Here is a 57,671-nt window from a genome sequence, read left to right as displayed (position 1 = left end):
AACTATCGTTTTTCCTGTTGAATAGACTGATTATTTAACGTGTTTAGCAAAATCTTCTTGGGCTTTTTTATTAGATTCTTCTTTTTCTTTCAGCCATTTTTGTCTAGCTTCTTCATACTCAGCTGTTGTGACAATCTTATCTTGCAATTTCACGTATTTGTAGGATTCAACACCCTTATTACCAGCTTGAGAGAAGGCGCCAGAGAATGGAACTGTTTTTCTCAATGTAGGTGTTCCACCTTTAGAAACGTTTGGAATTGCTAGAGAGCTATCCACTAACCAAGCTTGTGCTTCAGCGTATTTATCATAACGTTTGTTCAAATCTTGTTCAGCATTGGCTTCTTCCAACATCTTAGTATAGGTATCCAAACCAACTGCAGTTGCTTTAGCATTGCTTTCTCCTGGTTCCAAACCGAGGTTTTGTAGTGAGCCACCACTTGTTAAACTTAGAGTATCAAGGTAGGTTGATGGATCTTGATAGTCAGGTCCCCAACCACCGTTATAGAGGTCATAGTCTTTTTGTGCAGCTGTATTCGCTAGATAACCAATACTATCCATTTCCTCAGTAGTCAGCATTTGAATATCGATAACGACATTATCTGCACCTAGAACAGATTCAATAGACTGTTTGAAAGAACTTGCCTCTAACACCCCCTTCTTAAAGGTTTGGTCAACCGGTAAATCCAGGTGAATTGGGAATTGAACACCTTTGGCTTCCAATTCTTTCTTGGCTTGAGCAAAGACTTCTTTGGCCTTATCGGCATTGTAGTAAGCATCTTGGGCATCAGCGAAGTTCATATTTTGCCATACTTGACCGTAATTGACCATCTTAGAAGCTACGACATCACCAAAATCTTTACCATCAAGTGTTACAAATGATGGTGGAACGAGCAAGTTTCTGATAATCTTAGTTGCTCCATCTTCCCCTTGAGATTGGGCACCATAAGCAGTACGGTCATAGGCAAAGTTGATAGCCTGACGGAATGATTTATTCAAAACTGCTTCTTGTTGGGCTGTCTTTTCAGCATCAGTTGTTTTTGAAGTATGGTTATAAGATTGTCTATCTAGGTTAAAGTTATAATAGTAGGATGTCGCATCTTGCATGCTGTAAATAATATTATCTTTATTCTTTTCCTTAATTCCTTCAAAGCTTGAACTATTTGGATAGAGACGTGCGTAGCTATAAACTCCTTCCATGAAGTTACGTGCCAAGGCATCTTGGTCGCTTCCATCGTAGTAAGTCAACTTCACTTCATCTACGAATACATTTTTTGCATCCCAGTAATTTGGATTTTTCTTGTATTCCATGACAGATTTAGATGTGAATGATTTGAGAATAAATGGACCATTATACAAGATATTTGCTGGATCCACTTTACCGAAATCATCCCCTTTTGAGTTCAAGAAGTCTGCATTTACTGGGAACAGAATAGTCGCAGTTGTTTTTGAGTTCCAGTAAGGTTCTGGTTGTTTCAAAGTATACTGCACTGTTTGGTCGTCAATAGCCTTTACACCAACTGTTGAAAAGTCTGTTGTTTTTCCGTTGATATAGTCATCCAAGCCAGCAACAGAATCTTGAACTAGATAGAGAGCTTCAGATTTTTTATCCGCAGCATATTTCAAACCAGTTACAAAATCTTGTGCTGTCACTGGTGCATACTCTTCACCATCTGCTGTATACCATTTGGCGTCCTTACGAAGTTTGTAAGTATAAGTCAAACCATCTTGGGATACAGTCCAATCTTCTGCCAATGAAGGAATATAATTTCCATACTGGTCATTTTCCATCAAACCATCCACTAAGTTTGTAGCAACGTCACCAGTAGTTGCACGGTTTTCTAAGAGATAGTTCAAACTTGATGGATCGCTACTATATACATAGTTGTATGATTTTGAAGAGCTAGCTGAGTTGCCACAAGCCGCCAATAGCAGACCTGCACTTAGGACAACGCCTGCCAGCGTCAGATATTTTGCCTTAGACTTTTTCATAAACAGAACCTCCAAATTTAAATATTTGTATCATTATACAGCTATTGTTTTTTTTAGTCAAGTGATTTTATCTAATTTTTACCAAATTATAGATTTTTTTCTACTAATTTTATATTTTATCCTATTTTTTAAATAAAAAAATGAACAATTTAAACTTTTTCGGATAGAAAAGTTCAAATTATTCATTTTATTTATAAATTTTTATGATAATTTTAATCGTGCTCGTAACTGATTTGCTTTTTCCTGTCCAATAACCTTATCCAAGAGACGAGTATAGAGACACATAACTCCGTAAAGCCCGCCACCGATTGTACCAATTAAGGCGACATATAGGAAACTCCAGAAACGTCCAGTTGGTTGGAAGACAAATCCAATAATCCATTGCAAGAGTCCTACTAGAATAAACATAACCAGAGTCAAAATAGTAACTAAGATTGTTCTCTTCAGAATAATCTTTCGACGCGCACCTGTAACCTGACAGATATCACGATACATCAAGACATTCGGGATGATAAGACCGATAGTCGTTGAAATGAGAGGACCATAACTATGGAAAATAGCTATCGATGGTAATTGTAGAACAATCTTAGCAATTGAGCCGTAAACAAAATACAAGACTGCCTTGCGGTTACGGAACATAGCCTGAAGCATTGGTGACAAGACCATGTACAAACCTAAGATTGTAGACTGTAAAACTGCAAAGACAAACAAGCCCATAGCCAAACTATCTGGCTTACCGTAAAAGACTGTATAGAGTGGTTCACCTACCATGACTACTCCAACCGTTGCAGGTAAGAGGAATAGGAAGAGCATGGTGATACTATCTTGCACTAAACGAGAAGCTGCTGGCAAATCCCCCTTGACATAGTTCTCTGTCAAGAGAGGCAGACCAACGCTACCAATCGAAACTCCAACCGAAATCAAAATCATAGTGATTTTATTCGGATTGGCAGAGAAATAAGAAAACATGACAACTAAGTCTTCATTACTATAGTTGGTAAACCACTTCATGCTATTGATAAAGGTCATTTGGTCCAAGATTTGGAAAAGCTGAATAGCAGAACCAGTCAAGATAAAAGGAATAGCTTCCTTAATCGTATCAACCAAAAGACTCTTACTATCAATCTTATCTCGGGTTTCAAAAACTTTTTGGAGCAATCCTTCCTTATAAAGGAAATAAAGCAAGACTGCAAAACTAGCTACCATTCCCACAAAAGCAGCAAAAGTAGATTGAGTAACTGCTGATAGATAATCTTTTGAACCGAGCTTCATGATGATAAAGGTTGCTAAGAGCATCCAAATCACACGGATAACCTGCTCAGCAATTTGACTCATGGCATAAGGTTTAAGATTATTCATCCCTTGGAAAAATCCACGGATAACACTCATAGATGGGAAAATCAAGACAGCCCAAGCTAGACTCTGCATAATGGGAATCAAATCCTTCCCGACACCCGAAAGATCAGCCAACCAAGGTGCAAAGAGATATAAGATCAAAGCAAAGGCAAGTCCCAATACCGTCATAAAGCCAAGGAAACTTCGAATCAGGGCAAAACTATGTTCTTCCTCATGCATGGTATTGTATTTAGCGACCTGCTTAGCGACCGCCACTGGGATACCTGCTGTCGAAATCAACAAGAACCAAGCATAGATATTGTAACCCATGGTAAAGAGACCATTAGCCTTAGCAGCATATGTTCCCATCCAAATATACCAAGGGATAATGTAAATAGCCCCGAGCAGGCGGCTGATAAAATTACTAGCCGTTAGCCAGGCAGTCCCGCGTAACATCTGGGCCTGCTGATGATTATTTTCGTTAGACATAACTTCCTCATTCATTTTTAATCACTAGGAAATGTTCCTTATCTTCCATTATAAACTTTTCCTTGTTACTTGTAAAATTCAGACTTTCAGTTTACAATAGAAAGTATGATAAAGATTGAAACCGTATTAGATATTTTAAAGAAAGACGATCTCTTCCGTGAGATTATCGACCAAGGACATTACCACTATTATTTTAATGATGTAACTTTTGTTAGCATCTGCTACGATAGCCGAAAAGCCAATGATAATAGCCTCTTTTTTGTAAAAGGAGCTGCTTTTAAGAAGGAATTTCTTCTTTCGGCAATCTCACAAGGACTCGGTTGGTATGTAGCGGAGCAGGATTATGAAGTAGGCATTCCTGTCATCGTTGTTAGCGATATTAAGAAGGCTATGAGTTTGATTGCCATGGAATTTTATGGGAATCCGCAGGAAAAACTGAAACTCCTTGCTTTCACTGGTACTAAAGGAAAAACAACAGCGGCTTACTTCGCCTACAACATCTTAAATCAGCAACATCGTCCAGCTATGTTATCAACCATGAATACGACCTTGGACGGTAAAACTTTCTTCAAGTCTGCTTTGACAACACCTGAAAGCATCGATCTCTTTGACATGATGGCCCAGGCTGTTAAGAATGGAAGAACCCACCTTATTATGGAGGTTTCCAGTCAAGCCTACTTGGTGAAGCGAGTCTACGGCCTCACTTTTGATGTAGGAGTGTTCCTCAATATCAGTCCTGACCATATTGGTCCTATTGAGCATCCAACCTTTGAAGACTACTTCTACCACAAGCGTCTCTTGATGAAAAATAGCAGAGCAGTTGTCATTAATAGTGATATGGACCATTTTTCAGTCTTGAAAGAACAAGTAGAACATCAAGAACACGACTTCTATGGTAGTCAATCTGATAACCAAATTGAGAACTCCAAAGCCTTTAGCTTCTCAGCTACTGGTAAATTAGCTGGAGATTATGATATCCAGTTGATTGGACATTTCAACCAAGAAAATGCTGTCGCAGCTGGACTTGCCTGCCTCCGTTTAGGTGCTAGTCTGGAAGACATCAAAAAAGGAATTGCAGCCACTCGTGTTCCTGGTCGTATGGAAGTCTTGACTCAGAATAATGGAGCCAAGGTCTTCATCGACTACGCCCATAATGGTGATAGTCTGAAAAAACTCATCAATGTGGTTGAAACTCATCAGACTGGAAAAATTGCTCTAGTTCTTGGTTCTACTGGAAATAAGGGAGAAAGCCGTCGCAAGGACTTCGGACTTCTCCTCAATCAACATCCTGAAATTCAAGTATTCCTAACGGCCGATGATCCAAACTACGAAGATCCAATGGCCATTGCAGACGAAATCAGTAGTTATATCCATCATCCTGTTGAAAAGATTGCTGACCGTGAACAAGCCATCAAGGCTGCTATGTCTGTTACAAGTCAAGAACTGGATGCTGTCATTATCGCTGGTAAAGGAGCTGATTGCTACCAAATCATTCAAGGTAAGAAAGAAGACTATCCAGGTGATGCAACTATTGCTGAACGTTATCTCTAATCAAATAAGGCTAGGAAAATTTCCTAGCCTTTTCTAGTGTTTCAAAAATATCAGTCTTTCCTTGTCCAAGTCCACTGCTAATTCATATTTCCCTTCATCATTTTTTCGGATATAGCCTAAGACCTCTAAACTATCGACAAAGATGTCTCTGCGCTTTTGCTGGACTTCATCTTTTTTGAGAAATTTCAGCAAAAAAGTAGTCATGTACTTGAGAGCATACTCAGGATTGACATCCCCTAAAATTTCATACAGTCTCTGCTGTTCTTCCGTCAGTGGATACTGATGCTTAACCTTATAAAAATAATTAGACAAGGTCATCTTTTCCCTTGCAAAATCGGTGTGCTCTTCTAGGATAGCTGCATTTGTTTGATTGCGCAATTCTGTCTGAAAATCTTTCTCCAGGATTTCTTGATAAACAGGACTATTATCTCTCACAAAGACTTCTTGGTCTAGTACAAGAGATTCTGTAGATTCTAGAAAGGGAAGATTGAGATGATAGCGTTTGTTTTCTCTCAAAATCAAACCCGCTTTAATGTATTCCTCCAAAAACTTATCAACTGGTATCTCTGGAAACTGAGCCTTGATTTCGCGTAAGATCACATCATCATGCTGGTCTAGAAAATCAATTAAATCTCTAAAGAATGGCTGGCGCGTCATGCGAGAGGGATTAAAAATCTGAATCATGAAGATTCCTTTCTTTACAAACTAAAAGTGGTGATGTCGCTAATTGACTAGGATTGGTACCTGCTTGATTGAGAGGCACAGTAAGCCCCAACTCTCGATAATATTCTCTCCAGAAATCACTGATTTCCTGTGTATCATCACCAAACTTCATGGGAATGGTCTCAAAAATAGGGAGAATTTCTGCTACAAACTGGGAACAATAGAAACCATCTCCATCTGGATAAAAGGACGCATTGTAGGGAGCCCCTAAAAGACTCTCTGCTCGCTTTTTGACCTCTGTACAATCAATCTGCTCATAATGATAAAGGTCATATACTTTCTCGTGTTCAAAGAATTCATCAGGAGACTGAGCAAGAACACCACCTTCTACCGTGGCATGATAGACCCGTCCGTCCAAAAAGATGGCCACATGGCTATAGTGACCAGTAGATTCCTGGATGGCCTGTCCTATATCCGAATCATCTTTCACAAAAATCAAATCGCCATTTTCTAACATACTTCTCTCCTAGCAAAAAAGGAGCCGAAACTCCTTTTTAACAATGGGCTTCCCCATCTATGATTATGCATTAAAGCTTTCAGTCAATTGTGGTACCACTTGTTTCTTACGTGAAACAGCACCTGGAAGGAAAGCGTGGTTGTTTTCAAGTTTGAAGTTAAAGGCTGCTTCTACCTTGTCCATATTAGCACCAAGAGCCAAAATTTCTGAGTTAGAGTTGACGATATCTGTAATCATCAAGACAAAGTCAGAGTAGCCGTTAGCTGCAATTGCGGCTTGGATGGCTGCTTCGATTTCAGCTTGTCGTTCCAATACTTCAGCAATATCAACTGTGTTCACTTGAGCCACACGGACATTGTTTCCATTGAGTTCAAATGTCTTGGCATCGATATCAATCAATTCTTCAGCAGATTTACTTGCCAAGTTGGTACCAGCCTTGAGCATGGCAAGACCGTATTCTTCCAAGTTCACACCAGCCAATTCAGCCAATTCAGGAGCAATGACTTTATCTGATGGGTGAGTGGTTGGAGATTTCAAAAGAAGAGTATCTGAAATCAAACCTGAAAGCATCAATCCTGCAATTTCTTTTGGAACAGCTACACCATGTTCTTTGAACATGCGGTATACGATAGAAGATGTGGATCCAACTGGTTCCAAACGCATGTAAAGTGGGCTGGCGGTTTCAAAGTTAGCCACACGGTGGTGATCCACCACACCGTAAACTTCTACTTCAGCGATATCTGAAACAGATTGTTGGAATTCATTGTGGTCTGTTAAGATGACTTGCTCTGCATCTTCTGCTTTAGCAGATGTGATCACGCGCGGTGCGTCTACACCAAAATAGTTCAAGACGAAAGTTGTTTCTTCATTTAGAGTTCCAAGAGCAACCGCTTCTGTATCCAAACCGTAAGCTTCTTTTGCAAGATAAGCAAAAGCTACAGATGAACCAATAGCATCTGAGTCTGGATTTTGGTGACCAAATACTAGAATCTTAGACATGATAATACCTCGTTTCTTTATTCTCTTTATTGTAGCATTTTTTTCTATTTTTGACAAAAATAAGAGGAGCCAAAGGACTCCTCATTACATATTAAAAGTATCGACTAAATTCTTCTTTTGACTCTCTTTGAAATAATGTTCTTTTTGCATGCGTGTCTTGCGCTTGAAAAGAGCTTCAGCAGACATGGCCTCTTCCTTGCTGTCAAAACCTTCTGCAAAGATGAGTTTTACCGGCAATCGAGCGCGTGTATATTTTGCACCTTTACCGCTATTGTGAACGGCAATCCGTTTCTTCACATCTGTTGTATAGCCTGTATAGTAGGAACCATCACGACACTCTACCACATACATATAAGCCTTATGATCCATAGTAAATCTCTTGAATTTCTGGTGTATAAGTACCATCACTATTATGAACAATGAGTGGTGGTAAAACCTTAAAACCACTAGTGGAGCCGTCTTTAATAGCCTCAATCAAAAGTATATTAGCTTCCTTCTCCCGTTTAGGATAAACAAATTGCAGACGTTTTGGAGCCAGATTATGCTGTTGGAGCGTATCTAAGATATCTAATAATCGATCAGGTCGATGAACCATTGCCAAACGCCCATTTGATTTGAGAATACTCTGGGCACTACGACAGATTTCCTTAAGATTGGTTGTAATTTCATGCCGAGCTAAAAGGTAATGCTCACTTTCGTTCAGATTAGAATTTGGATCCACTTTAAAATAAGGCGGATTGCATAAAATCAAATCAACCTTGCTCCCCTGAATGTGACTAGGCATATTCTTCAAATCATCACAGATGACCTGCATCTGTCCGTCCAGCCCATTTAAACGCACTGAGCGTTCAGCCATATCTGCCAAGCGTTCTTGGATTTCAACAGATAGAATTTTAGCCTTGGTCCGGCTACTGGCAAACAGTCCAACAGCTCCATTGCCCGCACAAAAATCCACAATTAACCCATTTTTAGGGAAACGAGGAAAGCGTGACAAAAGTACACTATCCACCGAATAGCTGAAAACCTCTCTATTTTGAATAATCTTGATATCTGTAGAGAAGAGTTGGTTAATGCGCTCTCCTGATTTTAATAATTGTTCTTCGTTCATACTTCTATTATAACAAAATATAATAACATCACAATAATTTGAGAGGATATCAATTACTGTTTTTCTTTAAATGTTCCAAGGCTTCTCGTGTCCAAACAGGCATCATGCGACCAAGCGGCGCGAATCCATGTTTGATGCGATCATTCGAAAAACGTCTCCGTCTAGGAAGTTGATGTTTTTCTTCTTCCAAGGTACGAATGGAAAGACTAGCCTTCCCTGTATATTCGTCAAAATCTACTACTTGTACCTGGACTTCATCACCGATTTTTAAAACCTCGTAAATATTTTCGATAAATCCTGTCCGAATCTCCGAAATATGAATCAGTCCTGTCACTCCTGTTTCTAACTCAACAAAAGCTCCATAGGGCTGAATCCCAGTAATACGGCCATCTAGCTTATCACCGATTTTCATTTTAGTCCTCAATTTCAATAGTTTCAATTACGACATCTTCAACTGGCTTGTCCATTGCACCTGTTTCGACACCTGCAATTGCATCCAGAACTTCATAAGAAGCTTCATCCGCAAGTTGACCGAATACAGTATGACGACGGTCTAGGTGAGGAGTTCCACCTTGTTCTGCATAAATCTCCGCAATTGGCTCTGGCCAACCACCACGAGCAATTTCTTTCTTAGAATATGGCAAGTGTTGATTCTGCACGATAAAGAACTGGCTACCATTTGTATTTGGTCCAGCATTGGCCATAGAAAGGGCTCCACGGACATTGTAAAGTTCTTCTGAAAACTCATCCTCAAATGACTCACCATAGATAGATTCACCACCCATACCGGTTCCAGTTGGGTCTCCACCTTGAATCATAAAATCTTTAATAATACGGTGGAAAATCACACCGTCATAGTATCCATCTTTTGACAGAGCAATAAAGTTGGCTACTGTTTTTGGTGCGTGATCAGGGAAAAGTTTGATACGCATATCCCCATGATTTGTCTTAATAGTCACAATTGGACCTTCTACTGTTTCAATGTTAACTTGTGGAAAATGTAATTCTTTTTCTACCATACCGAATCCTTCTAAGGCATTAAAAATGCCATCCTCTTCTAGTGTTTTTGTAATATAATCTGCTTTTTCTTTGATTTTGTCATGAGAAATGCCCATAGCAACACTAATGCCTGCATAATCAAAGAGCTCCAAATCGTTAAGTCCATCCCCAAAAACCATGACGTTCTCAGGTTTAAGACCTAATTGGTCTACCACTTTGGCAACCCCAGCTGCCTTAGAACCAGAAATAGGCACCACATCTGACGAATGTTCATGCCAGCGTACCATACGCAAAGTCGATGCTAAACTTTCAGGCAACACAAGGTCATCACCCTGCTCCTCAAAGGTCCACATCTGATAAATATCTTCTTTTTGGTAAAAATCAGGGTCCACCTCTAAATCAGGATAAATCGGGTCAATCGCCTGGCTAATCATCTCTGTTCGCCTTGATAGTTTAGCAGCATGACTTCCCACCAAACCATAATCAATCCCAACTTCTTTGGTCCAAGTAATATACTCTTCAACCTTATCTTTAGCAATTTTGTTACTATAAATGACATTGCCTTTTTTGTCCTCAATATAAGCACCATTCAAGGTTACAAAGAAATCAGGTTTGAGTGCTTTAATCTCTGGGACTACACCAAAAATGCCTCGACCAGTCGCAATTCCTGTCAAGATTCCTTTTTCGCGTAATTGTTTAAAAATCGTTGGAATAGTACTTGGAACAAAACCTGTCTTTGAATTGCGTAAAGTATCATCTATATCAAAAAAGATAATCTTAATCTTCTTAGCCTTGTATCTTAACTTGGCATCCATTATAATACCTCCTTCAACTCACTCTTTCCATTATACCATAAAGTAGAGAAATCCCACATCCCCAATAAAATCCTTGTCTCTTATCCGAATTCCTTTACTAGATACAAAACCAAATCATCATTATTTTGGCTAGTTGCATTCATTTCCAAGGGTTGATTTCGATACCAGACACCTGTCCCATCTGGAATGTAGCCCCGTCTGATATATAATCTCTGGGCAGGGCCATAGCCTAAGTGCAAACCTACACCAAGAGTGACCTTACTCGAAACAAACTTGATTCGTTTTTCTGCTTCTTCTAGCAGTTGATTCCCAATCCCTTGATTTCGAAAAGGCTCAAACACATTAAAATCTGATAATTCTGGATAGATTTCTGCAAAAGGACCATGTTTAGCAGAGGGCAAAATGGTAACGTAGCCCACTACAGCACCATCAATCTCTGCAACTAAGACTTCTCTCTCCCCACTTTCCTGTTCCAGAAAATATCTAGCTAAAATTTCCTCTCTACCAGGCCAACCCTGATTCATAAATCCATGAGATAAGGATTCAATATCAGACTTAATCATATTTCTAATCGTACAATTCATCTTTGACTTACCCACCTTTACTCTTTCTATTACCATTATAGCACGCCAAGGTCAGAAAAAACTATCTCGTAAAAAAGACCCGTAAGGGTCTTAACTCGCTATCCAATTTCCATGCTCGTGAAAAAAAAGACCCGTAAGGGTCTTTTCTTTAATCTTCGTTTACGAAAGGCATCAAAGCCATTACGCGAGCGCGTTTGATAGCTGTTGTTACTTTACGTTGGTTTTTAGCTGAAGTTCCAGTTACACGACGTGGAAGGATTTTCCCACGTTCTGAAACGAAACGGCTAAGAAGCTCAGTATCTTTGTAATCAACATATTCAATTTTGTTTGCTGCGATGTAATCAACTTTTTTACGGCGTTTGAATCCGCCACGACGTTGTTGAGCCATGTTTTTTCTCCTTTATAGTATTAATTGTCCATTAGAATGGTAAATCATCATCTGAAATATCCAAAGGATTGGTTGATCCAAATGGATTTTCATCACGTGAAAAGTCTGGTACTGAATTTGTAGTTGCTGCATGACTAGCAGTTGGTGCAGAATAAGCTCCACCACTTTGTCCTTCACGAGCACTACGGCTTTCCAACATTTGGAAATTCTCAGCTACGACTTCTGTCACGTAGACACGTTGTCCTTGCTGGTTATCGTAACTACGAGTCTGAATACGACCTGTAATCCCGACAAGAGAGCCTTTTTTAGCCCAGTTAGCAAGATTTTCAGCCTGTTGGCGCCACATAACGACATTGATAAAATCAGCCTCACGTTCGCCATTTTGACTCTTGAATGTACGGTTTACTGCAAGAGTAAAAGTCGCAACTGCTACATTTGATGAGGTATAACGCAACTCGGCGTCACGTACCATACGCCCTACAAGTACAACATTGTTAATCATAATCTACCTTCTTACGCGTCAAGTTTGACGATCATGTGACGAAGAATGTCAGCGTTGATTTTTGAAAGACGGTCAAACTCTTTAAGAGCTACGTCATCGTTTGCTTCAACGTTAACGATGTGGTAAAGTCCTTCACGGAAATCTTGGATTTCGTATGCAAGACGACGTTTTTCCCAATCTTTTGATTCAACAACAGTTGCACCGTTGTCAGTCAAGATAGAGTCAAAACGTGCTACCAAAGCGTTTTTCGCTTCTTCTTCAATGTTTGGACGAATGATATAAAGAATTTCGTATTTAGCCATTGATATGTTCCTCCTTTTGGTCTAATGACCCCAAGCCTTTGCAAGGGGTAAGTGAGGTTTGCTCACAATAAACTATTATACTAGAAAAAAATTTTTTTCGCAAGTAAAAAACAATGATAGTTTAATTTTTAGAGTTTTTTTGCTGCAGTTTTGGTAATTTCATCTACGAAAATATTCTCTTCTTCAAATTTCTTCTTCAAGGAACTAAGATCAATCGTTCCCTCAATTTGGACTTCGATAACAATCTTACCATCTTTACGTGGAATATTAACGGTATGAGAAATATTAAGATTTTCCTCAACGATTAAAGAAACAATCTTACCTAAAACTCCAACTTCATTTTCTGTGATAAAACGAACACGGATTCCCTCTTCACCATAACCAGCGATTTCAAGAAAGGCACTGAATACATCACGATCTGTAATGACTCCATACAATTGTCCATTGTCAACAACTGGCAAAATACCAATCTTATTTTTAAGCATGAGATAAGTTGCATCTTCTAAACTTGCATAGCCTGAGACAGTAACAACATCTCGAATCATGACGTCTTTTACTTTTGTCTTATTAAGCAGATAATTCATCTCGAAAATTGAAAGACTAGTTGCTTTTGAAGGACTAGCTTCAGCGATTGTCCCTTCTGTTACCAAGCCTACCAATTTATCATTCTCAATAACAGGAAGACGGTGTAAGCCTTGTTCGCGCATCAAATCAGCTGCGTGCGCAACAGTCGTATCAGGACTAATATAAACGACCTTACGAGTCATAAAATCTTTAACTGCCATAGGAAATCTCCTTTATGTTTATAGTTTTATTATACACTTTTTACGGAAAGCTATCAAACGCTTTCATTTCTTTTTCAAGATTCAGAAAAATCTGAAGGACTTTACGAAAAAGAGCTCAACTTAGAGCCCTTAATCTTATACTTATGTAGATTGTATGATTGCTTGGCAATCTTTATCCGCCGACTAAAACAATCTCTCGGACTAGATGTTAATTGCTGACGCAATTTTTATCCACCAACTAAAAAGGTCTCCCAGACTAGATGTGGATTGCTTGGCAATCTTTATCTGCCGACTAAAAAGGTCCCACAGACCTTTTTAGCCACCTAGATATGCTTTTCTGACTTCGTCTGATGCTGCGAGTTCTTTTCCTGTTCCTGATAGGACAATCTTTCCTGTTTCAAGAACATATCCTCGGTCAGCGATGGCTAGTGCTTTATTAGCATTTTGTTCAATCAAGAGAACGGTTGTCCCTTGTTTTTGAATATCTTGGATAATATCAAAAATTTCTTGGATAAAAATCGGAGCAAGTCCCATTGATGGTTCATCCAAAAGAAGGAGTTTTGGTGTTGACATGAGTGCACGACCCATGGCTAACATCTGCTGTTCTCCTCCTGATAGAGTTGCAGCATCTTGGTTCTTACGTTCTTCTAAACGTGGGAAACGCGAAAAGACTTTTTTCAAATTCGCTTGATTTTCTTCACGATTTTTCTTGAGAAAGGCACCCATCTCTAAGTTTTCCATAACTGTCAAGCCAGGGAAAACGTGACGACCTTCTGGTACTTGAGAAAGTCCTGATGCTACAATCTTTTGTGCAGGCATCTTTTGGATTTCTTGTCCCAAAAATTCAATTCGACCAGCACTTGGACGCACAAGACCTGATAGGGTACGAAGAATTGTAGTTTTACCAGCACCGTTAGCACCGATAAGAGAAACAACTTCTCCTTCATTGACTTCAAAGCTCACATCACGTACAGCTTGAATCATACCGTAGTGTACTGAGAGGTTTTCAACTTTTAACATAGACATTAGGCTTCACCTCCAAGATAAGCTTCGATAACACGTTTATTGTTCTTGATTTCATCTGGTGTCCCGTGAGCAATCAAACGACCATACTCAAGGACATAGATACGCTCAGTAACTTCCATGACCAAGCTCATATCATGTTCAATCAGCATGATGGTGATTTTAAATTCATCCTTGATACGACGAATTAATTCAGTTAATTCTGCAGTTTCTTGTGGATTCATACCTGCTGCAGGCTCATCCAAGAAGAGGATTTTAGGCTCTGTAGCAAGAGCGCGAACAATTTCCAAACGACGTTGTTGACCATAAGCTAGGTTTTTAGCTAAGGTTTCAGCCTCACCGTCCAAATCGAAGATTTTTAGTAGTTCTAGGGCTTTGGCTTTTAATTCTTTTTCATTCTTGTAAAAAGCTGGCAAACGCAAAAAACTAGCAAATACATGTTGTTTATGATGGTTGCTAAATGCAATGAGAACATTGTCTAATACAGTTAAGTCTTTAAAGAGACGAATGTTTTGGAAAGTACGTCCTAGACCAAGAGCAGCAATTTTATAGGGTTGCTTGCCGTTTAACAAGTGGCCATCTAGGGTTACTGTTCCTTCGCTTGGTTCATACACACCTGTCAGCAAATTGAAAAGAGTTGTTTTCCCAGCTCCGTTCGGTCCAATCAAACCAACAAGTTCACCTTCATTCAATTCAAGAGTTACATCTCCAACAGCTGTCAAACCACCAAAATGCTTGGTTAAATTTTTTACTTCAAGTAATGCCATTAGTTTTGTCCCTCCTTCTTACCTTTTTTAAAGAGACGTGATAGGCTCAATTCCCATGTTCCAAGAAGACCACCTGGTCTGAAAATCATAACAAGTACTAAGGCCAAAGCATAGATAATCATACGAACGCTAGCCACATCTTGAAGGAACATATTCAAAATACCAAGAACAATAGCAGCGACAATTGCTCCTGTAATGGATCCCAAGCCACCAAATACAACGATAATCAAAACGTTAATAGAGTTGATAAAGCTATAATCCTTAGGCACAACAGAACCAATAAATCCTGCTTGAAGGGAACCTGCAATACTTGCAGTCATAGCTCCAAAGACAAATGCGATAATTTTGATTTTTGTTGTATTGACCCCGACAGATTCAGCTGCAATTTCATCTTCACGAACAGACAAGGTTAAACGACCGATTGGACTACGAAGGAAATTCAGCGTTGCAATTGTCGTAATCACGGCAAAAATGTATACCATTTGCCAATTAGTAAAGTTTGGAATACCAAGGATACCGGCAGCCCCGTTTGTTAAATCACCACCATTGACGATTAGGATACGGATAATTTCAGCAACTCCAAGTGTCGCAACTGCAAGGTAGTCCCCCTTCAAACGAAGGGTAGGAATTCCAACGACCAAGGCAACCAAACCAGCAATGATAGCACCAAGCAACATAGCTCCAAAAAAGGCACCATAAGTTGGAGATTTAGAACCAATAATGGCTGCTGCATAGGCACCGATAGCCATGAACCCAGCATGTCCAAGAGAAAATTGACCAGAAAAACCAACGATAAGGTTAAGTCCTACTGCAAGAATAATATTGATACCGATTTGTTCTAGAATCTGAATATGGAAAAGGTTTAAAATACCAAACGAAACTAATAAGCTAATCACACCATATCCAAGCAACAAAAGGAGCAACCAGAGAATATTAACTTTTAAATTTTCTTTCATTGTTTACACCTTCTCTTTCACATTCTTACCAAGGATACCAGCTGGACGAACAATTAAGATCAATAGCAAGATTCCGTACACGATAGCATCACGGAAATCTGACATTCCGAAGGCTGTTGCAAAAGTTTCCAATAGTCCGATTACAAAACCTCCAAGAGCTGCACCAGGAATAATACCGATACCACCTAAAACGGCAGCCACGAATGATTTAATACCCGGAGTCATTCCCATCAATGGTTCAAGAGAGTTGTAGTAAAGGGCAATCAAGACACCTGCTGCACCAGCCAGAGCTGAACCTAAGGCAAAGGTGAAACTGATTGTACGGTTTACGTTAATCCCCATCAATTGAGCTGCATCACTATCTACAGATACGGCACGCATGGCTTTCCCCATTTTTGTTTTTTGCACGATGAGTTGCAAAAGAATCATCAAGACAATTGAAACAGTCAAAATCAACAATTGAATATTTGTTAGACTGATTGGACCCAAGTCATAACGAACTGTTTGGATTGCTTGAGGGAAGGCGCGTGTATTGGCACCTACTAGATAGACCATTCCATACTCAAGCAAGAAGGATACCCCGATAGCAGTAATCAATACAGAGATACGAGTTGAATGACGGAGTGGACGGTAGGCTAGAAACTCGATGATAACACCGAGAATAGCTGAACCAATCATGGACAAAATTAAGGCTAAAAAGAAATTTAAATGGAGGGCATTAATCAAGAAATAACCCATGAAAGCACCCATCATATAGATATCACCATGGGCAAAGTTAATAAGCTTGATAATTCCATAAACCATAGTATAACCCAGGGCTAGCAAGGCATAGACACTACCCAAGATTAAACCATTGACAAGTTGTTGAAGCATATGGTTCACTCTTTCTAAGTTTTATTTTTAGGATTTTATAAAAAATAATCCCTTTATAAATACCGAAACAGGGAGTGAGTAAAAGCTCATTCCCCATTTACGATATCTATAAAATTATGGTTTTACGACTTCTGCCGCATCTACTTTACCATTATTCATGGTCATCATGAAGGCTGTTTTCACAGTGTTATGATCTGCATCAAAGCTTGTTTGACCTGTAACACCTTCGAAGTTTTGTGTTTTAGCAAGATTGTTCTTGATATCAACTGAAGTTTTTGCACCTTTTGCTGCATTAGCTACAAGGTAAACTGAGTCATAAGCAAGAGCTGCAAATGTTGAAGGATCTTCGTTATATTTTGCACGATAAGCTTCAAGGAAGGCTTTTGCTTTATCTGAAACATCAACAGTAGTTGAGAATCCTGAGATGAAGTAGATATTTGATGCGCGTTCAGCAGTTGCTTGTTGAACAAATTCTGCACCGTTAAATCCGTCACCACCGATGATTGGCTTATCAATTCCCATACCACGAGCTTGGTTTACAATCTTACCAGCTTCTGTGTAGTAACCTGGCAATACGATTGCATCAAAGTCTTTATCTTTGATTTTTGTCAAAGCTGCTTGGAAGTCTGTATCACCTGATACAAATGTTTCATCTGCTACGATTTCACCTGTGAATGAATCACGGAAAGATTTTGCAATACCTTTAGCGTAGTCACTTGAGTTATCTGTATACAAGACCACTTTCTTAGCGTTCAATTTGTTTGAAACGTAGTTTGAGATGATTTTTCCTTGGAAACTATCTTGGAATGTTCCGATGAAGAGGAAATCTTGACCTTTTGTCAAACCATCTTGAGTAGCACTTGGAGAAATCAATGGAACTCCAGCTTGTGTAGCATTTGCTACTGCTGCTGCAGTTGCACCTGAAGTCGCAGGCCCTACGATAGCTGCTACCTTAGATTGAGTCACAAGGTTTGTTGAAACAGAAGCAGCTTCAGCAGTTTCAGATTTGTTGTCTTTGTCGACTACTTCGATTTGTTTTCCATCGATACCACCTGCTGCGTTGATTTCATCAACTGCAAGTTGAGCACCCTTTTGCTCAGAAGTACCGTAAGATGCTACAGCACCAGTTTCTTCGAAGTTGAAACCAATTTTTACAACTTTTTCATCGATTGGGTTACCAGTTGTGTTTGAAGCTCCTGACTTCACTTCCCCACAAGCTGCTAAAAGAGCTGTACTTGCAAGAGCTACAAGTGACAATGCAAATTTTTTCTTCATGTTTATCTCCTTTTAATGTTCAATTTAAATTACATGTTAAGAATATACCGAATTATCAGAAAATTGTCAACAAGTTTCTCTCACTTTTTAAATGATAACGTTTTCGCTAGTTTTATATAGGTTCCCAACGAAAGGAGTTTCCAATTCTTGGATATGACAAACTCTCACTTTCTTGATAAATTTCTCTTTTCCTAAACGATTTACCAGTTCTTCTACTTCCTCTGTTGGGACATAAAGTTGTAGGTAACGATGTTTTTTTGAGTGGTAACAAATATCACCATAATTTGCGAGTTTTTTAGCATCGCGATTATAGTATAAATAGATAATCAGACCAGACCGATTCTCTTTTTGAAACATAATTCAACTTCCTTCTTACAATCTTCCTTCTATTATATCAAAAAAAACAAGCTCAGTCGAGCTTGCTTTAGTAGTTTAATTCAAAGAATTATTAGCCATAATTTCGTCAATAAAACCGTAGTCAAGAGTTTCTTGAGCGCTCATCCAGTAATCACGTTCAGCATCTTTATGGATTTGCTCAACAGATTTGCCAGAATTATCTGCTAGGATTTGCTCCAAAGTCTTACGAGTTTTAAGTAAGTGTTCAGCAGCGATGGCCATATCAGTCTGCTGAGTACCACCACCTGTACCACCCATTGGTTGGTGAATCATGTATTCTGCATTTGGAAGCATGAAACGTTTACCCTTTGCTCCACTTGATGCAATGACAGTCCCCATTGAGGCTGCCATTCCCATAACGATAGTTTGGACATCTGCCTTGATAAAGTTCATAGTATCAACGATTGCCAAACCAGCTGATACAGAACCTCCAGGAGTGTTTACATAAAGGTAAATATCTTTTGTACTATCTTGGGCATCCAAGAAAAGTAATTGGGCGATAACTGAGTTTGCCATATTGTCTTCGACTGGTCCAGTCAACATGATAATGCGGTCCTTAAGAAGACGTGAGTAAATGTCATACGAGCGTTCTCCACGACTTGTTTGTTCAATAACTACAGGAATCATTCATTTCTCCTTTTGATTTCTAATTTCTTTGTTAATAGGATTATTATATATCCTTGGTCAAAAAAGGTCAAATTTTTGCTCTATCCTAATAACAGATACAAAAATTCAACCTCCTTTCAAAACTAAGACTAGGCTATAGTCTCAATATCACTTTAGAATCTTATTTTGTTCCGAACAAGCGGTCTCCAGCGTCTCCAAGACCTGGAACGATGTAACCATGTTCGTTCAAGCGTTCATCCAAAGCTGCTGTAAAGATTTCTACATCAGGGTGTGCTGCTTGAAGTGCCTTCACACCTTCTGGAGCTGATACAAGGCAGACAAACTTGATGTTTGAAGCTCCACGTTTTTTGAGGGAGTCAACAGCCAAAATCGCTGATCCACCTGTTGCAAGCATAGGATCAACTACAAAAATTTGACGTTGGTCAATATCTTCAGGTAATTTTACCAAGTATTCTACTGGTTGAAGGGTTTCTTCGTCACGGTACATACCAATGTGACCAACTTTTGCTGCTGGAACCAAACTCAATAGTCCATCAACCATACCAATACCTGCACGCAAGATTGGGACAATCGCCAATTTTTTACCAGCCAACTGTTTTTGAACTGTTTTTGTGATAGGTGTTTCGATTTCTACATCTTCAAGTGGAAGATCACGAAGCACTTCATATCCCATCAACATTGCAATCTCGTCTACTAGTTCGCGAAAAGCTTTTGTAGAAGTGTCAGTGCGACGCAAGATTGATAATTTGTGTTGAATCAGTGGATGATTAATAACTTCAAGTTTTCCCATTTTCAGAATTCCTTCTTTCAATTTATTCTTCTTATTATATCAAAAAATGGTTTAAAAAGCTTTCTAAACCATTTATTTTTTTTATAATTTCTAGATTAGGTGAGCCTCTTGGAGAGCTGCCTGCACTGTTTCAAGTGGTAGGTGAGTTAATTCTGTTCCCTTTTCTTGATAAAGGTGTTGGGCATAGTCATCCATACGGTATTGGTTGATATAAACAACACGCTCACAACCTACCTGAAGCAGTTGTTTTGTACAGTTGAGGCATGGAAAATGAGTGACATAGGCTGTGAAACCTTTTGGAACGCCACGCTCTGACCCTTGTAAGATAGCATTCACTTCTGCATGAAGGGTGCGGACACAGTGGCCTTCAATCACCAGACAGTCATGATCTATACAATGCTCTGTTCCTGATACAGAACCATTATAGCCTGTTGAAATAACCTTGTTATCCTTGACTAAAACAGCCCCTACCTTGGCACGTTTACAGGTTGAGCGATTGGCAATCAATAGGGCTTGAGCAGCAAAATACTCATCCCAAGCTAGTCTTTTTTCTGTCATAGCATTTCTCCTCATGTTTTATTTTTTGAAAAATGGCAGGCGTAGATCTGCGATTTTTTCAGCAGGAACCTTCATTCCATCCTTGATCCATTTAAGCAAGACCGATACTATGGCCGAACTCCAAAAAGAATGTAGGTAAGAGCTAACACCTTTTGATTTTCCATAGTATTTTTCTAGAAATTCTTGCATGGCTTGCACAAAGATTTTTTCTAAGTGATAGTCTAGGGCAAGCTGAATAACCTTAGCTTCTTTCTTGGCTTCTCTAAAGAGGTGAACCCATACAAGATAAAGATCTGTTTTAACATCGTAATGACTCAACTGCTCCATGATGTTATGGACGCTACGTTTAAAGACACTTTCTAAAATCTCTTCTTTGGATTCATAATTTCGATAAAAAGCTGCACGAGAAACGCCAGCACGCTTGACCAACTCAGAAATGCTAATCTTAGCCAACTCCTTTTTCTCCAAGAGTTGCAAAAGAGCTGTTTCAATCGCTTCTCTGGTTAGCAAATTAGATTCTTGATTTGATTTTCTAAGGTTTTCAAGCGATTTTTCAGATATTTTACGTTCAGACATAACAATTTCTTTCTACTTGTGACAACAGAGAGGTACTACTTTTGTTTCAAGGGCTTTCATGATATAATTGTAAAAAAAGACAGAACCTTTGTCAATGTATAAGTGATAAAGATGGAGAATTTCTATGACTTGGAAGATTGTAGCTGACTCTGGTTGTGATTATCGCCAGCTGGAAAACCTTGCTTTTGATACTGAATTTGTCAGTGTTCCCTTAAAGATTCAGGTAGCGGATCAAGTCTTTGTCGATGATGCCAATCTGGATATCGATAAGATGATGGAAACTATGTATGCGACTTCTGAAGCTTCAAAATCAGCCTGCCCTAGTCCTGATGATTACTTACGAGCATTCGAAGGTGCCAAACATATTCTTGTAGTGACTATCACTGGAACTCTCTCTGGTAGCCACAATAGTGCTCAATTAGCTAAGAATATTTATCTCGAAGAACACCCTGATACTCAGATTCATGTCATCGATAGCTTATCAGCTGGTGGGGAAGTTGACCTAATCGTCGAAAAGATCAATGATTTGATCAAACAAGGACTTTCTTTTGAAGAAGTCGTTGAAGTGATTACTACTTACCAAGAAAAAACGAAGTTGTTGTTCGTTCTTGCTAAAGTGGATAACCTGGTTAAAAACGGTCGATTGAGTAAGCTTATCGGTACAGTTGTCGGGCTCCTCAATATTCGTATGGTTGGTGAAGCAAGCGAAACTGGAACCTTAGAACTCCTCCAAAAAGCTCGTGGTGCTAAAAAGTCCCTTCAGGCTGCCTATGAAGAGTTAATCAAAGCTGGCTATGCTGGTGGGCGTATCGTCATGGCTCACCGCAGCAATGAAAAATTCTGCCAACAGCTCTCAGAGCTCTTACGAGAAAAATACCCACAAGCTGACATTAAAATCATCCCAACTTCTGGACTCTGCAGTTTCTATGCGGAAGAAGGCGGGCTCCTCATGGGATACGAAATCAACTAATAAATCTGACAAGAGATGTCTAATCATCTCTTGTTTTTTTATGGTACAATACTCTTATGAAACATTTTGATACTATTGTCATCGGAGGAGGCCCTGCTGGTATGATGGCTACGATTTCCAGTAGCTTTTACGGGCAGAAAACCCTTCTCATTGAAAAAAATCGGAAACTTGGAAAAAAATTAGCTGGAACTGGCGGTGGTCGTTGCAATGTGACCAACAACGGAACTCTAGACGATCTACTCGCTGGCATCCCTGGAAATGGGCGATTTCTATACAGTGTCTTCTCCCAGTTTGATAACCATGATATCATCAACTTTTTCACAGAAAATGGTGTTAAACTCAAGGTTGAAGACCACGGCCGTGTCTTTCCAGCCAGCGATAAATCTCGTACCATAATCGAGGCTCTGGAGAAGAAAATCATGGAGCTAGGTGGGCAAATTGCTACTCAAACAGAGATTGTTTCTGTTAAAAAGATAGACGACCAGTTTGTCCTTAAGTCCGCAGACCAGACCTTTACTTGTAATAAACTCATTGTCACAACAGGTGGTAAGTCTTATCCTTCTACTGGTTCGACTGGTTTTGGTCACGAGATTGCCCGCCATTTCAAACACACCATTACCGAACTTGAGGCTGCTGAAAGTCCCTTATTGACGGATTTCCCGCATAAAGCCTTGCAGGGAATTTCCCTAGATGATGTAACCCTCAGCTATGGCAAGCACGTCATCACCCATGATCTGCTCTTTACCCACTTTGGTTTATCTGGTCCTGCTGCTTTGCGTATGTCTAGCTTTGTCAAGGGTGGCGAAATCCTGACTTTAGATGTTTTCCCACAACTTTCTGAAGGCGACTTAGTAAATTTTCTAGAAGAAAACCGTGAAAAATCCTTAAAAAATGCCTTGAAGACTTTGCTCCCTGAACGCTTGGCAGAATTCTTGGTGCAAGGCTACCCAGAAAAGGTCAAACAACTAACAGAAAAAGAACGCGACCAACTTATCCAGTCTATCAAGTCCCTCAAGATTCCTGTAACAGGGAAGATGTCTCTTGCCAAGTCCTTTGTGACTAAGGGAGGGGTCAGCCTCAAGGAAATCAATCCTAAAACGCTGGAAAGCAAACTGGTTCCTGGACTCCACTTTGCTGGCGAAGTACTAGATATCAATGCCCACACGGGTGGCTTTAACATCACTTCTGCCCTCTGTACTGGCTGGGTGGCAGGCTCAAACTTAATCTATAAATGATTTAGTATCTAAGGATGTTAGATAAGAAAGGAACTACTTTGGAACATATTATCTTACTAAGGGGAGTTACTCCTAATGGAAAAAATGCTATCCCTAAAATGTCTTATCTAGTAGATATCTTGATAGAGGCTGATTTTCAACACGTTCGAACCTATATTCAAAGTGGGAATATCATTCTTGAAAGTGACTTATCTCTGGAAGAAATACGAGAACAGGTTCACACTCTAATAAAGGAAAAAATTGGTGCTGATTTAAAAATGGTAATCAAGAACAAAAATGATTTTGCAAAAATTGTCCAAGAAAACCCATTTGGAAAACACTATCTTTTTGACCGAATACATGTGATCCTTTTTCAAAATGATATCCAAAGTCTACCATTAGAAAAATTGGATAGTGAATATGGTGAAGAAGAAATTTGTATCGGCAACCATTGTCTTTACCTCTATCTCCCTAGAACTGCAAAACGAAAAAAACTTAATACCAACTATCTTGAAAAGCTGTTCGGCGTTGATCTGACCATGCGAAAGTTAAACGTGGTAGAAAAATTACTAACAAAATAGGAAAAATAATATGATCAGAAGAGAATCAGTCGAATTTGTCAACATGTGCTTGATTAAAAATGGGGACAAGGTCCTAGTTCAAGACCGACTTAGTCCTAACTGGCCTGGCATTACTTTTCCTGGTGGTCATGTTGAACGTGGCGAATCCTTTGTCGATGCTGTCATTCGCGAAGTGAAGGAAGAAACTGGTCTGACCATTTCTAAACCCCAACTCTGTGGTATCAAAGACTGGTATGATGACGAGGACTTTCGTTATGTTGTCCTCTTTTACAAAACAGAACACTTTACTGGTGAGCTCCAATCTTCAGACGAAGGAAAAGTCTGGTGGGAGGATTTTGAAAATCTATCTCATCTCAAACTAGCTACTGAGGATATGTCTGATATGCTTCGTGTTTTTCTCGAAGAGGACCTCAGTGAATTCTTTTACTATAAGGATGGGGAAGACTGGTTTTACCAACTCAAATAACAGTAAATCGGCAGAGATCACTCCGCCGACTTTTATTTTGTCTGAGCTCGAACATAGTGAGCAATGACATCTGATGTGTACTGAGCTGTTCCAGGTCCAAATTTGTCAATGTTTTCCTTGAACTCTGGATTATAGACATAGCCTTGGCCGATATAACCGAAGACCTCGATAGAGCAGTCAAATCCATAAGTACGAATAGCTTGCAAGAGTTTGCCAGCTTCTTCTTGGTTTTCGGTTGCTGTTGCAGGTAAACCAGTTTGAAGGTTTTGTGCCAAGGCTTGAAAGACTTGATTAAAGGCTGATGCAACCTCATCCTCTCGTCCTTTTTGACGATCAAGGGCTTGATCCATGACTTCTTGGCCATACTTGTCTACCGCCTCTTGGTGGTATTTTTGATTGTCTTGGTAGCTAAATCCAGTGAATTTTTCTTGAATGGTCATTTTTATTTCTCCTTTTTGTTCTTGAATGGTTTTTTGTAAGGTTGAAATTAAGGTATCCAGATGTTGCCTCTCCTGGGTTAAATAATCCAACTGTCTAGTTAAATGTGACAATATATCTGTCGTATCTTCCTTCAATAACTCTGCTATTTTTTCTAAAGAAAAACCTAGATATTTGTAATAAAGAATAACCTGAAGTCGTTCTAAATCCTCTTGACTGTAAATTCGATAGCCATTTTCTGACTTTAACGGAACCAAGAGTCCTATCTTATCGTAATGATGCAGGGTCTTGACAGAGACGCCTGAAAGCTGCGCAGCTTCTTTGATATGGTACATGATTTTCTCCTCACATTGATAGTATACACCCTTCCCTTAGGTCAGAGTCAAGCTTTATTTAGAAAATTTTTTTAACTTTTGAAAAAGGTATGAAAAACCGAAAATGGTTTTCTTGACAGGCTTCAGAAAACATGATAGGATAATCAAGTCTATCAATCAAATAAAAAGCTCAAAAGAGCAATTGAGAGAGGGCTATTTGACAACTCAAGTAGCCTTTTCTTATTTTAAAAATAGATTGGAGTTTTAACGATGTCTGAAAAATCGCAATGGGGCTCAAAACTGGGCTTCATCCTTGCATCTGCTGGTTCAGCTATTGGTCTTGGGGCTGTTTGGAAGTTCCCTTATATGACCGCTGCCAATGGTGGGGGAGGTTTCTTACTGGTCTTTCTTATCTCGACACTATTGATTGGATTTCCACTTTTACTTGCTGAGTTTGCTCTTGGTCGGAGTGCTGGCGTGTCAGCAATCAAAACCTTTGGAAAATTGGGCGATAACAAGAACTACAATTTTATCGGTTGGATCGGTGCCTTTGTCCTTTTCATCCTCTTATCTTTCTACAGTGTTATTGGTGGATGGGTTTTAGTTTATCTAGGTATCGCTATTGCTAAAGCCTTCCAAGTTGGGATTAGCAGTGATTATGCCCAGCTCTTCACAGATATTATTTCTAATCCTTGGATTGCCCTTGGGTCTCAAGCTCTTTTTATCTTCCTAAACATCTTTATTGTATCTAAAGGAGTTCAAAAAGGTATTGAAAGAGCATCTAAGGTTATGATGCCCCTACTTTTTATCATCTTTGTCATTATTATCGGGCGTTCTCTTAGCTTGCCAAATGCTATGGAAGGCGTCGTTTACTTCCTCAAACCTGACTTTTCAAAACTAACAAGTGCTGGACTTCTCTATGCACTGGGTCAATCTTTCTTTGCACTATCCCTTGGAGTTACAGCCATGCTGACCTACGCTTCCTACCTAGACAAGAAGACCAAGCTTGTCCAATCAGGTATGTCCATCGTAGCCTTGAACATTTCAGTTTCTATCATGGCGGGACTTGCGATTTTCCCTGCGATGTCAGCCTTTAATATCCAATCTGAAGGTGGACCAAGTCTCCTCTTTATTGTTTTGCCGCAACTCTTTGACAATATGCCTTTTGGTACTATTTTCTATATTCTCTTTCTCTTGCTTTTCCTCTTTGCGACGATAACTTCTTCAGTCGTCATGCTTGAGATCAACGTTGGAAATATCACCAACCAAAACAATCGTAAGCGTGCTAAGTGGAGTATGATTTTAGGTGTATTGACTTTTGTCTTTGGTATCCCTTCGGCCCTATCCTATGGTGTGATGGCTGATGTCCATATCTTTGGAAAGACCTTCTTTGACGCCATGGATTTCTTGGTTTCCAACCTCCTCATGCCTTTCGGTGCTTTCTGCTTGTCTCTTTTTACAGGCTTTATCTTTAAAAAAGCACTCGCTATGGAGGAATTGCATCTTGATGAAACACCTTGGAAACAAGGACTTTTCCAAGTCTGGCTCTTCCTTCTTCGTTACATTATCCCGATTATCATTATCGTGGTCTTTATCGCCCAATTTATGTAAATACAAAAAAGGACTTGAGAATATCTCTCAAGTCTTTTCTTTTTATGGATGGCTAACAATCAATTCTAAATCTGATCCTTCCAAGGTCCAAGCTTCAACATCACTTGGTAAGATAAAGTGGCTACCTTTTTGGATTGGATATTCTTTTCCGTCTACAGTCAGTTTCCCTTGACCGGCCAAGACACTCAACAAGCTGTAATCAGCCGTCTTCTCAAATTCAACTTTTCCTGTGATTTCCCACTTGTAGACAGCAAAGAAATCATTAGAGACAAGTAAAGTTGAACGCAAATCATCTGCTTTGACAGTCACAGGACGACTGTTTGCAGGCTCACCAATATTCAAAACATCGATTGATTTTTCGAGGTGAAGTTCACGCAAGTTGCCATTATCATCCTTGCGGTCAAAGTCATAGACACGGTAGGTTGTATCACTAGACTGTTGCGTTTCAAGAATCAAGATTCCCGCACCGATAGCATGCATGGTTCCACTTGGTACATAGAAGAAATCTCCAGCCTTAACAGGTACTTTTGTAAGCAAGGCATCCCAGTTTTTGTCTTCGATTTGCTGGCGGAGTTCTTCTTTAGACTTAGCATTGTGGCCGTAAATAATCTCTGAACCTTCATCTGCAGCGATGATATACCAGCACTCTGTCTTTCCAAGTTCGCCTTCATGCTCTAGTCCATAAGCATCATCTGGGTGAACTTGAACACTGAGCCAGTCATTGGCATCAAGGATTTTGGTCAAGAGCGGAAATACAGGCTCTGGACGGTTGCCAAACAACTCACGGTGTTCTGCATACAAAGTAGCGAGGTCTGTTCCTTCATAGCGGCCACTGGCTACCTTAGACACTCCATTTGGATGAGCTGAGATTGCCCAATATTCTCCGATTTTTTCACTCGGAATGTCGTAACCAAACTCATCACGAAGTTTAGTCCCACCCCAGATTTTTTCTTGCATTACAGAATTTAAAAATAACGGTTCTGACATCTTGATCTCCTGTCTGATTTTTCTCCCTTCATTATAGCAAAAAAAGAGTTCTGATTGAACTCTTTTTCTTATCTTATAAAGTAGGGAGAAGATTTTATAAAAATAGTAACGATATGGATTTCATACTTTCGAAAAATCTACCAGAAACTATTAGTTCACAAGATTTGGAAGAATGAACACTATAAAGAAAGCTAGAGCAACCATCAGAAAAACAAGGAAATAAACTAAACATTTAGTCAACCATGCATAACGACCTGGTTTTAAAGGTCTTTCTACGTAGGAATATTTTGGTTTTTTAGGGTCATAATAAACAGCAACCTTACTACCCACTGGGAAATACTCTTCTAAAGGTGATTTGGTTAAAGAGATGAAACTGTTCCTATAAATTTTATATCTTAAAACCTGAGGAATTTCCCCATCTTCAAAATTGTCCATTTTGACATCAGATACGATTGAACCTAAGGGAGTACTGATTGTATTTGAAATCGCATATAAAAATTTCGGTCCTAAAACCTTGTATCGGTTCCCATTAACAGTGTACTCAACCACTGGAAGACTGATCCCGTTATAAAGAGCATAAGAGTATCGGATAATAACTCCTTCCGTTCTTTCGGTGCATCTCTTGGCATTTCTGTAATTACTAAAGATAAAAATGTCGAACATAAAATAGGTGAAGGCAGCAAAGCCTAACGACATTAAGCCAAATAATAGAAAGAAAGTTGTTGGCATCCTTTTCTCCTTAGAAAATTGTTATGAAGCTATTTTAACAAATTTAACAGAAAAGACAAGAAAAAAAAGACCGGATTGCTCCGATCTTTTCAAGTTTCTCTCTATGAAAATCAATGCATAAAATCTACAATGTTTACTTGTGATTTTCGACGAGAGGAATTATTTAATTGCGCGTGATTGCAATCCTTCTTCTTCTAAGAAGAGGCGGAATGGTACAAGCTCTTCAGCTTCGTATTTTTCCTTGAAGGCTTTGATTGCTTCTTCTGAGTGTTGTTTTGGATCCAACTCAAGTACTTCTACTGGAAGTGGACGGTGTTGAGTGATGTGAGCATCGATAACAACAGTTTTACCTTCTTTGTTCAATTTAACAGCTTCTGCAACAACTGCATCGATATCTTCGATACGGTCAACTGTAAATCCAACAGCTCCTTGAGCTTCAGCAATTTTAGCGTAGTCAGCATTAGGGAAGTCACAACCAAACAAGTGTTTGTTTGTGTCTTCGTATTTGTCCTTGATGAAGGCATATTTACCATTTGAGAAGACAACGTTGATAACAGGAAGGTCGTATTGAACGTTTGTGATAACGTCTGGGTAGCACATGTTGAATGCACCGTCACCCATGATGTTCCATACTTGGCGATCTGGATTGTCTTTCTTAGCAGCGATACCACCAGGAAGGGCAATACCCATTGTCGCAAAGAGTGGAGATGTACGCCACATGTTCTTAGGTGTCATGTGAAGGTGACGAGTAGATGTTTGAGTAGTATCACCTACGTCGATTGAGTAGATAGCGTCTTGATCAGCATGTTTGTTGATTGCATTGTAAACTTGATACAATTGCAATTCACCCTCAGTTTTACCTTCGAGTTTGTTCATATAATCACGCCAGTTTTGGTTGTTCTTCACGTTTGCACGCCACCATGGAGTAGATTCAACTGGGTTCACTTTATCGAGGATAGCTTTAGCTGCTTGACCTGCATCACCAAGGATTGAAGCGTCAAGGGCGTGACGTTTACCAAGTTTGTAAGGGTCAATATCCACTTGGATGAATTTTTCAGTGTTCTTGAATGCTTGGTAAACTTCAGCAAATGGGAAGTTTGAACCAAGGAAAAGAACTGTGTCTGCTTCAAAGACCACTTCGTTGGCTGGCTTCCAACCAACACGGTAAGCAGAACCTGTCAAACCTTCGTAGTTCCATTCGAAAGCTTCGAAGTTTTTACCAGTTGTGATGATTGGTGCTTTGATTTTACGTGACAATTCAGTGATTACTTCACCAGCTTTAACACCACCGTAACCAGCGTAGATAACTGGACGTTCAGCATTGTTCAAAATTTCAACAGCTTTGTCGATTTCAACTTCGTTCAAAGCAGGAGCGATGAATGAACGCTCGTAAGAACCTGAACCATAGTATGAGTTTTCGTCGATTTCTTGGAAACCAAAGTTTACTGGAATTTCAACGACAGCTGGACCTTTTCTAGAAACGGCAGCACGGCAAGCTTCGTCAATCACTTTTGGCAATTGTTCTGCGTAAGCTACACGTTTGTTGTAAACAGCGATACCGTTGTACATTGGGTTTTGGTTCAATTCTTGGAAGGCATCCATGTTCAATTCGTTAACTGGACGTGATCCAAGGATAGCAAGGAATGGAGTGTTATCCATAGCTGCATCGTAAACACCGTTGATCAAGTGAGTTGCACCAGGTCCACCTGAACCAACTGCAACACCGATAGATCCGCCAAATTTAGCTTGCATAACCGCTGCAAGAGCACCTGTTTCTTCGTGGCGAACTTGCAAGAAACGGATATCTTTGTCTTCAGCCAAAGCGTCCATCAATGAGCTGAGTGTTCCTGATGGGATACCGTAGATAGTATCTACGCCCCATGTTTTCAATACGTTGAGCATTGCTGCAGATGCAGTAATTTTCCCTTGAGTCATAATGATAACTCTCCTTCAAAATAATTTCATATATTTACAAAAAACGCTTTTATATGTTATTTGAAAACGATTCAGTAAATTTACAATCCTAATTTATCACATTTGATTTTAGATTTCTAAGTATATGCTCAGAAACTTTCATTCTCTATTACAGTACAGTTTGGAAGCGTTTTGAAAATCTGTTTTAGAATAGAAAAAAGCGGTTAAGACCGCCTTTTTATACTCAATGAAAATCAAAGAGCAAACTAGGAAGCTAGCCGCAGGTTGCTCAAAGCACAGCTTTGAGGTTGCAGATGAAGCTGACGTGGTTTGAAGAGATTTTCGAAGAGTATTAATCGACTTTAGTAAAATTAAGCATAAGAGAGCTGATTAAAACAGATACTGAACTAAAGGCCATGGCCAATCCTGCAAGTTCTGGATTGAGTACCAAACCAAGACCAGAAAACACTCCTGCTGCAATCGGAATACCAATGAGGTTATAGATAGAAGCCCAGAAAAGATTGAGTAGAATACGATTAAAGGTCTTCTTACTCATATCAAAAGCACGTGCCAATCCTAGTAAATTGTTGGTTGTAAGGACAAGATCTGCTGATTCGATGGCAATATCTGTCCCAGAGCCCATTGCAATTCCGACATCCGCTACACTGAGGGCCGGCGCATCATTGATACCATCTCCAACAAAGGCCAATTTGCCATTCTTTTGAAGCTTGTGAATTTCATGTGCCTTTTCCTCTGGCAAGACATTTGCGATCACTTCTTCGATTCCAATTTGCTCTGCAATCGCATGGGCTACTCCAGCATTATCTCCGGTAAGCATGACCGTTCTAAGACCACGTTTTTTCAATTTGGCAATAGCTTCTTTGGCATTTTCCTTAGGGACATCCTGCAAGGCAATTAAGCCTTTTAACTGACCATCCACGGATAGGAAGACAACTGTTTTTGCTTCTTTCTCAAGCAAATCAAATCGTTCTTGATAATCATGTGGAATAGCAAGGTCAGCTAAAAGTTTGGCATTACCCAGCAAGACTTGTTTACCATTAATAATCCCAGTCACACCTTTTCCATGCAAGGCTTGGAAGTTTTCCACTGGGTAAAGGCTAATTCCTAGTTCAGATGCACGATTTACAACTGCTTGAGCTAGCGGGTGTTGAGATACATCTTCCAGTGAAGCAGCCAAACTTAGCACTTCTCTTTCATCACCAATAACATCTGTCACTACTGGCTTCCCTTCGGTCAAGGTTCCTGTCTTATCAAAAACAACTGTTTGGACTTTTTGGATTTCCTGTAAAACTGTACCATTTTTGAGAAGAATCCCCATCTTGGCACTTCGTCCTGTTCCAACCATGAGTGCTGTCGGTGTCGCGAGTCCTAGTGCACAAGGACAGGCAATAATCAAAACAGCAACTCCATAGAGGAGCGACGTCACAAAGCTTTCTCCTAGGAAAACAAACCAGATCCAAAAAGTAAGAAGTCCTAAAATGACAACTGCTGGTACAAAAATCCCTGAAATCTTATCTGTCAAATCTTGAATAGGGGCGCGACTCGTTTGCGCTTTCTTCACAAAGTCCACAATTTGAGCCAACATAGTCTCAGAACCAACTTTTTCAGCTTTAAAGATGATCGTACCACTATTATTGATGGTTGAACCAATGACAGCATCTCCAACTGATTTATCGACTGGAATACTTTCCCCAGTCACCATTGATTCATCAATACTCGTTTCACCTTCTAACACAGTCCCATCAACGGCAATTTTTTCACCTGGTCGAACGCGAATGAGATCCCCAACTTTGACTTGTTCTAGAGGTATTTGAACATAAACATCATCACGCAAAACCTCTGCTGTCTTTGCTTGTAGGTCTAATAATTTTTCGACTGCCTGAGAAGTATTTTTTCGCATTTTTTCCTCAAAAACTGCTCCCAAAAGAATGAAGAAGAGGATAAATGCAGCACTTTCAAAGTAAACGGGCAGACCAGTGAAGAGGGCAACTAAGCTATAGAAATAGGCCACTATGGTTCCCAGAGCAACCAAGGTATCCATGTTGGAATTGTGCTTTTTAAAACTAGCCCAGGCGCTTCTGATATATGGAACTCCAGCTACCAGCATAATGGGTGTTGTGGCTAAAAAGGTGCCCCAACGCATGACTTGGTGACTAATTCCTCCTGTAGACATCCCAATCATGAGAATCACAAGAGGCACAGTAAAGATACTAGTAATCCAAAAACGCTGTAAAAGACTGAGAGACTTTTTAGTTTTTTCAACAACGGTGTAGGTCCCCTTTTGCATCTTCATGCCGCATGAAAATTCATGCTCACCCAAGTCTTGAGGCGTAAAGCGAATGACTTTTTCCTCATCTTGAGCGATTGGTTCTAGGATCCCTTCTTCTTCGAAGAGAATTTCCTTATAACAGTTTGAAGGTGTCACACGATGAAAGGTAATCTCAGCAGGAATCCCTTTTTGCAGTTGAATGTGGGCTGGATGGTAGCCTTTTTCTGCCGTGATACGGATTTTTTGAACACCATTTTCAAGACTTGCTTTTACAATTTCAGTCATATCATTCTCCTATTCTACAATCATCTTACCGTGCATCATATTCATGCCACAAGAGAAACCATACTCACCTGCTTCTTCAGGAGTGATTTCAACCACATATTGGTCTCCCATAGGCAGATCAGCATGCACACCAAAGTCTGGGAAAACGATTTGGTCCAAGCAAGGTGAAGGATCTTTTCGATCAAAAATAATACGAGCAGGTTGCGATTTTTTGAGGATAATAGTTCCTGGAGTGTAGCCCCCCATGACCTCCACTCGAATCTCCTGATAGCCATTTTTTTGCTGGGCTCTCTTAGCATCTTCTTGCGGTTTTTTGAAAAACCAAAAGAGGATAAAAGCAATCATTCCTAAAACAACAATAGATACAAATAGATTTAACATAGCGTCTCCTTTACATACAATTACATTTTACTTCTGTTACAGCACTTGCTTTTTTCTTAGAAATGACCTCTTCTAAGCCTTCTAAGTCGGCTAGGGTAAAGTCACATTCTTCAATCAAATCAGCTAGTAACTGCTTAATCCTTCGAGAACAAAGCTTATCTTTGATATCTTGGACAAGTAACTTCTTGCTATCTTCCTGTGTCAACAGGTCTGAATAGACAAAGGACTTGCCCTGTTTTTCCCGAGTCAAACATTCTTTCTCCACCAAACGAGCCAAGAGTGTCTGGATCGTGGATTTGGACCAGCTAAACCTTTTCTCTAATACTTTTATGAGATCAGTACTAGTCTGTTCTCCCTGCATCCAGATAATCTTCATGACCTGCCACTCTGCATCCGAAATCTGCATCAGCACACCTCCAAAATCTACATTTGTCAATTATAAAAATAAGTATACTCTCAAAATCTACATTTGTCAACTAAATTTCCTAAAAATTTTTAAAATAGTTTAAAATGTATTAAAATTTTTCTTATATACTCGTTAAGTTCACTTTTTAAACTCTCTTTCATGTTTACAAAAACATAACTCAAAAACCTCCACATGGAGTGGAGGTTTATTTTACTATTAATACAATTTTAAATCATGTGAATCAGCTGGGAAACTTGGATCATATGGATTGTGACGAAGCTTGAATCGTTTCACATCTTCAATTGTCTGTGTTCCAGATAACTGCATAACTGTCTTCAATTCATCATTCAAATGTTCAAAGACTTGGCGCACACCAACACTACCACCAAGGGCTAAACCATAGATTACAGGGCGGCCAATGGCTACTAAGTCAGCTCCAGAAGCCAAGGCTTTAAAGACGTGCTGACCACGGCGAACACCAGAGTCAAAAACAATTGGCACACGTTTATTTACTGCTTCAGCCACTTCTTGTAGCGAGTCAAACGCAGCCGGTCCACCATCAATTTGTCGACCTCCGTGGTTAGTTACCCAAATACCTGAAGCCCCTGCATCCAGTGAACGTTCAACGTCTTCACGGCATTGTGGACCTTTGACATAAACAGGAAGTCCTGAGTATTCTGCGATAAACTCTACATCTCGTGGAGACAAGCGTTGTTTGGCTGACTTGTAAACAAAGTCCATTGATTTTCCAGCACCTTCTGGCAGGTATTCCTCAACAATTGGCATACCAACGGGGAAGACAAAACCATTGCGCTTGTCGACCTCACGATTGCCCCCTACAGTAGCATCTGCTGTCAAGACAATCGCTTTGTAGCCTTCAGCCTTCACACGGTCCATGATATGGCGGTTAATACCGTCATCCTTACTAAAGTAAAATTGGAACCAATGAGGTGTTCCTTGAAGAGCTTCCGTAATTTCTGGAAGGTCAACGGTAGAGTAGGAACTAGTTGTATAAAGAGAACCAAATTCATGCACACCACGTGCAGTAGCCACTTCACCTTGTTCATTTGCTAATTTATGAGCCGCAACAGGCGCCATAATGATTGGTGAAGATAATTTTTCACCTGCAAATTCAATCTCTGTACTTGGATTTTCAACATCACAAAGCGTATGAGGAACAATAAGTTTGTGGTTAAAGGCACGGATGTTCTCGCGTAAAGTGAAAGTATCTTCTGCTCCACTAGCGATATAACCAAAGGCAGCTTTGGGAATGACCTGTTGTGCCATTGGCTCCAAATCATAAGTGTTAATAAAATCTACAGGTCCTTCTGCATTGCTTGTTTTATATGACATAAAGTGTCCTCCTTGTTAAGTAAGCGTTTACTTTAACTTACATTAACTATCTTACCTCTTTTTCAGAATCCTTTCAAAAATTTTGTCTTGAAATTTCAAACTGATTACCTGGACCTTTCAAAAGAAATCAGGTAACCCTAGGGGTTACCTGATTTCTATATATCTTAAGCATTTTGCCAATTTTCTTGGTCTTCTTTAAAGCGTTTTAAGAGAGCAAGTCCTTCTGGTGTGATGTAGCCTTCTTCTTGGGCTAGGTGAATGAGCTCACTGTAGTTTGAAAGAGTCACCAATTTGACACCAGCATCCGCAAAGTTTTTATCTGCTTTTGGTAATTGATAGCTGAAGATAGCCACGACACCAAGCACATCTGCTCCTTCACGTTTAGCAGCTGCTACAGCTTCAAGAACAGACCCACCAGTTGAAATCAAATCTTCAACAACAACCATCTTTTGCCCTTGAGCTACACGGCCTTCGATTTGGTTTCCAGCTCCGTGGTCTTTTGGTTTGCTACGGATATAAGCAAATGGCAGATTCATCTTATCAGCGATGATAGCACCATGTGGGATACCTGCAGTCGCTGTTCCTGCAATCACTTCTACCTCTGGGAAATCTGTCTTGATGGCTTCTACAAAACCATTCTCAATCAAGGTACGTGTCTCTGGGTAGGCAAGCGTCACACGATTATCCGTATAAATCGGTGACTTGATACCTGATGCCCAAGTGAAGGGTTCTTCTGGCTTGAGGTAAACAGCTTGAATTTTCAATAGATGGCTAGCAATGTCTTTAGCAAGTGTCATGGGTTTCTCCTTTGTATTTTATACTTTATTCTTATTTCCAGTCTTGTGTCCATTCATCCTTGATAGCATGATAAGCTGCTACTGGATCAGTGGCTTGAGTGATTGGGCGTCCGACAACGATATAGTCACTACCAATATGATAAGCATCTGCTGGTGTCATGACTCGTTTTTGGTCTCCAACAGCGGCTCCAGCAGGCCGAATACCTGGTGTCAGACAGATAAAGTCTTGGCTAGTAGCTTCTTTGATGAGCTTCACTTCCTGAGCTGAACAAACCACTCCATCTAAACCTGCTTTAGCGGTTTTCTTAGCATAATGAATGACAGATTCTTGAAGACTGGTTTGAATATTTTGAAACTCTCTCATTTGCTCCTCAGAGGTTGAAGTTAACTGAGTGACAGCAATCAATTTAGCTTCTTTCCCAAGTCCTTCACGCGCAGCCTTCATCATCTCAACGCCACCTGCTGCATGAACGTTTGTCATATCAACGCCAAGATGAGACAAGACCTTCATGGCTGATTTGACTGTATTTGGAATATCATGGAGCTTGAGATCCAGAAAGACACTATGTCCCAAACCTTTCAGATAAGAAACAATCTCAGGTCCTGTAGCGTAATAGAGTTCCATACCTACTTTTAGATAGAGGCTCTCTCCTGCTGGAAAAAGAGCTAAAAATTGCTTGACTGCCTCAAAACTTGGAAAATCAAGAGCAATGACTGGACGAGCTTCGCGCATACTTTTCTCCTTTTACCTTTGTAAGCTAGAGAGCATGAAAAAAGGAACCTGCCTACAGCAAGGTTCCACGAAAAATGGGTAGTCTCCACCCTTTCACCGTCTAACCTTAGCTGCCTCTCTGGACTGCTTTAAAGGTTTTTTACTATTCTATTATTTAAAGCAGTACTTGTCAAGTAAAAACAAGTAACTGAACGAATCATCTGAAACTTAACGACTCTGTGTTGTTTGAGTCGTCTGTGTTGTTTGATCTTGATTTCCTTGCTCAGCTTGTTTTTTCTTCTCTTCTTCCTGCTTCTTCTTTTCCTCTTCTTTGGCTTTGACTCTTTCGTCATCCAGAGCCTTATCCACTAGACTATAGCTATAAATACCGACCTCCATGTCAATACCGCTAGGAACTGTCAACTGTGGTTTTATCTTACTATAGTATGGTAATTTCTTCCCTAGTTCTGATAGTGGCACCAAAATCTCGTCTGTGTCATACATGGTAATCTTTAGAAGGTCACTTGTTACCTTGCTTGGTGCAAGTTCAATCTTCTCAATCTCTTGCTTAATTTCTGGACTAACTTCATTTAGCTGAGAAATTAGGGTTTTAATCTGTTCCGCATCGTTAAACAAAACAGATATGTATTTCTCAGGTAAATTATCAGCATTAACAGCTGTCGATTCAACGCTTCCACTAGATAAGATTGGATAATGGCTATCTCCAGAAACAGAGTAGGCTACAATCTCAAATTCTTTAACTTCAATAGTAAAGTGAACTGGGAATTGATAAGTTATCTTAGCAGATTCAATCCAGTGATTTGATTTGACCATTTCCGCATGCTTATCTTTATTTAAAAGCAAGCTGATTGTATAGTCACTGTCACGAATGCCAGACGCTTCTTTAACTTGGTCTGCACTTGTCTGAACAGTGCCCGTAACCTCAATATGTTTCATTGTAGCTAGAGGGCTTAGAAGATAAATAGACAAGAATAAGATTATAAAACTTGGGACGAGGATTGTAACTGCTCGCCAGATATGTATAGAAGGAATGGCTGGTTTTGGAGGTTTACTCTTGGTTTTTGCCTTTTTCTGTTTCTTAACCTTTTCGTCAGCTTTTTCTTTCTCTACTTGAGCCTGACTCTTAGAGTCTTCTTGAGGAGTTTCCTCCGAATCTTTCTCTTCATTTGAAGTCTCATCGCTAGTACCCGAATCCTTCTCTTCAGATTTTTCGGATTCTTCGTCCACTTCTTCAGAACTCGTAGAGTTTTCTTCCGTTCTTTTGCTCAAATACTCGTGATGTTGTTTTTGCCATTCTGACACTTCTTGAGCGCTTTCAGAAGACTCTGATACTTGTTCTTCTTTTTCACGAGCTTCTTCTTCGGCACGTTTCGCCTCTTCTTCAGCTTTTTTTTGAAGATATTCTTGATTTCGTTTTTGCCACTCCGACAATTCCTTGCCTTGAGTGTCCTGATTCTTTTTATCCTTTGACATCAATTTTCCTTATGATAAATCTTTTTTGAGTAGCTCATAAAAATCTGCCACAGATTTTAATTCCTGAGAATTCTTCATCTTGTTTTGGTAAATCTCTTTGTTGGTCAAGAGTTGATTTACTTTTTCTTCTAAAGTTGACAAAGTCAAATCGCTCTCTTGCAACTCCTCAGCATAGCCTTTCTTGACAAAATAGGCTGCATTTTCAATCTGGTCTCCACGACTGGCTTCACGACCCAGTGGCACAATGACATGCAATTTAGCCATAGCAAGGAGTTCAAAAATCGTATTGGCACCACCACGAGTGATGACCACGTCAGCCATATTCATGAGTGGTTGATAGAGTTCCGTCGCATAGTCAACACGGTAGAGGTTTGAACTTAGTTCATTTAAACTAGCATCACCTGTCAGGTTAATGATATTATAGCGACTAGTCAGCTCTTCCTTATGGTCTGTTACTAGTTGGTTAAAGACACGCGCCCCAGCAGAACCTCCAACAAAGAGAAGAGTTGGTAACTTGTCGTTGAAAGAAGTTCGGATATCCACCATTTCTTCAGGTTCTTCCATAACTGGACCTGAAACCTTGGTCACAGCTCCTACATGTTCTACCTTAGTGAGACTAGACGCTTGCTCGAAAGTAGAGTACATCTTAGTCGCAAACTTATAGGCAATTTTATTGGCCAATCCCATAGAGAGATCAGACTCGTGGATGAAGACTGGTACTCTGCATACTCGCGCTGCGATAACAGGAGGAACAGATACAAATCCACCCTTAGAAAAGAGGGCTTGTGGACGAACTCGAAGCATGATAAAGAGCGATTGAAGAATTCCAAAAGCAACCTTAAAGACGTCAACCATATTTTGCCATGAGAAATATCGACGTAATTTCCCTGTTGCAATCGAATGGAAGGTAACATCTAAACCTGACTTGAGAATTTCATGATGCTCAATCCCATTTTTATCACCAATATAGTGGACTTCCCAGCCATCTTCGATAAACTTAGGCATTAACAAAAGGTTGAGGGTAACGTGTCCAACCGTTCCCCCACCAGTAAATACTATTTTTTTCATATTATCCCTTTAACTCCGCTACAGTGTCGATGAAAAGATCTCCACGTACTTCAAAGTTAGCATACATATCCCAGCTCGCATTGGCAGGACTAAGGAGAACAACATCTCCTTCTTCTGCAAGTTCAGAAGCCTTACGAGTCGCATCTGCAATATCAGTCGCGTCAACATAAGCCACACCAGCTTTATCCGCTGCACGTTTGACACGTTCTGCAGATTGACCGAGGATAACCATTTTCTTCAGTCCGGTAATATCTGGAACCAATTCGTCAAACTCATTGCCACGATCCAACCCACCAGCAATCAAGATAACCTTGCTATTATCAAATCCTGACAAGGCTTTTTGAGTTGCTAAGATATTGGTCGACTTGCTATCGTTATAGAATTTCACACCCTTGATTTCATCTACAAACTGGAGACGGTGTTTAACTCCACCAAAGGCTGACAAGGTTTCCTTGATGATCTCATTGTCCACACCACGAAGTTTAGCTACAGCGATGGTTGCAAGAGCATTTTCTACATTGTGGCTACCTGGCACTCCGATTTCATTAGCTGCCATGACTTTTTCACCACGGAAGTAGAGAAGACCATCTTCAAGATAAGCACCGTCAACCTTTTCAAGTGTTGAGAATGGTACTACAGTCGCATTTGTCTTTGTCGCAAGTTCTTTAGCTAATTCCTGGTTGAAGTTCAATACTAGGTAATCAGCTGCTGTCATATTGCTTTGGATATTCCACTTGGCTGCTACATAGGCTTCAAAAGAACCGTGATAGTCAATATGTGTTGGCATCAGGTTGGTGATAACAGCAATTTCAGGATGGAATTCCTGGATTCCCATTAATTGGAAAGAAGAAAGTTCCATGACAAGGGTATCCTTATTTGTTGCTGTCTGAGCTACCTGGCTTGCGGGATAACCGATGTTCCCTGATAAGAGGCCATTTTGCCCAGCCGCAGTTAGAACTTCTCCAATCATGGTTGTCGTCGTTGTCTTCCCATTTGACCCAGTAATGCCGATGATTGGAGCTTCTGAAATCAAATAGGCCAACTCAACCTCAGTCAAGACTGGAATACCTTTTTCTAGAGCTTTTTCAATCATAGGATTGCTATAAGGAATACCAGGATTTTTCACCATGAGAGCAAAATCTTCATCCAACAATTCCAAGGGATGACCACCAGTTACAACCTTGATACCATCTTCCAAAAGGCTTTGAGCAGCTGGATTTCCCTCAAAAGGCTTGCCATCATTCACCGTTACGATGGCTCCTAGCTTATCCAAGAGACGAGCTGCAGACTCACCTGATTTAGCTAAACCTAGGACTAATACTTTCTTATTTTCAAATTGATCAATTCGTTTCATATCTAGAACTCCATTTCTACTCTTACTATTTTACCATTTTTATGAAAATAAAAAAGCCACAAAGGGCTTTCTTATTTGTTTTTTGTTATTTGAAAACTCAATTATCAAGTTTCGCATCTTTGTTAAGGATTTTTTGCTACCAAGAAACATAAAAAAGCGGACAAGATCTAGTTCTGTTTCTTGAAACTAGTTTGTCCACTTTTTATAGTTGAGATTGTTTTCTTGTCCAATCTCTATAATCTAAATACTGTCAGATTATTTTATTCTTCGTCTTTCTTCTTGCCCATTGCAAAGAGTCCAAGAAGCGCTCCTACAATACCTGCTGTTGCAAGGGTTGCATTTTCCTTAGTACCTGTTTCAGGGAGAATATGTTGACGGCTTGCAGGTGCCTGGTAAGTCTTGTCTTGTGACATAGCCATGGCTACAAGAGATTGATTATCTTTGTACTCCGGTACTTCATTGACCGCTGCTTCGGCTGCGTTCACACCACCAGTATATTCTGGAACTTCGTTCACCGCTGCAAAGACTGCATTGGCACCACCTTTGTACTCTGGCACATCGTTAACCGCTGCTTCGGCTGCGTTCACGCCACCAGTATATTCTGGTACTTCGTTTACCGCTGCAAAGACTGCATTGGCACCACCTTTGTACTCTGGAACTTCGTTCACCGCTGCCTCGACTGCATTCACACCACCAGTGTATTCTGGAACTTCGTGAACTGCTGGTTCGACTACATTCGCTCCTAAAGTATGTTCTGGTACTTCGTGAACTGCTGCTTCAACTCCATTCACGCCACCTGTGAACTCTGGAACTTCATGTACTGCTGGTTCTTCTCCATTCACGCCTCCAGTGTATTCTGGAATTTCGTGAACTGCTGGTTCTTCTCCATTCACACCACCTGTGAACTCTGGAACTTCGTGTACAGCCGGTTCTGTCTTAGCGCTTTCAGCATCTGCCTTAGTCAATTGAATGCGGTATTCCTTAATATGTTTACCACTTTCTGAAACAAGATGAATCAAGACTGGAAGTTTATCATCACCACTATCAACAATAGTTGCTGCTACGTTTTCGCCAGCTTCTACTGTTACTTGAGGACGATTTCCACTGTAGGTTACTTGGTAATCCACACGATCTTCAGAGAAGTCAGCAATCTCTTTACCATCCACAAGAAGTTTTGCAGCTGTACTATCCTTAGGTTCCTCACTTGGAGCAATGAAGGCCATTTCTGTAATAGCTACACCCTTGGTATCAGCTTTTCTATCCATGCGCCATCTCATAGCCTTAGCTTTAACTGGGGCAAAGGTTACATGGATATCAGTACCTGCTTGAATCTCTTGATCCGCACGGTATTCAACTTTCTCCCAGTTAGAAGGAGTGTTGAATGGATGTTCTGGATCGTATGGTTGGTAGTTAGAGTAGTATTCTGGCGAGTCAAATTCTGGTCCCACATAGCGCTCTAAGACTAGTTTAGAAGGTGCATCTGTACCACCATCTGAGAAGAATCGAATGCTTCCTTCAGCAACTGTACGTTCAACAATCTTGCCAGCTTCTCTAAAGATAACCCCTACTGAAACTTCTGGATTATCAGATGGAGTTGGAGACCAGTTAGTCCAACGACGGGTTTCATCATCTGAACCATCGTTAACATAGTCCACACGATCATGAGAATTTGGATCAATATCATTGGTCGCAGAAGCAAATGAACGGTTGCTATCGTCATCGAAGTCTGGGTTGTCTGATAGGTTTTCACCGAGTTTATCAGTCACACGTACTGCCACTTCAGCAGTTAAATCAGTACCTAAAACGCGACCACGAACTGTAAATTCACCTGCAGTCGCTAGATTTTCAGCCGGAACTTCATCCCATTCAACTGCCAAGTCTTTGACTTCATAGCCATCTTTACCTGTGAAGTAAACAGCGACTTTCGCAGGTAACTCAAGTGCATGCCCCTTAGCAACCAGGCGTGATGATTTCACAGCAACAACAGGTTTACTTGCTAGCAAGTCTTTATCATTTGTAAAGTGGAGACGGTATTCACCTAGAATATCTCCGTTTTCAGCCTTAACGACAACACGAACTGGATCCCCTTCACGAACGCTTGGAATCACTGTAGCAATACCATTATCTGATACACTTGCTGTTACTGTTGGTGCTTGGTCTTCTTTAGCTTCTAGATAATAGTCAGTCAAGCCAGGGTTAAAGTTTGGCAAATCTTTTCCATCTACTTGGATTTGAGCTTGAGCTTTCTTAGCTGGAGCTACTTGTTTAGAGAAAATTTGAATTTCTGTAATGGAAGTACCCCATTTACCATCTGGTCTAACCATACGGATACGAACTGCATAGGTATTGACTTTATCAAAGCTAAAGTGAGTCATTTCTCCAGCTCTCACTTGATCTGGAGCTTTAAGATTTGTCACTTGTTTCCAGTTATTGTCATCGTTAAAGACGTGGTCTTCACTAGCTACAAAGCTTGGGTTCTTAGGAACTGTTGGAACATCTTTTCCTACATAGTATTCGATGACATAAGACTTAGGTGCACCAACACCGTGGTCTTCGTGGAAGGCAACATTGAGATTGTCAACCGAACGTTTAGACAGGATACCAGAATCACCAAAGAGGATTCCTACTGATGCTTCACTTGTACGTTTCCAGTTTGTCCAGCGGTTTGCCGGTTGATCATTAAATGAGATTAGTTTGTCATTGACATTGGCTACTGAGTCGCTTGGATTTGAATCTGATGCAAAGGCAAGTGGCAACTCTGAACCTGTCCACTGGTCAGAAATGTTTGCACCAGTTTCTGTCTGAGCAGAAACACGCACATGAAGTTTCGTTGGTAACTGAGTACCTTCCACATGCCCTGTCACTGTAAAGCTACCTTCTTGTGCATACTGGCTTGGGTCAATAGCATCCCAAGTCACTTTAGCTGAAGATACTTGGCCGTTTGAGTGGTAAGTACGAACACTTTCTGGTAATTGAGGAGCTTCTGAAACTGGGGTTGTTGTAGTCACTTCTTCGACTGCAATGATACCTTCTACAGAAACTTTGGCATGAGCTTCGTTTTCAATTCCTTCTACTTTACCTAGAACATCAAAGCTATGGTATTTAGCAAGGTCTTCCTTAGCAACTGCTTGCCAAGTTACCTTGTGAACTTTTGGAAATCCTTTATCGTACTCTACCGTTACTGTATCAGGTAGACTTGGTTCTTGGTTCAAACCTGTCACGACACTTACTGGACGAATGACCTGGACAACTTTATTTTCAGTATTTGCTTGGATGTTCAAGTCAATCTGACCTTCAGCTCCTTCAAATTGAGCTTTCAAAGTTACTTGACCAGGTTTATGCAATTCAAGCATACCTTTACGAACAGCTACGTCTCCTTCACCTGATGTTGAGAAGGTTACCTTGTCAGCTTTTAATACGGCCTGAGTTCCATCTTGATAATGAGCCAAGACCTTGATACCAACTGTTTGGTCTTCTTTCAGTGCGTCTGCATTTTCAACTTCTAGGCTTAAACGTTCAATCTGAGGAGCTTCTTGTAAGAATTGGATAGCATAAGTCTGAAGTGCTCCACCATCATTTGGTTGAACATAAATACTAGCACGCATACCATTTGCTTCGTTAGCTTGAATAACAGTAACTTGCGCATTTTCAGCTAAAGCTTTGACTTCAGGCAAAGTAGCTCCATAAGCAAGTTTATGGTATAGAACCGGTTGGTCAGTTGAGAGCCCTTCTACAGGCTGGTCTGCAACAGTTACAGTCGGTACTACTGGTGAGGCCGCTTGACCTTCTGCGACTACAAAGGTTGCAGCGATTTCATCATCACCTGAAATTCCTTTAGCTTGGATACGAGAGCCTGGGATAGCTAATTTAGCTTGATCTTCAGCTGCAACTTCCCACCTATCAACGTCATAGCTTCCTAGAGTACCATCTGACAAGACATAGCTAACAGATGGATCAACCGTACTCAGATCTGTAGTTGGTGCAATTCTCTTAACTACAGGTAATTCTGCTTGGAGTGCCAAGACTTCAACACGCGCTTCCACATCTCTTCCGTCAGCCACACCTTTAACAGTAAAAATGCCAGGTTGGTTGACATCAACTGCGGACCATTCTACTGGAAGTTTTACACGACTGCCATCACTGTAGATAAATCCTACTTTTGAAGGCATTTTCGCTTCTTGGCCAATAACGGTACGTACTTTAGGTACCTCAGTTCCTAAAACAGTTTTTTCTGCTTGGTCTTTTTTACCTGTGAAGATTGTTGTTTGACCAGATTTCAAGAAATCAGAGTGAGCAGTCAAGGTAAATTTACCTGCTTGCTCCGTTGATTTGACAATCACAACACCCTTACCATTAAAGGCTTTGCGAATCCATGAACCATCTGCTTGTTCTTTGTAACGTTCACGGCTGGCTTGTTCCCCGTTGTCCACACCGACAATCTGACCTTGTCCATGTAATTGGAAGCGAACCAGGTTATTGGCAGTTGGAACCACGTTCCCCTTGCTATCAACGATTTCGTAGTAGATATAAGTGAGGTCTTTTCCGTCAGCTGCGATCGCATTTTCTTCTTTGATCAAACGAACTCCTGCAGGTTCTCCAGCAGTCACAATCTTATCACGAGCAATGATATTACCAGCTTCGTCACGAGCTACTGCTTCTAAAGTACCAGCTTCAAAAGCCACCTTCCATTCAAGGTAAAGTTCATTCGCATTAGCACCCTCTTGGTAAGTACGTCCATCACTTGTTTGTTTTTTAGTAAATGTCTTCTTGCCTAGAGTATTACCATTCAAGAATAGTTCTACACTTGCAGCATTAGAATAGGCACGGACTGGAATATTACCATTTGCGTCCGCTACATTCTCTTTTAGAGTCTGATTTTCCCAATTCCAGTGAGGAAGCAAGTGAACCATTGGTTTCTTCTCAACAGAAACCCACTGGCTTTGGTACAAGTAGTAGTCATTCTTTGGAATACCAGCTGTATCTACGATACCAAAGTAAGAGCTTTTAACTGGTGTGTGGTTTTGGTTGTGCCATGGAGTAGGTTCACCTATATAGTCCGTACCTGTCCAGATGAACTGACCTGCGTAACCAGCATTGTCACGGTCAAAAGTCCAAGATGCTGTTGCTGTTTTACCCCAACCAACACGGTCATTACCGTAGTCTGATTGCTCGTAATTACGGTAAGCCTGATTGCTGTGGACCAATTCACGCTCTGGGCGGAAATAACTTCCACGTGTACGAGTAGCTGAAGAAGTTTCAGAACCGTAAATCAACCAATTTGGATGTTTCGCACGAAGTTTCTTGTAGTTATCTTCTGAGTAGTTAAATCCAACGGCATCCAGTTCATTCGCGATTTTTTCATGATCACCACTACCATCACCAAAACGGAACTTATCTGCTCCCATAGTGACATAGCGTGTCTTATCAACAGCCTTGATCACTTGAACCAAGCGTTTAACCGTTGCTAGAGAACGAGGTTTTCCATCTGCTTCACCGATTTCATTACCGATAGACCACATGACGATAGCAGGGTTGTTCTTGCCTCTTTCGACCATGGTACGCAAGTCAAAATCAGACCATTTTTCACCTTTTTTAGCTTCTGGGTGAGTGGCATCTTTATCAAAGAAGCGTCCGTAGTCATACTGTTTCTTACCACCATACCAAGTATCGAAGGCTTCTTCTTGGACCAACAAACCAAGCTCAGCAGCAATCTGCAAAGTTTGCTCACTAGCTGGGTTGTGGGTTGTACGAATAGAGTTCACACCCATATCCTTCATCTGTTTAAGACGGCGGTATTCTGCTTTATAGTTTTCTTCAGCTCCAAGAGCTCCATGGTCATGGTGAAGAGAAACTCCATGGAATTTAATGCGTTCACCATTCAAAGAGAAACCTTCGTTTGGAGTCCAGTTGTAATAACGGTAACCAAACAAGTCTTTCTTAGCATCTACCAATTGACCGTCACGATAAACACGTGTAACCAATTCGTAAAGGGCAGGCTTGTCGCTATTAACTGTCCAAAGTTTTGGTTTATCAACTTGTAAAATAGCATTCAAGCTTGTTGATTGATGAGCTTTCAAGACTTGACTAGCTGTACGAACTAGGTCCGTTACAGCTTGACCATTACGTTCAATGATTTGATACTCAGCAAGAATTTCATGATCTTTATCATCAGTATTGACGATCTTACTTGTTACATGAGTATCTACCTTACCATTTTGTTGTTTTTCAAGGTCTGGAGTTAAGATAGTTGTTCCATTTTTCTCAGTATGGACCTTATCTGTGACTTGAAGGGTAACATCACGGTAAATCCCGCTTCCTGAGTACCAACGGCTACTTGGTTGTTTGTTGATGGCATGCACTGCTACGACATTCTCGCGACCGTCTTTATGGAGATAGTCAGTGATGTCATATGAGAATTGGTTGTAACCATTTGGATAGTGACCAACTAGCTGTCCATTTACATAAACCTGAGAATCCATGTAAACCCCATCAAATGTGATACGAACATTCTTATTGAGGTCTTCTTCATCGAGTTTAAAGGTCTTACGATACCAAGCATCACCACCATTGAGTTGCCCACCTTCGTTTTGGGCAGGTGAGTCATGGTCAAAGTCATTGTAGATACTCCAGTCATGAGGGAGGTCTAATTTCTTCCAACTAGAAACATCGGCATCTGGCTTGACTGCATCTTTAGCATTGGCATTGAGCTTGAAATGCCAGTTTTGGTTGAATTCTACTTTTCTATCCTCAATCAACTGTTTTACCTCATCATTAGTTGCAGGTTTGAGCTCTGGTTTTTCTGTTTTAGCAGATTGATCCTGAGTCACAGCTGGAGCTTGCTTTTCTACATCAGAAGTTTCTTTTTTCTCAGGAGTAGTCTCAGTAGTTGGGGCTTCCACTTTTTTCTCTACTTCATGATTAGTTTCTACTGCTTCACTGTTAACAGTTTCTTTTGTTACAGGTTGTTCAGAAGCTTTTGAATCTACAGCTTCCTCTTTAGGAGTTTCTTTCTCCACTTTTTCTGTAGCAACAGCGACTGGTGTCTCATCTGCAGATACAGAATTTACACCTGCTAGATTTGCTCCAAATAAAACAGAGCAAGTCCCGATAAGCACTGAGCATGTTCCTACCGTAAATTTACGGATGCTATAGATACTTTTGCGATTCCAATAATCTTTTCCCATAGGGTTCTCCTTGTTAAGTAACCGCTTCCATTTTTTGTTGAAAGCGCTGTACTTTTTTTGTAATTATTACTTCTATTTTATAAAATAATATAGGAAACTTCAATACTATGACTGTAAAAATCATACTTTTGATTGTTTTTTCTATATTTTGTAGAAAACTATAAAAACCTGAATGTACATTTAGAGAAATTTACCAAAAAGCTGTCCTCTAGTAGGACAGCTTATTGTTTTTTATGCATCTAAAGTCACATAATCCCTTCATTTTTTGTAACTAGGTACTTGTTGCAGGTGATTGCTTTATTTCGAAACAGTAATGACAAATCCATCTGGTAAGATGACTTGCTGACCATCTTCAAACTGACAATGGCTCGCTAAGTCAACTGAATCTCTGTCTAAAGTATATTTCTCAGAAGACTGATTAAAGATTGCCTGAACTTCTTTTCCTTCATAATTCCACTTCAATGATAGGACATCTAGTTTCACTTCTTCCAAGCGATAATTTCCATGCTGAATCATACTTGCCACTTCCTTACGGACTTGGATTAATTTCTTCATAAAATTCAGCATGTCATTGTCCACAGACACACGATCCCAAGGCATGACACGACGGCAGTCAGGGTCTGGTCCACCAATTAGTGCTAGCTCTGTTCCATAATAGATACAAGGGGTCCCTTTTTGAAGATAGAGGAAAGTTAGGGCAGCCTTGACATGCTGGATATTTCCTTTAGCTGTTGTAAGGATACGCTCTGTATCATGTGAATCTAAAAGGTTAAACATCACCTCTGAGATTTGTTGCTTGTAGTACATCGACTGGCTATTGATTTCTGAAATAAACTGCTCTGTCTTTTTACGCTGACGCAAGAAATAATCCTTGATACTTTCAGAGAGTGGGTAGTTCATGACAGCATGGAACTCGTCCCCTTGTAGCCAAGGCTGAGAAGTATGCCAGATTTCACCTAAAATATACAAATCAGGCTTTTTAGCTAGAACTGCCTTTCTAAAATCTTTCCAGAACTGATGGTCAATTTCATTGGCAACGTCCAAGCGCCAAGCATCGATATCAAAATTCTCAATCCAGTAGGTCGCAACACTTAAAAGATAGTCCCTAACCTCCGGATTAGCAGTATTCAACTTAGGCATATAGCTAGCAAAGGCAAAGGTATGATAAGGGAGTTGTCTTGGATTCTGAAGTTTATCCTCAGTAACTGGAAATTCTTGGATATGGAACCAATCTTTATATGGTGACTTTTCGCCGTTCTTTAGAACATCCTGCCATTGGACAGACTGGTAGCCGATATGATTGAAAACAGCATCTAGCATAATCTTGATGCCCCGTTTGTGGGCTTCCTCGACTAGATTAGCAAAAACTTCCTTATCCCCAAAGTGACGGTCGATTTCAAAATAATCCGTCGTATCATACTTGTGATTGGTCGTTGCTTCAAAAATCGGACATAGGTAAAGTCCAGTGATTCCCAAATCTTTCAGATAGTCAAGATGATCAATAATCCCTTGTAAATCTCCACCAAAAAAATCATCAATATTAGGTGCAATGGCAGCATCCCACTCTCGAGCTCCATCTGGGGTCAAATTAGGATTTCCATTTGCAAATCGTTCTGGGAAAATCTGATACCATACGGTATTTGAAACCCAGTCAGGTACCTGACAACCGTCAATTTCATGAATATAAGGAAGCTTAAAGCCGTTTCCATCAGCATCTAAGTTTTCTTGAGTATGTTCTACGCACCCCTTATCACCGTAAAAAACACCCTGACCTTCCTCATCAAGGAGCTCAAAGAGATACTGAATCCGTGCAAAATCAACCGATACCGTAACCTGCCAATAGTCAAATAGTGCATCTGAGGTTACTTTGGTCATTTCTTTCTTAGCTTCATACTTATCCTCAATGAAAATAAAAGGATCTCCATAGTGTAAGATAACTTTCTGGACATCATTTTTCTTGGTTCTGATTCGGATATGTAGCTGACCTTCTTTGTAAAGATAAGCAAACTCTGACTCTGGTCTATGATAAATGGCTGTTAATTCCATCATTTGTCTCCTAAATTTAATAAAACGCAAACGTTTTCATAATTGCTAGTTCTAGTATACTATTTTAGCTGTTTATTTGCAATTTTTATACTAGTTTTACGATAGGTATATTGATGGACAAGGGTAAAATTGAGTAGACTCTTTTTGAGCTTTAAAAAGAGAGTTTCCATGAACTGGAAAACTCTCTATCATTACGAATCAGATGATTAGAATAAATGCTATCTGATATCTTTAATCTTCTAAAATGAAAATTTCTTCAACATGTAGTCGTAGCAATCTTGCAATTTTCATTGCTAGTTCAAGTGTAGGATTGTACTTGTCATTCTCTATAGCAATTATGGTTTGTCGACTAACGCCTAATATTCTTGCCATATCTTCCTGACGTAGTCCTTCAGACTTTCTTAACTGTTTGATATTATTTTTCATACAGCATTAGTCTTTCTGAAAACAATAAATGCCAATCGCCAAAACTACGATAAGGATAACAATAATCAAAAATATTCCTTGAACAAGTTTATTAGGTTCTTTGAAATCTTCATCACCGTCAATCATTTTCTGTTTTATGGCAGTTTGTGCAAATCCTTGAACAGAAATAGATAAACATAAAATCAGACATGGTAACATTTCAAGTTCAATGCCTTTTGTAATAGATTGATAAATATTAAATACTGTCCATCCACATAAGCCAAATAGAGCAGTTTTATAACCCCATTCCTCAGAACGTAGCTGAATCGCTCTGTCCATTTCATCCATTTTTCTCATGGTCCTGTTCCTCCAATCTGTTAAAACAATGTTAAGAGTCCTTTACATTTTTTATTATACTCCAAATATATAAAATGTCAAGATGTTTTAACATTTTTTATTTTTTTATTTTTTTATTTTTTTATTTTTTTATTTTTTTATTTTCTTCATCTATTCTAAGAATATTCCTAACTCCAATTTACAGTCTAATCAATCTGAAAAAGGTCAAGTTCTTTTAATCCTATTTTATCTTGACTTCATAAGCTTCGGCTATAGATATACTTTCAGTTATGTTAGACTCGAAGTTTATCCTCTCTTTTCTGCTTTCTTATCACTATTATACCTTAAAGTGGATAAATCGTTATAAACTGTCAGTTTTTCATGTGGTATTTTTCTACAAATTAGCAACCGAAAAAAATAAAAAGCCATTCCTCAAGGGAACAACTTTCTCACTTATAATTAAAAGTTTCCCCAGCCAACTTATCTGCTAACTTGGGAAAGAGGGTATAAAATTTATGAGCTAAATTTAACAAGGCTGGGAGATTGAGCTCGCGTTTGTTTTTTCCGATGGCCTTAACAATTTTTTTAGCTACTGCATCTGGCTCGAGTAGGAAGCGGTCAACCGATTTGAGGTAGGTCCCATCTGGGTCTGCCTGGTCAAAAAATCCTGTACGGATAGGTCCTGGATTAACCGTCGTCACATAGACACCATGGGGCATGAGCTCAAGGCGAAGAGCATTTGAAAAACCGATAGCCGCAAACTTAGTCGCTGAGTAAAGGCTAGACTTGCCAGTTGCTATCAAACCTGCCATGCTGACGATATTGATGATATGCCCTTGTCGAATCTCCTTCATACCAGAAGCAAGCATACGTGATAGATTCATGAGAGCAAAGGTGTTAACCTCAAACATTTGATGAATGTCTTGATCAGAAATCTTGTCAAAATCTTCAAAAATTCCGTAACCAGCGTTGTTAATTAAAACATCAATCTTGCCATAACGCTGATAGAGTTCAGCAACTAGTTCTTCTAAGGCTTGAGCGTCGGTAATATCAATTTCAATCAATTCTGCCTGAGGATGATTTCCGTATAGTTGAGCTAGTTTTTCCTTATCTCTGCCGAGTAAGATGAGTTGGTCATTTGGCAAGAGTTTGACCATTTCTTGGGCTAGACCCCCACTAGCACCTGTAATGAGAATGGTTCGCATGTTTCTCCTTTCTCTAGCAACTAGATTTCCACTTCTTCCAAGTCTTTGACCACATGGACATTTTCAAAAATCGTTGCAGCATCTTTCTTAAGCTGGCTGATATCTTTTGAAAGAAAACGGGCACTGATGTGGTTGAGCAAGAGTCGTTTGGCTCCCGCTTCTGTTGCCACCTGCGCAGCCTGCATATTGGTTGAGTGCCCATGATTGCGGGCAATTTTCTCATCACCCTTACCATAAGTGGACTCATGGACAAGGACATCCGCATTGACAGCCAAACGCACACTGGCATTGGTTTTTCGAGTGTCACCTAAGATAGTGATAATCTTACCAGGGCGTGGGGCTGAGATATAGTCTGCTGCCTTAATCTCGGTGCCGTCTTCTAGGATGACATCCTGACCGTTTTTGATTTTTCCAAAGAGTGGTCCAAATGGTACGCCGGCAGCCTTAAGTTTTTCAGCATCCAGAGTGCCTTCTAGGTCCTTTTGCATGATACGATAGCCCACACAGAAAATAGTGTGATCCAACTCTTCCGCATACACCGTGAATTTATCTGTTTCAAGAATTTTCCCTAGAGAATCTTGGTCGAACTCATGAAAATGAATCTTATAGGGCAGGCGTGAGCCTGACACTCGTAGACTAGTCAAGACAAATGACTTGATGCCTTGGGGACCATAGATTTCCAAATCTGTCTGCTCTTCATTGGCCTGAAAAGCGCGGCTAGAAAGGAATCCTGGCAAACCAAAGATATGGTCTCCATGTAAGTGGGTGATAAAGATTTTGCTGATCTTTCGTGGTCGAATCGTAGTTTCCAGAATGCGATTTTGCGTTCCTTCTCCACAGTCAAAGAGCCAGACTTCGTTAATCTCGTCCAAGAGTTTCAGGGCGAGACTTGAAACGTTGCGGGCTTTAGAGGGCTGACCAGCCCCCGTTCCTAAAAATTGAATATCCATTCGATACTTTCTAATTAATCAATATATAACATAGCGGTGCGATTTTCCGAGCGATAATAAAGCTTGCCAGAAAAAGCTCTAGCTTCTTGTAGTAAATCCTCTTGGCTATATCCCTTAAGTCGCTTTCTTCCATCTGCCAAGGTTTCCAAATCTGTCAAAGCTGTAAGATTTTCCAGGCTGACTACTTCCTCTTCACCGATTCCCTTCATGTAAATTTTCCCAGACTCCTCAAAAACTAGCTGTTGAGGAAAAATTTGCGCAATCTCAAAGAGTAATTCATCCGTAATTGCTTCCTCGTTCTCTGAGAAAATGCGACCTAGTCCTTCTTTCTCGTAGCAAAATCCAAAGGATTTACCAGATAGATTGAGGCGAATAAAGGGCTTGCTTTCTTCCGTGAAACTTGGTTCAGCATTGTAGAGGCTCAGTTCTTGGCTGACTTCTGCAAAATAATCGGTCGCAGCCTCTGGGCTCTTTTTCTGGTAGAGCTCGGCAAAGTAGGCATTCACTACGCTGGGTGGAGGAGTGATGAGGGCTAGCTGCTCCTCTTCAGACCTACCAGCTAAAAGTTGGTCCAGATAGACCTTGTCTAGACTTGTATACCCCCCATACTTGAGAGCTAAAGTTTTGGTATCAGTCATAAAATTCCTCTAATCTCCATTTGTTTTTCTCGGAAATAAAGCCTGTGATGACCTCACAGTCATCTTGGTAGTCACGTTCTTCTAGAATCGCAACACTTTCTAAATCATGAATTTTGTAAGATTTAGAAAAAGGCACGCGCAGAGTAAAGGGTTCAAAAATTTCCTTAATCTTATCTAGCAATAAAGCCTGCAGCTGTTCGCGACTATCCTTAGATTTAGCAGAAATCAATGCATAAGGCGTTTGAGTAGGCGTAAAGTTCTCCACCAAATCTGCTTTATTATAAAGGGTCAAGCGAGGAATATCCTCCATGTCCAAGTCTTTCATGATAGACAGAACCGTTTTTTCATGTTCCTCATGGTAGGGATTGCTGGCATCGATGACATGGACCAGGAGATCTACATGCTTGCTTTCTTCTAGGGTAGACTTGAAACTTGACACTAATTCTGTCGGTAGGTCTTGGATAAATCCAACGGTATCTGTCAAGGTTACCTGTAGATTGCCCCCCAGATGGATGCTTTTAGTTGTTGCATCTAGAGTCGCAAATAGCTCATCCGCTTCATACTGGGTCTTGCTAGTCAAGGTATTCATGATGGTTGATTTACCAGCATTAGTATAGCCAATCAAACCAACCTTAAAGGTACTTGACTCCAAACGTTTTTCTCGAACTGTCGCTCGATTTTTCTCAACCACCTTGAGTTGACGTTCGATATCTGTAATCTGGTTGCGAACACTACGGCGGTTAAGCTCCAGCTGACTTTCACCTGGACCACGGGAACCAATTCCCCCTGCCTGACGGCTGAGCATAATCCCCTGACCAACCAAACGAGGCAAGAGGTATTTGAGCTGAGCTAGATGCACTTGTAGCTTACCTTCATGGCTTCGAGCTCTCATAGCAAAGATGTCCAAAATCAACTGCATACGGTCAATGACCTTGACACCTAAGACTTCCTCTAAATTGACATTTTGTCGAGGTGTCAGACGGTTATTAACGATAACCGTTGTGATTTCTTCTGCGTCCACCATTTGAGCAATTTCTTCCAGCTTACCAGAACCAACAAAGGTTTTAGAGTCGTATTTTTCTCGTTTTTGTCTGTAGCTATCGACTACAACTGCACCAGCCGTCTTAGCCAGACTAGCTAGCTCTTCCATGGAGAGGTCAAAATTATCCATGCCCTGAAGTTCAACACCAATGAGCAGGACTCGCTCCTCTTTTTTCTCCGTTTCAATCATTTAAAAACTCCTCAATCTGGCTTAAAATACGCTCTTTCACACCAGATTCTCCTATCTGATAAAAGGTCACCTGCATGCGATTGCGGAACCAGGTCAACTGGCGCTTGGCAAATCGGCGAGTCGCTTGCTTGAGACTATCACTAGCTTCTGCCAAGGACTGCTCTCCACGAAAATAAGGAAAGAGTTCCTTGTAACCAATTCCTTTAGCGGCCTGCACATCTGGATAATGGTCAAACAACCATTTAGCTTCGTCTAGAAGTCCAGCCTCAAACATCAGGTCTACTCGGTGATTAATACGGTCATAGAGTTGACTACGCTCATCATCCAAGCAAATAATCAGTGGTTCATATAAGCTTTCTTGATTTTCCAAGTCTTGAGCAAAATGAGCAATTTCCAAGGCACGCATAGCACGACGACGATTAAATTGGGGAATTTCAAGACCTGCTTGATCCACCAGATGGGCTAAGTCCTCATCTGAAAAAGACTCTAAGCTAGCACGATAGGCTAAAATCTCCTCATGAGGTGTCTCGCCACCTAGATGATATCCTTCTAGTAGACTCTGAATATAAAGTCCTGTCCCACCAGCGATAATAGCAAGTTTACCGCGATTTTGAATATCCTCGATGGCTGCCTTTGCTTCTGAAACAAAATCAAAAGCCGAGTAAGACTCGGTTACATCTCTCACATCAATCAAGTGATGAGGGACAGTTGCCTGCTCCTCCGGACTTGCCTTGGCCGTTCCAATATCTAGCCCTCGGTAGACTTGTTGGCTATCTCCACTGACTACTTCGCCATTAAATCGCTGAGCAACTTCAATGGCTAGGGCAGTCTTTCCAATAGCTGTTGGACCAACAATCACAATTATTTTGCTTTTCATCGTTTTTCCTTGAAAAATTCCCATTTTTTCGTTACTATTATTATATCACAAAATAGACAGGCAGAAAAATGCTATATCTTAAGCTATTTCCGTCTGATTTATAAATAAAAGGAGGAAGACTCATGGCTAAAGGATTTGCTAAAGGTCTCGTAACAGGTGTTGCAGGAACTGTTGCTGCTGTTGCAGGTGCAGTATACGCATTCAAAAAGAAAGTGATTGAACCAGAAGAACAAAAAGCAGCTTTCATCGAAGAAAATCGTAAAAAAGCAGCTCGCCGTCGCGTATCACGCTAATCAATAAAAAAGAAGTTGGATTTTCCAACTTCTTTTTGTGTTATTAAATAGCCAAATCAAACTTCAATTGCGGTTTCACAGGATCATAGTCAACCAACTCAAAATCCTCTGCTTTAATATCAAAAAAGTTTGTCTTGTCTGGTACATTCAATACCAAACGTGGTTGGCAATCTGATGGTTCACGACGGAGCAATTCCTGAGCTTGTTCAAATTGATTATCATAGATGTGAAGGTTATTGATGAAGTAGAAGAATTTCCCAACCTTCCAGCCAAAGTGTTTGGCAATCATCATTTGAAGAGCCACATACTGCATGGCATTGATGTGATGAGCTACCAGCATATCGTTAGAACGCTGGGTCAAGGTCGCATCCAGATAGATGTCCCCATCTACACGACGGACATCAAACATGGTCTGAAAGGCACATGGAAGAAGGCCGTCTGTTTCCTCAAAAGCTTGGTAATCCCAGAGAGAGATGATATTGCGACGGTTCCAAGGATTAGCTTCTAACTGCTTGAGAATCTTGTTAATGATGTCGTGTTTTTTAACCACAGCCCCATAACGCTCACCGATTGTTCCTGTATCTCCAACTTCCCAGTCATTCCAGTAGTGAACATTGTACTTATCATTTAGAACTTCTAGGCTATTTGTCTGGTCTTGATAAATCCAAAGAACTTCCTTGATAGCTGATTTGATAGCAATTGGACGTAGGGTTGTGATGGGAAATTCACCCTTAGATAAATCATACTCCGCAAAAGCACCTGTGATGTACTTGGAGTTAGCTACTGTTCCATCCTTATACTTGGGACGAGCTTGTTCTGAAAAGACTCCTTCATTGATAATTCGCTCAATATTTTCTTTAAAAATCTTATCTGCTTTTGTCATTTACTCTCTCCTCAACGTTTATTCTTAACTAGTATAGCATAAAAAAAGAAAGGAGGAAAATCACTCGCTTCAAGATAGTGATTTTCTCCTTCTTTTGCTTCTTATTGCAAGACAAGAGATGCTGCTCCGATAACTCCAGCGTCATTTCCTAGAGTTGCAAGAGCTAGCTTAGTTGTTGTACGAACTTGTGGGAAGGTATTTTCATCATAAACCTTTTGCACACCTTGGAGAAGGAATTCCCCAGCAGCTGAAACCCCACCACCGATAACGATTGTTGATGGATTTAGGATAGAACCGATGTTGGCACATGCAATACCCAAGTAACGTGAGAAGTTACGGTAAACGATCAAAGCGAGGTCGTCCCCTTCTTTTGCCAAGTCAAAGACAGTTTTAGCAGTTACTTCTTCACCGTCGTCAATCAAGCGTTTCAACTCCGCATCGCCTTCATATTCATCCGCGTAACGGCGAGTCAAGTTGACAATCCCTGTTGCTGAAGCTACTGTCTCAAGACAGCCTTTTTTACCACAAGTACATGCGATTGGTTGATCAAAGTCAACTGTGATGTGTCCAAGTTCACCAGCAGCACCTGCAACACCGTGAAGCAATTTTCCTTCTGCCACGATACCGCCACCAACACCTGTACCCAGAGTCATAAAGACAACGTCTGGTTGGTTTTCACCAGCACCCATCCAACGCTCACCAAGAGCAGCTACGTTAGCGTCATTGTCGATAAAGAATGGAATACCCAAGGCTTTTTCCATTTTCTCTTTGATCGGTTGAAGAGTTTTCCAGTTGAGGTTGTAGGCACCGATAACAGTCCCTTTTTCACGGTCAACCACACCAGGTGATCCCATTCCAATGCCTCGGAAATCAGTCGCAACCAATCCAAGCAATTCAAAACGATGTTGAATAGATTCAATCATATCGTCTACGATATGGCTTCCTTCATCCAAAATGTTAGTCTTAATAGACCATTTTTCTTGGATTTCTCCTTCTTGAGTTAAAATTGCAAACTTGACAGAAGTTCCACCAAGGTCAATCCCAATAATCTTTTGACTCATCTTTTTCTCCTTTATATTTATTAATGGAAATGCTTACAGACATAGTATAGCAAAAAGATTTATACTATGCAAAGCTTTGTATGGAAAAAGTTACATCTAATAATCAATAACTATTTATCCCCTAGTTTTTGAATGGCATAGTTTGCTTCTTCTTTTGTAAATTTTCCAATCCAAGGAGAAGTTAGCCTGTTATAAATTTCTGTTTTTGATAAATTGCTGTATTTTCGGTATTCTCTTGCTTTAACTAAGGCATTTGCTTTGTAATCCGCATTCAAGTGATTGATGGCATACTGTGCTGCAGAACTTGAAAAACCATGTGAAACTTGTGATG

The 57,671-nt window shown here is 40.2% G+C and carries 55 protein-coding genes and 3 pseudogenes; 7 read left to right on the top strand and 51 right to left on the bottom strand.

Going from position 1 to position 57,671, the window contains the following annotated elements; genetic code table 11:
• Positions 1–30 precede the first annotated feature (30 nt).
• Positions 31–1,989, bottom strand: a complete 1,959-nt coding sequence (locus tag ACXYSM_RS02185) for a peptide ABC transporter substrate-binding protein (protein WP_458634189.1) — start codon at positions 1,987–1,989, stop codon at positions 31–33.
• Between the two features lie 201 nt (positions 1,990–2,190).
• On the bottom strand, positions 2,191–3,813 hold the full coding sequence (locus ACXYSM_RS02180; RefSeq protein ID WP_016466123.1) for a putative polysaccharide biosynthesis protein: 1,623 nt from the start codon (positions 3,811–3,813) through the stop codon (positions 2,191–2,193).
• A gap of 105 nt (positions 3,814–3,918) precedes the next feature.
• Between ACXYSM_RS02180 and ACXYSM_RS02175 the strand changes: the two genes are divergently transcribed.
• Positions 3,919–5,364: a UDP-N-acetylmuramoyl-L-alanyl-D-glutamate--L-lysine ligase gene (locus tag ACXYSM_RS02175; protein WP_458634188.1), complete on the top strand. Its 1,446-nt coding sequence runs from the start codon at positions 3,919–3,921 to the stop codon at positions 5,362–5,364.
• Positions 5,365–5,397: 33 nt separating this feature from the next.
• Here ACXYSM_RS02175 and ACXYSM_RS02170 read toward each other — a convergent pair whose 3' ends face one another.
• The 22 genes from ACXYSM_RS02170 to ACXYSM_RS02065 all read right to left on the bottom strand — a co-directional run bounded on the left by ACXYSM_RS02170 (position 5,398) and on the right by ACXYSM_RS02065 (position 20,867).
• Complete coding sequence (locus ACXYSM_RS02170) at positions 5,398–6,048, bottom strand: DUF1803 domain-containing protein (protein WP_458634187.1); 651 nt, start codon at positions 6,046–6,048, stop codon at positions 5,398–5,400.
• Positions 6,032–6,544, bottom strand: coding sequence for a YiiX/YebB-like N1pC/P60 family cysteine hydrolase (locus tag ACXYSM_RS02165; RefSeq protein ID WP_458634186.1), 513 nt, complete (start codon positions 6,542–6,544; stop codon positions 6,032–6,034). The genes ACXYSM_RS02170 and ACXYSM_RS02165 overlap by 17 nt, the downstream gene beginning before the upstream one ends.
• 63 nt (positions 6,545–6,607) lie before the next feature.
• Entirely contained in the window at positions 6,608–7,543 is a 936-nt protein-coding gene (locus ACXYSM_RS02160; protein WP_254724385.1) for a manganese-dependent inorganic pyrophosphatase, read from the bottom strand.
• Between the two features lie 84 nt (positions 7,544–7,627).
• The gene (locus ACXYSM_RS02155) at positions 7,628–7,912 is read right to left on the bottom strand and encodes a GIY-YIG nuclease family protein (protein ID WP_458634185.1); all 285 of its coding nucleotides are present in this window, start codon (positions 7,910–7,912) and stop codon (positions 7,628–7,630) included.
• Positions 7,902–8,651 carry a tRNA1(Val) (adenine(37)-N6)-methyltransferase gene (locus ACXYSM_RS02150; protein ID WP_254733527.1) on the bottom strand — a complete coding sequence of 250 codons (750 nt, stop codon included), beginning with the start codon at positions 8,649–8,651 and terminating at the stop codon, positions 7,902–7,904. Before ACXYSM_RS02150 ends, ACXYSM_RS02155 begins: the two co-directional genes overlap by 11 nt.
• Positions 8,652–8,700: 49 nt before the next feature.
• Entirely contained in the window at positions 8,701–9,063 is a 363-nt protein-coding gene (locus ACXYSM_RS02145; protein ID WP_458634184.1) for a S1 RNA-binding domain-containing protein, read from the bottom strand.
• Position 9,064: 1 nt separating this feature from the next.
• A complete protein-coding gene (locus ACXYSM_RS02140) occupies positions 9,065–10,465 on the bottom strand; it encodes a bifunctional Cof-type HAD-IIB family hydrolase/peptidylprolyl isomerase (RefSeq protein WP_458634183.1) in 1,401 nt (466 codons plus the stop codon).
• A gap of 80 nt (positions 10,466–10,545) precedes the next feature.
• Positions 10,546–11,049 (bottom strand): GNAT family N-acetyltransferase, encoded by a 504-nt coding sequence (locus tag ACXYSM_RS02135; protein ID WP_004252380.1) that lies wholly within the window; start codon positions 11,047–11,049, stop codon positions 10,546–10,548.
• 148 nt (positions 11,050–11,197) lie between these two features.
• A complete protein-coding gene (rpsR, locus tag ACXYSM_RS02130) occupies positions 11,198–11,437 on the bottom strand; it encodes a 30S ribosomal protein S18 (RefSeq protein ID WP_000068664.1) in 240 nt (79 codons plus the stop codon).
• Between the two features lie 31 nt (positions 11,438–11,468).
• The gene (locus ACXYSM_RS02125) at positions 11,469–11,939 is read right to left on the bottom strand and encodes a single-stranded DNA-binding protein (RefSeq protein ID WP_004252379.1); all 471 of its coding nucleotides are present in this window, start codon (positions 11,937–11,939) and stop codon (positions 11,469–11,471) included.
• An 11-nt stretch (positions 11,940–11,950) separates the two neighbouring features.
• Positions 11,951–12,241, bottom strand: coding sequence for a 30S ribosomal protein S6 (gene rpsF, locus ACXYSM_RS02120; protein ID WP_001151775.1), 291 nt, complete (start codon positions 12,239–12,241; stop codon positions 11,951–11,953).
• A gap of 128 nt (positions 12,242–12,369) precedes the next feature.
• Positions 12,370–13,026, bottom strand: coding sequence for a CBS domain-containing protein (locus ACXYSM_RS02115; RefSeq protein WP_074324638.1), 657 nt, complete (start codon positions 13,024–13,026; stop codon positions 12,370–12,372).
• Positions 13,027–13,341: 315 nt separating this feature from the next.
• A complete protein-coding gene (locus tag ACXYSM_RS02110; RefSeq protein ID WP_214262187.1) occupies positions 13,342–14,052 on the bottom strand; it encodes an ABC transporter ATP-binding protein in 711 nt (236 codons plus the stop codon).
• Positions 14,052–14,816 carry an ABC transporter ATP-binding protein gene (locus ACXYSM_RS02105; protein WP_458634182.1) on the bottom strand — a complete coding sequence of 255 codons (765 nt, stop codon included), beginning with the start codon at positions 14,814–14,816 and terminating at the stop codon, positions 14,052–14,054. Before ACXYSM_RS02105 ends, ACXYSM_RS02110 begins: the two co-directional genes overlap by 1 nt.
• Positions 14,816–15,772 (bottom strand): branched-chain amino acid ABC transporter permease, encoded by a 957-nt coding sequence (locus ACXYSM_RS02100; protein WP_004252374.1) that lies wholly within the window; start codon positions 15,770–15,772, stop codon positions 14,816–14,818. Before ACXYSM_RS02100 ends, ACXYSM_RS02105 begins: the two co-directional genes overlap by 1 nt.
• 3 nt (positions 15,773–15,775) lie before the next feature.
• Positions 15,776–16,645, bottom strand: a complete 870-nt coding sequence (locus ACXYSM_RS02095; RefSeq protein WP_004252371.1) for a branched-chain amino acid ABC transporter permease — start codon at positions 16,643–16,645, stop codon at positions 15,776–15,778.
• Positions 16,646–16,759: 114 nt separating this feature from the next.
• Positions 16,760–17,920: an ABC transporter substrate-binding protein gene (locus ACXYSM_RS02090; protein WP_195184153.1), complete on the bottom strand. Its 1,161-nt coding sequence runs from the start codon at positions 17,918–17,920 to the stop codon at positions 16,760–16,762.
• A gap of 87 nt (positions 17,921–18,007) precedes the next feature.
• The gene (locus ACXYSM_RS02085) at positions 18,008–18,277 is read right to left on the bottom strand and encodes a YlbG family protein (RefSeq protein WP_004252368.1); all 270 of its coding nucleotides are present in this window, start codon (positions 18,275–18,277) and stop codon (positions 18,008–18,010) included.
• A gap of 75 nt (positions 18,278–18,352) precedes the next feature.
• Positions 18,353–18,943, bottom strand: a complete 591-nt coding sequence (clpP, locus tag ACXYSM_RS02080; protein WP_004252366.1) for an ATP-dependent Clp protease proteolytic subunit ClpP — start codon at positions 18,941–18,943, stop codon at positions 18,353–18,355.
• Positions 18,944–19,103: 160 nt separating this feature from the next.
• Entirely contained in the window at positions 19,104–19,733 is a 630-nt protein-coding gene (upp, locus tag ACXYSM_RS02075) for a uracil phosphoribosyltransferase (RefSeq protein WP_004252365.1), read from the bottom strand.
• Between the two features lie 90 nt (positions 19,734–19,823).
• Positions 19,824–20,291, bottom strand: coding sequence for a deoxycytidylate deaminase (locus ACXYSM_RS02070; protein ID WP_006155564.1), 468 nt, complete (start codon positions 20,289–20,291; stop codon positions 19,824–19,826).
• An 18-nt stretch (positions 20,292–20,309) separates the two neighbouring features.
• Positions 20,310–20,867, bottom strand: a complete 558-nt coding sequence (locus ACXYSM_RS02065; RefSeq protein ID WP_070677977.1) for a TetR/AcrR family transcriptional regulator — start codon at positions 20,865–20,867, stop codon at positions 20,310–20,312.
• A gap of 124 nt (positions 20,868–20,991) precedes the next feature.
• Between ACXYSM_RS02065 and ACXYSM_RS02060 the strand changes: the two genes are divergently transcribed.
• Genes ACXYSM_RS02060 through ACXYSM_RS02045 form a run of 4 tightly spaced genes read left to right on the top strand, consistent with a single transcriptional unit; the run spans position 20,992 to position 24,098 of the window.
• Positions 20,992–21,837: a DegV family protein gene (locus tag ACXYSM_RS02060; protein WP_247912636.1), complete on the top strand. Its 846-nt coding sequence runs from the start codon at positions 20,992–20,994 to the stop codon at positions 21,835–21,837.
• Between the two features lie 56 nt (positions 21,838–21,893).
• Positions 21,894–23,072 (top strand): BaiN/RdsA family NAD(P)/FAD-dependent oxidoreductase, encoded by a 1,179-nt coding sequence (locus ACXYSM_RS02055; protein ID WP_458634181.1) that lies wholly within the window; start codon positions 21,894–21,896, stop codon positions 23,070–23,072.
• A 38-nt stretch (positions 23,073–23,110) separates the two neighbouring features.
• Positions 23,111–23,632 carry a DUF1697 domain-containing protein gene (locus ACXYSM_RS02050; protein ID WP_225750752.1) on the top strand — a complete coding sequence of 174 codons (522 nt, stop codon included), beginning with the start codon at positions 23,111–23,113 and terminating at the stop codon, positions 23,630–23,632.
• 10 nt (positions 23,633–23,642) lie between these two features.
• A complete protein-coding gene (locus ACXYSM_RS02045) occupies positions 23,643–24,098 on the top strand; it encodes an 8-oxo-dGTP diphosphatase (protein ID WP_225750556.1) in 456 nt (151 codons plus the stop codon).
• 32 nt (positions 24,099–24,130) lie between these two features.
• Here the strand turns inward: ACXYSM_RS02045 and ACXYSM_RS02040 are convergent, their stop codons facing one another.
• Positions 24,131–24,871 carry a MerR family transcriptional regulator gene (locus ACXYSM_RS02040; protein ID WP_458634180.1) on the bottom strand — a complete coding sequence of 247 codons (741 nt, stop codon included), beginning with the start codon at positions 24,869–24,871 and terminating at the stop codon, positions 24,131–24,133.
• A 249-nt stretch (positions 24,872–25,120) separates the two neighbouring features.
• On the opposite strand from ACXYSM_RS02040, the gene ACXYSM_RS02035 reads away from it, so the two are divergent.
• Positions 25,121–26,461: a sodium-dependent transporter gene (locus ACXYSM_RS02035; protein WP_458634179.1), complete on the top strand. Its 1,341-nt coding sequence runs from the start codon at positions 25,121–25,123 to the stop codon at positions 26,459–26,461.
• Between the two features lie 42 nt (positions 26,462–26,503).
• On the opposite strand, the gene manA is transcribed toward ACXYSM_RS02035, so the two are convergent.
• The 23 genes and pseudogenes from manA to miaA all read right to left on the bottom strand — a co-directional run bounded on the left by manA (position 26,504) and on the right by miaA (position 55,103).
• Entirely contained in the window at positions 26,504–27,448 is a 945-nt protein-coding gene (manA, locus tag ACXYSM_RS02030; protein ID WP_458634178.1) for a mannose-6-phosphate isomerase, class I, read from the bottom strand.
• Positions 27,449–27,598: 150 nt separating this feature from the next.
• Positions 27,599–28,177 (bottom strand): DUF3592 domain-containing protein, encoded by a 579-nt coding sequence (locus ACXYSM_RS02025; RefSeq protein WP_458634177.1) that lies wholly within the window; start codon positions 28,175–28,177, stop codon positions 27,599–27,601.
• A 159-nt stretch (positions 28,178–28,336) separates the two neighbouring features.
• Complete coding sequence (spxB, locus tag ACXYSM_RS02020; RefSeq protein ID WP_458634176.1) at positions 28,337–30,112, bottom strand: pyruvate oxidase; 1,776 nt, start codon at positions 30,110–30,112, stop codon at positions 28,337–28,339.
• 331 nt (positions 30,113–30,443) lie between these two features.
• A complete protein-coding gene (locus tag ACXYSM_RS02015; protein WP_458634175.1) occupies positions 30,444–32,666 on the bottom strand; it encodes a heavy metal translocating P-type ATPase in 2,223 nt (740 codons plus the stop codon).
• Between the two features lie 9 nt (positions 32,667–32,675).
• A complete protein-coding gene (locus tag ACXYSM_RS02010) occupies positions 32,676–33,047 on the bottom strand; it encodes a cupredoxin domain-containing protein (protein ID WP_004252344.1) in 372 nt (123 codons plus the stop codon).
• 10 nt (positions 33,048–33,057) lie between these two features.
• Complete coding sequence (locus tag ACXYSM_RS02005; protein WP_458634174.1) at positions 33,058–33,453, bottom strand: CopY/TcrY family copper transport repressor; 396 nt, start codon at positions 33,451–33,453, stop codon at positions 33,058–33,060.
• A 216-nt stretch (positions 33,454–33,669) separates the two neighbouring features.
• Entirely contained in the window at positions 33,670–34,806 is a 1,137-nt protein-coding gene (gene lctO, locus ACXYSM_RS02000; protein WP_458634173.1) for an L-lactate oxidase, read from the bottom strand.
• 164 nt (positions 34,807–34,970) lie between these two features.
• Entirely contained in the window at positions 34,971–35,603 is a 633-nt protein-coding gene (gene pyrE / locus ACXYSM_RS01995) for an orotate phosphoribosyltransferase (protein WP_458634172.1), read from the bottom strand.
• Between the two features lie 31 nt (positions 35,604–35,634).
• The gene (pyrF, locus tag ACXYSM_RS01990; protein ID WP_458634171.1) at positions 35,635–36,336 is read right to left on the bottom strand and encodes an orotidine-5'-phosphate decarboxylase; all 702 of its coding nucleotides are present in this window, start codon (positions 36,334–36,336) and stop codon (positions 35,635–35,637) included.
• Positions 36,337–36,543: 207 nt separating this feature from the next.
• On the bottom strand, positions 36,544–37,809 hold the full coding sequence (locus ACXYSM_RS01985; protein ID WP_458634170.1) for a cell division protein FtsQ/DivIB: 1,266 nt from the start codon (positions 37,807–37,809) through the stop codon (positions 36,544–36,546).
• 9 nt (positions 37,810–37,818) lie between these two features.
• Positions 37,819–38,877: a UDP-N-acetylglucosamine--N-acetylmuramyl-(pentapeptide) pyrophosphoryl-undecaprenol N-acetylglucosamine transferase gene (locus tag ACXYSM_RS01980; RefSeq protein ID WP_036755417.1), complete on the bottom strand. Its 1,059-nt coding sequence runs from the start codon at positions 38,875–38,877 to the stop codon at positions 37,819–37,821.
• Between the two features lies 1 nt (position 38,878).
• Positions 38,879–40,231, bottom strand: coding sequence for a UDP-N-acetylmuramoyl-L-alanine--D-glutamate ligase (murD, locus tag ACXYSM_RS01975; protein ID WP_458634169.1), 1,353 nt, complete (start codon positions 40,229–40,231; stop codon positions 38,879–38,881).
• A gap of 260 nt (positions 40,232–40,491) precedes the next feature.
• Positions 40,492–40,740, bottom strand: a pseudogene (locus ACXYSM_RS01970) (SIALI-17 repeat-containing surface protein); the annotation flags it as partial.
• Between the two features lie 27 nt (positions 40,741–40,767).
• A pseudogene (locus tag ACXYSM_RS01965) lies at positions 40,768–47,016 on the bottom strand (SIALI-17 repeat-containing surface protein); the annotation flags it as partial.
• A 251-nt stretch (positions 47,017–47,267) separates the two neighbouring features.
• Positions 47,268–47,415: pseudogene (locus tag ACXYSM_RS01960) on the bottom strand (YSIRK-type signal peptide-containing protein); the annotation flags it as partial.
• A 297-nt stretch (positions 47,416–47,712) separates the two neighbouring features.
• Complete coding sequence (locus ACXYSM_RS01955; RefSeq protein WP_458634693.1) at positions 47,713–49,461, bottom strand: glycoside hydrolase family 13 protein; 1,749 nt, start codon at positions 49,459–49,461, stop codon at positions 47,713–47,715.
• Between the two features lie 231 nt (positions 49,462–49,692).
• Positions 49,693–49,887: a helix-turn-helix transcriptional regulator gene (locus ACXYSM_RS01950; protein WP_006150191.1), complete on the bottom strand. Its 195-nt coding sequence runs from the start codon at positions 49,885–49,887 to the stop codon at positions 49,693–49,695.
• Between the two features lie 6 nt (positions 49,888–49,893).
• A complete protein-coding gene (locus tag ACXYSM_RS01945) occupies positions 49,894–50,223 on the bottom strand; it encodes a hypothetical protein (RefSeq protein ID WP_006152229.1) in 330 nt (109 codons plus the stop codon).
• A 428-nt stretch (positions 50,224–50,651) separates the two neighbouring features.
• Positions 50,652–51,407 carry an SDR family NAD(P)-dependent oxidoreductase gene (locus ACXYSM_RS01940; RefSeq protein WP_458634168.1) on the bottom strand — a complete coding sequence of 252 codons (756 nt, stop codon included), beginning with the start codon at positions 51,405–51,407 and terminating at the stop codon, positions 50,652–50,654.
• 20 nt (positions 51,408–51,427) lie between these two features.
• On the bottom strand, positions 51,428–52,357 hold the full coding sequence (gene rnz / locus ACXYSM_RS01935; protein WP_458634167.1) for a ribonuclease Z: 930 nt from the start codon (positions 52,355–52,357) through the stop codon (positions 51,428–51,430).
• A 14-nt stretch (positions 52,358–52,371) separates the two neighbouring features.
• Positions 52,372–52,995, bottom strand: a complete 624-nt coding sequence (locus ACXYSM_RS01930) for a cystathionine beta-lyase (RefSeq protein ID WP_458634166.1) — start codon at positions 52,993–52,995, stop codon at positions 52,372–52,374.
• Positions 52,988–54,226 carry a GTPase HflX gene (gene hflX / locus ACXYSM_RS01925; protein WP_458634165.1) on the bottom strand — a complete coding sequence of 413 codons (1,239 nt, stop codon included), beginning with the start codon at positions 54,224–54,226 and terminating at the stop codon, positions 52,988–52,990. The genes ACXYSM_RS01930 and hflX overlap by 8 nt, the downstream gene beginning before the upstream one ends.
• Positions 54,219–55,103, bottom strand: a complete 885-nt coding sequence (gene miaA / locus ACXYSM_RS01920) for a tRNA (adenosine(37)-N6)-dimethylallyltransferase MiaA (protein WP_458634164.1) — start codon at positions 55,101–55,103, stop codon at positions 54,219–54,221. Before miaA ends, hflX begins: the two co-directional genes overlap by 8 nt.
• A gap of 122 nt (positions 55,104–55,225) precedes the next feature.
• Here miaA and ACXYSM_RS01915 point away from each other — a divergent pair, with 122 nt between their 5' ends.
• The gene (locus ACXYSM_RS01915; RefSeq protein ID WP_001051780.1) at positions 55,226–55,396 is read left to right on the top strand and encodes a DUF3042 family protein; all 171 of its coding nucleotides are present in this window, start codon (positions 55,226–55,228) and stop codon (positions 55,394–55,396) included.
• 43 nt (positions 55,397–55,439) lie between these two features.
• On the opposite strand, the gene ACXYSM_RS01910 is transcribed toward ACXYSM_RS01915, so the two are convergent.
• The 3 genes from ACXYSM_RS01910 to ACXYSM_RS01900 form a co-directional block, all read right to left on the bottom strand.
• Entirely contained in the window at positions 55,440–56,279 is an 840-nt protein-coding gene (locus ACXYSM_RS01910; protein ID WP_458634163.1) for a thymidylate synthase, read from the bottom strand.
• A 101-nt stretch (positions 56,280–56,380) separates the two neighbouring features.
• Positions 56,381–57,340: an ROK family glucokinase gene (locus tag ACXYSM_RS01905; protein ID WP_458634162.1), complete on the bottom strand. Its 960-nt coding sequence runs from the start codon at positions 57,338–57,340 to the stop codon at positions 56,381–56,383.
• 110 nt (positions 57,341–57,450) lie between these two features.
• Positions 57,451–57,671 (bottom strand): Ltp family lipoprotein (locus ACXYSM_RS01900; RefSeq protein ID WP_458634161.1); only part of this gene is annotated, 221 nt, incomplete at its 5' end.

Source organism: Streptococcus sp. V940 (assembly GCF_054353495.1).
Note: the sequence above shows the minus strand (reverse complement) of the source record. Positions and strands in the feature narration are given on the sequence as shown.

What these genes read in the sequence shown, in the direction of transcription:
- ACXYSM_RS02185 (WP_458634189.1), bottom strand. Translation starts at nt 1,989, where the DNA reads ATGAAAAAGTCTAAGGCAAAATATCTGACGCTGGCAGGCGTTGTCCTA.
- ACXYSM_RS02180 (WP_016466123.1), bottom strand. Translation starts at nt 3,813, where the DNA reads ATGTCTAACGAAAATAATCATCAGCAGGCCCAGATGTTACGCGGGACT.
- ACXYSM_RS02175 (WP_458634188.1), top strand. Translation starts at nt 3,919, where the DNA reads ATGATAAAGATTGAAACCGTATTAGATATTTTAAAGAAAGACGATCTC.
- ACXYSM_RS02170 (WP_458634187.1), bottom strand. Translation starts at nt 6,048, where the DNA reads ATGATTCAGATTTTTAATCCCTCTCGCATGACGCGCCAGCCATTCTTT.
- ACXYSM_RS02165 (WP_458634186.1), bottom strand. Translation starts at nt 6,544, where the DNA reads ATGTTAGAAAATGGCGATTTGATTTTTGTGAAAGATGATTCGGATATA.
- ACXYSM_RS02160 (WP_254724385.1), bottom strand. Translation starts at nt 7,543, where the DNA reads ATGTCTAAGATTCTAGTATTTGGTCACCAAAATCCAGACTCAGATGCT.
- ACXYSM_RS02155 (WP_458634185.1), bottom strand. Translation starts at nt 7,912, where the DNA reads ATGGATCATAAGGCTTATATGTATGTGGTAGAGTGTCGTGATGGTTCC.
- ACXYSM_RS02150 (WP_254733527.1), bottom strand. Translation starts at nt 8,651, where the DNA reads ATGAACGAAGAACAATTATTAAAATCAGGAGAGCGCATTAACCAACTC.
- ACXYSM_RS02145 (WP_458634184.1), bottom strand. Translation starts at nt 9,063, where the DNA reads ATGAAAATCGGTGATAAGCTAGATGGCCGTATTACTGGGATTCAGCCC.
- ACXYSM_RS02140 (WP_458634183.1), bottom strand. Translation starts at nt 10,465, where the DNA reads ATGGATGCCAAGTTAAGATACAAGGCTAAGAAGATTAAGATTATCTTT.
- ACXYSM_RS02135 (WP_004252380.1), bottom strand. Translation starts at nt 11,049, where the DNA reads ATGAATTGTACGATTAGAAATATGATTAAGTCTGATATTGAATCCTTA.
- rpsR (WP_000068664.1), bottom strand. Translation starts at nt 11,437, where the DNA reads ATGGCTCAACAACGTCGTGGCGGATTCAAACGCCGTAAAAAAGTTGAT.
- ACXYSM_RS02125 (WP_004252379.1), bottom strand. Translation starts at nt 11,939, where the DNA reads ATGATTAACAATGTTGTACTTGTAGGGCGTATGGTACGTGACGCCGAG.
- rpsF (WP_001151775.1), bottom strand. Translation starts at nt 12,241, where the DNA reads ATGGCTAAATACGAAATTCTTTATATCATTCGTCCAAACATTGAAGAA.
- ACXYSM_RS02115 (WP_074324638.1), bottom strand. Translation starts at nt 13,026, where the DNA reads ATGGCAGTTAAAGATTTTATGACTCGTAAGGTCGTTTATATTAGTCCT.
- ACXYSM_RS02110 (WP_214262187.1), bottom strand. Translation starts at nt 14,052, where the DNA reads ATGTCTATGTTAAAAGTTGAAAACCTCTCAGTACACTACGGTATGATT.
- ACXYSM_RS02105 (WP_458634182.1), bottom strand. Translation starts at nt 14,816, where the DNA reads ATGGCATTACTTGAAGTAAAAAATTTAACCAAGCATTTTGGTGGTTTG.
- ACXYSM_RS02100 (WP_004252374.1), bottom strand. Translation starts at nt 15,772, where the DNA reads ATGAAAGAAAATTTAAAAGTTAATATTCTCTGGTTGCTCCTTTTGTTG.
- ACXYSM_RS02095 (WP_004252371.1), bottom strand. Translation starts at nt 16,645, where the DNA reads ATGCTTCAACAACTTGTCAATGGTTTAATCTTGGGTAGTGTCTATGCC.
- ACXYSM_RS02090 (WP_195184153.1), bottom strand. Translation starts at nt 17,920, where the DNA reads ATGAAGAAAAAATTTGCATTGTCACTTGTAGCTCTTGCAAGTACAGCT.
- ACXYSM_RS02085 (WP_004252368.1), bottom strand. Translation starts at nt 18,277, where the DNA reads ATGTTTCAAAAAGAGAATCGGTCTGGTCTGATTATCTATTTATACTAT.
- clpP (WP_004252366.1), bottom strand. Translation starts at nt 18,943, where the DNA reads ATGATTCCTGTAGTTATTGAACAAACAAGTCGTGGAGAACGCTCGTAT.
- upp (WP_004252365.1), bottom strand. Translation starts at nt 19,733, where the DNA reads ATGGGAAAACTTGAAGTTATTAATCATCCACTGATTCAACACAAATTA.
- ACXYSM_RS02070 (WP_006155564.1), bottom strand. Translation starts at nt 20,291, where the DNA reads ATGACAGAAAAAAGACTAGCTTGGGATGAGTATTTTGCTGCTCAAGCC.
- ACXYSM_RS02065 (WP_070677977.1), bottom strand. Translation starts at nt 20,867, where the DNA reads ATGTCTGAACGTAAAATATCTGAAAAATCGCTTGAAAACCTTAGAAAA.
- ACXYSM_RS02060 (WP_247912636.1), top strand. Translation starts at nt 20,992, where the DNA reads ATGACTTGGAAGATTGTAGCTGACTCTGGTTGTGATTATCGCCAGCTG.
- ACXYSM_RS02055 (WP_458634181.1), top strand. Translation starts at nt 21,894, where the DNA reads ATGAAACATTTTGATACTATTGTCATCGGAGGAGGCCCTGCTGGTATG.
- ACXYSM_RS02045 (WP_225750556.1), top strand. Translation starts at nt 23,643, where the DNA reads ATGATCAGAAGAGAATCAGTCGAATTTGTCAACATGTGCTTGATTAAA.
- ACXYSM_RS02040 (WP_458634180.1), bottom strand. Translation starts at nt 24,871, where the DNA reads ATGTACCATATCAAAGAAGCTGCGCAGCTTTCAGGCGTCTCTGTCAAG.
- ACXYSM_RS02035 (WP_458634179.1), top strand. Translation starts at nt 25,121, where the DNA reads ATGTCTGAAAAATCGCAATGGGGCTCAAAACTGGGCTTCATCCTTGCA.
- manA (WP_458634178.1), bottom strand. Translation starts at nt 27,448, where the DNA reads ATGTCAGAACCGTTATTTTTAAATTCTGTAATGCAAGAAAAAATCTGG.
- ACXYSM_RS02025 (WP_458634177.1), bottom strand. Translation starts at nt 28,177, where the DNA reads ATGCCAACAACTTTCTTTCTATTATTTGGCTTAATGTCGTTAGGCTTT.
- spxB (WP_458634176.1), bottom strand. Translation starts at nt 30,112, where the DNA reads ATGACTCAAGGGAAAATTACTGCATCTGCAGCAATGCTCAACGTATTG.
- ACXYSM_RS02015 (WP_458634175.1), bottom strand. Translation starts at nt 32,666, where the DNA reads ATGACTGAAATTGTAAAAGCAAGTCTTGAAAATGGTGTTCAAAAAATC.
- ACXYSM_RS02010 (WP_004252344.1), bottom strand. Translation starts at nt 33,047, where the DNA reads ATGTTAAATCTATTTGTATCTATTGTTGTTTTAGGAATGATTGCTTTT.
- ACXYSM_RS02005 (WP_458634174.1), bottom strand. Translation starts at nt 33,453, where the DNA reads ATGCAGATTTCGGATGCAGAGTGGCAGGTCATGAAGATTATCTGGATG.
- lctO (WP_458634173.1), bottom strand. Translation starts at nt 34,806, where the DNA reads ATGTCATATAAAACAAGCAATGCAGAAGGACCTGTAGATTTTATTAAC.
- pyrE (WP_458634172.1), bottom strand. Translation starts at nt 35,603, where the DNA reads ATGACACTTGCTAAAGACATTGCTAGCCATCTATTGAAAATTCAAGCT.
- pyrF (WP_458634171.1), bottom strand. Translation starts at nt 36,336, where the DNA reads ATGCGCGAAGCTCGTCCAGTCATTGCTCTTGATTTTCCAAGTTTTGAG.
- ACXYSM_RS01985 (WP_458634170.1), bottom strand. Translation starts at nt 37,809, where the DNA reads ATGTCAAAGGATAAAAAGAATCAGGACACTCAAGGCAAGGAATTGTCG.
- ACXYSM_RS01980 (WP_036755417.1), bottom strand. Translation starts at nt 38,877, where the DNA reads ATGAAAAAAATAGTATTTACTGGTGGGGGAACGGTTGGACACGTTACC.
- murD (WP_458634169.1), bottom strand. Translation starts at nt 40,231, where the DNA reads ATGAAACGAATTGATCAATTTGAAAATAAGAAAGTATTAGTCCTAGGT.
- ACXYSM_RS01955 (WP_458634693.1), bottom strand. Translation starts at nt 49,461, where the DNA reads ATGGAATTAACAGCCATTTATCATAGACCAGAGTCAGAGTTTGCTTAT.
- ACXYSM_RS01950 (WP_006150191.1), bottom strand. Translation starts at nt 49,887, where the DNA reads ATGAAAAATAATATCAAACAGTTAAGAAAGTCTGAAGGACTACGTCAG.
- ACXYSM_RS01945 (WP_006152229.1), bottom strand. Translation starts at nt 50,223, where the DNA reads ATGAGAAAAATGGATGAAATGGACAGAGCGATTCAGCTACGTTCTGAG.
- ACXYSM_RS01940 (WP_458634168.1), bottom strand. Translation starts at nt 51,407, where the DNA reads ATGCGAACCATTCTCATTACAGGTGCTAGTGGGGGTCTAGCCCAAGAA.
- rnz (WP_458634167.1), bottom strand. Translation starts at nt 52,357, where the DNA reads ATGGATATTCAATTTTTAGGAACGGGGGCTGGTCAGCCCTCTAAAGCC.
- ACXYSM_RS01930 (WP_458634166.1), bottom strand. Translation starts at nt 52,995, where the DNA reads ATGACTGATACCAAAACTTTAGCTCTCAAGTATGGGGGGTATACAAGT.
- hflX (WP_458634165.1), bottom strand. Translation starts at nt 54,226, where the DNA reads ATGATTGAAACGGAGAAAAAAGAGGAGCGAGTCCTGCTCATTGGTGTT.
- miaA (WP_458634164.1), bottom strand. Translation starts at nt 55,103, where the DNA reads ATGAAAAGCAAAATAATTGTGATTGTTGGTCCAACAGCTATTGGAAAG.
- ACXYSM_RS01915 (WP_001051780.1), top strand. Translation starts at nt 55,226, where the DNA reads ATGGCTAAAGGATTTGCTAAAGGTCTCGTAACAGGTGTTGCAGGAACT.
- ACXYSM_RS01910 (WP_458634163.1), bottom strand. Translation starts at nt 56,279, where the DNA reads ATGACAAAAGCAGATAAGATTTTTAAAGAAAATATTGAGCGAATTATC.
- ACXYSM_RS01905 (WP_458634162.1), bottom strand. Translation starts at nt 57,340, where the DNA reads ATGAGTCAAAAGATTATTGGGATTGACCTTGGTGGAACTTCTGTCAAG.